Source organism: Gallintestinimicrobium sp., assembly GCF_046968865.1.
Lineage (GTDB): Bacteria > Bacillota > Clostridia > Lachnospirales > Lachnospiraceae > Gallintestinimicrobium > Gallintestinimicrobium propionicum.
This window is the reverse complement of the sequence record NZ_JBKVPW010000007.1, coordinates 115,343-160,117: the sequence shown is the minus strand read 5'-3', so window position 1 is coordinate 160,117 and position 44,775 is coordinate 115,343. Positions and strand designations below refer to the sequence as shown.

At 38.5% G+C, this 44,775-nt stretch carries 39 protein-coding genes and 1 pseudogene (1 of these 40 running past the window's edge); 3 read left to right on the top strand and 37 right to left on the bottom strand.

What is annotated here, in order from left to right:
- Positions 1-1,675: FtsX-like permease family protein (locus ACLTOQ_RS08310; RefSeq protein ID WP_412319231.1), on the top strand; the 1,675-nt coding region annotated here is incomplete at its 5' end.
- 51 nt (positions 1,676-1,726) lie between these two features.
- Here the strand turns inward: ACLTOQ_RS08310 and ACLTOQ_RS08305 are convergent.
- The 8 genes and pseudogenes from ACLTOQ_RS08305 to ACLTOQ_RS08270 form a co-directional block, all read right to left on the bottom strand.
- A complete protein-coding gene (locus tag ACLTOQ_RS08305) occupies positions 1,727-1,969 on the bottom strand; it encodes a DUF6061 family protein (protein WP_412319234.1) in 243 nt (80 codons plus the stop codon).
- Positions 1,970-2,055: 86 nt separating this feature from the next.
- Positions 2,056-3,486 carry an ATP-binding protein gene (locus tag ACLTOQ_RS08300; RefSeq protein WP_412319230.1) on the bottom strand — a complete coding sequence of 477 codons (1,431 nt, stop codon included), beginning with the start codon at positions 3,484-3,486 and terminating at the stop codon, positions 2,056-2,058.
- A 110-nt stretch (positions 3,487-3,596) separates the two neighbouring features.
- On the bottom strand, positions 3,597-4,829 hold the full coding sequence (locus ACLTOQ_RS08295; protein WP_412319229.1) for a hypothetical protein: 1,233 nt from the start codon (positions 4,827-4,829) through the stop codon (positions 3,597-3,599).
- 11 nt (positions 4,830-4,840) lie between these two features.
- Positions 4,841-5,290 (bottom strand): response regulator, encoded by a 450-nt coding sequence (locus ACLTOQ_RS08290; protein WP_262587230.1) that lies wholly within the window; start codon positions 5,288-5,290, stop codon positions 4,841-4,843.
- Between the two features lie 11 nt (positions 5,291-5,301).
- Positions 5,302-8,739: a hypothetical protein gene (locus tag ACLTOQ_RS08285; RefSeq protein WP_262587229.1), complete on the bottom strand. Its 3,438-nt coding sequence runs from the start codon at positions 8,737-8,739 to the stop codon at positions 5,302-5,304.
- Positions 8,740-9,084: 345 nt separating this feature from the next.
- Positions 9,085-10,712, bottom strand: a pseudogene (locus ACLTOQ_RS08280) (recombinase family protein).
- A 128-nt stretch (positions 10,713-10,840) separates the two neighbouring features.
- A complete protein-coding gene (locus tag ACLTOQ_RS08275; protein WP_262587228.1) occupies positions 10,841-11,614 on the bottom strand; it encodes a recombinase family protein in 774 nt (257 codons plus the stop codon).
- Complete coding sequence (locus ACLTOQ_RS08270) at positions 11,586-11,792, bottom strand: hypothetical protein (protein WP_412319228.1); 207 nt, start codon at positions 11,790-11,792, stop codon at positions 11,586-11,588. The genes ACLTOQ_RS08275 and ACLTOQ_RS08270 overlap by 29 nt, the downstream gene beginning before the upstream one ends.
- Positions 11,793-12,857: 1,065 nt before the next feature.
- Between ACLTOQ_RS08270 and ACLTOQ_RS08265 the strand changes: the two genes are divergently transcribed.
- Together ACLTOQ_RS08265 and ACLTOQ_RS08260 are read left to right on the top strand one after the other, a co-directional pair.
- The gene (locus ACLTOQ_RS08265; protein WP_412319227.1) at positions 12,858-14,102 is read left to right on the top strand and encodes a DDE-type integrase/transposase/recombinase; all 1,245 of its coding nucleotides are present in this window, start codon (positions 12,858-12,860) and stop codon (positions 14,100-14,102) included.
- Positions 14,103-14,104: 2 nt separating this feature from the next.
- The gene (locus ACLTOQ_RS08260; protein ID WP_412319226.1) at positions 14,105-14,908 is read left to right on the top strand and encodes an ExeA family protein; all 804 of its coding nucleotides are present in this window, start codon (positions 14,105-14,107) and stop codon (positions 14,906-14,908) included.
- Positions 14,909-15,131: 223 nt separating this feature from the next.
- Here the strand turns inward: ACLTOQ_RS08260 and ACLTOQ_RS08255 are convergent, their stop codons facing one another.
- The 29 genes from ACLTOQ_RS08255 to ACLTOQ_RS08115 form a co-directional block, all read right to left on the bottom strand.
- Positions 15,132-15,719, bottom strand: coding sequence for a DUF6037 family protein (locus ACLTOQ_RS08255; RefSeq protein ID WP_262587224.1), 588 nt, complete (start codon positions 15,717-15,719; stop codon positions 15,132-15,134).
- A gap of 456 nt (positions 15,720-16,175) precedes the next feature.
- Positions 16,176-17,540 (bottom strand): YecA family protein, encoded by a 1,365-nt coding sequence (locus tag ACLTOQ_RS08250; RefSeq protein WP_412319225.1) that lies wholly within the window; start codon positions 17,538-17,540, stop codon positions 16,176-16,178.
- A gap of 64 nt (positions 17,541-17,604) precedes the next feature.
- Positions 17,605-18,660: a hypothetical protein gene (locus ACLTOQ_RS08245; RefSeq protein ID WP_412319224.1), complete on the bottom strand. Its 1,056-nt coding sequence runs from the start codon at positions 18,658-18,660 to the stop codon at positions 17,605-17,607.
- Positions 18,661-18,815: 155 nt separating this feature from the next.
- A complete protein-coding gene (locus ACLTOQ_RS08240) occupies positions 18,816-19,628 on the bottom strand; it encodes a PD-(D/E)XK nuclease family transposase (protein ID WP_262587221.1) in 813 nt (270 codons plus the stop codon).
- Between the two features lie 171 nt (positions 19,629-19,799).
- On the bottom strand, positions 19,800-21,446 hold the full coding sequence (locus tag ACLTOQ_RS08235; protein WP_412319223.1) for a recombinase family protein: 1,647 nt from the start codon (positions 21,444-21,446) through the stop codon (positions 19,800-19,802).
- Positions 21,446-22,378: a recombinase family protein gene (locus ACLTOQ_RS08230; protein ID WP_412319222.1), complete on the bottom strand. Its 933-nt coding sequence runs from the start codon at positions 22,376-22,378 to the stop codon at positions 21,446-21,448. The genes ACLTOQ_RS08235 and ACLTOQ_RS08230 overlap by 1 nt, the downstream gene beginning before the upstream one ends.
- A complete protein-coding gene (locus ACLTOQ_RS08225; RefSeq protein ID WP_412319221.1) occupies positions 22,365-23,987 on the bottom strand; it encodes a recombinase family protein in 1,623 nt (540 codons plus the stop codon). Before ACLTOQ_RS08225 ends, ACLTOQ_RS08230 begins: the two co-directional genes overlap by 14 nt.
- The gene (locus tag ACLTOQ_RS08220) at positions 23,981-24,244 is read right to left on the bottom strand and encodes an SHOCT domain-containing protein (protein WP_288259730.1); all 264 of its coding nucleotides are present in this window, start codon (positions 24,242-24,244) and stop codon (positions 23,981-23,983) included. The genes ACLTOQ_RS08225 and ACLTOQ_RS08220 overlap by 7 nt, the downstream gene beginning before the upstream one ends.
- Positions 24,245-24,323: 79 nt before the next feature.
- Complete coding sequence (locus ACLTOQ_RS08215) at positions 24,324-24,731, bottom strand: hypothetical protein (protein WP_262587214.1); 408 nt, start codon at positions 24,729-24,731, stop codon at positions 24,324-24,326.
- A 27-nt stretch (positions 24,732-24,758) separates the two neighbouring features.
- The gene (locus ACLTOQ_RS08210; protein ID WP_262587212.1) at positions 24,759-25,166 is read right to left on the bottom strand and encodes a type II toxin-antitoxin system PemK/MazF family toxin; all 408 of its coding nucleotides are present in this window, start codon (positions 25,164-25,166) and stop codon (positions 24,759-24,761) included.
- Between the two features lie 576 nt (positions 25,167-25,742).
- Positions 25,743-26,252, bottom strand: coding sequence for a sigma-70 family RNA polymerase sigma factor (locus ACLTOQ_RS08205; protein ID WP_412319220.1), 510 nt, complete (start codon positions 26,250-26,252; stop codon positions 25,743-25,745).
- Positions 26,253-26,603: 351 nt separating this feature from the next.
- Positions 26,604-28,898 carry a glycoside hydrolase domain-containing protein gene (locus ACLTOQ_RS08200; RefSeq protein ID WP_308729172.1) on the bottom strand — a complete coding sequence of 765 codons (2,295 nt, stop codon included), beginning with the start codon at positions 28,896-28,898 and terminating at the stop codon, positions 26,604-26,606.
- Between the two features lie 254 nt (positions 28,899-29,152).
- Positions 29,153-30,703: a transposase gene (locus tag ACLTOQ_RS08195; RefSeq protein ID WP_412319219.1), complete on the bottom strand. Its 1,551-nt coding sequence runs from the start codon at positions 30,701-30,703 to the stop codon at positions 29,153-29,155.
- Between the two features lie 139 nt (positions 30,704-30,842).
- Positions 30,843-31,985 (bottom strand): hypothetical protein, encoded by a 1,143-nt coding sequence (locus ACLTOQ_RS08190; RefSeq protein WP_308729173.1) that lies wholly within the window; start codon positions 31,983-31,985, stop codon positions 30,843-30,845.
- Positions 31,986-32,199: 214 nt separating this feature from the next.
- Positions 32,200-32,637, bottom strand: a complete 438-nt coding sequence (locus tag ACLTOQ_RS08185; protein WP_412319218.1) for an RNA polymerase sigma factor — start codon at positions 32,635-32,637, stop codon at positions 32,200-32,202.
- Positions 32,638-32,768: 131 nt separating this feature from the next.
- Positions 32,769-33,329 (bottom strand): accessory gene regulator B family protein, encoded by a 561-nt coding sequence (locus ACLTOQ_RS08180; protein WP_021915586.1) that lies wholly within the window; start codon positions 33,327-33,329, stop codon positions 32,769-32,771.
- Between the two features lie 3 nt (positions 33,330-33,332).
- Positions 33,333-33,470, bottom strand: a complete 138-nt coding sequence (locus ACLTOQ_RS08175) for a hypothetical protein (protein WP_262586077.1) — start codon at positions 33,468-33,470, stop codon at positions 33,333-33,335.
- A gap of 100 nt (positions 33,471-33,570) precedes the next feature.
- Complete coding sequence (locus tag ACLTOQ_RS08170; RefSeq protein WP_262586079.1) at positions 33,571-34,863, bottom strand: sensor histidine kinase; 1,293 nt, start codon at positions 34,861-34,863, stop codon at positions 33,571-33,573.
- Entirely contained in the window at positions 34,847-35,575 is a 729-nt protein-coding gene (locus ACLTOQ_RS08165; RefSeq protein WP_337597797.1) for a LytTR family DNA-binding domain-containing protein, read from the bottom strand. Before ACLTOQ_RS08165 ends, ACLTOQ_RS08170 begins: the two co-directional genes overlap by 17 nt.
- A gap of 49 nt (positions 35,576-35,624) precedes the next feature.
- On the bottom strand, positions 35,625-35,717 hold the full coding sequence (locus ACLTOQ_RS08160) for a helix-turn-helix domain-containing protein (RefSeq protein ID WP_412319233.1): 93 nt from the start codon (positions 35,715-35,717) through the stop codon (positions 35,625-35,627).
- 105 nt (positions 35,718-35,822) lie between these two features.
- Complete coding sequence (gene istB, locus ACLTOQ_RS08155; protein WP_178637156.1) at positions 35,823-36,599, bottom strand: IS21-like element helper ATPase IstB; 777 nt, start codon at positions 36,597-36,599, stop codon at positions 35,823-35,825.
- Positions 36,596-38,140 (bottom strand): IS21 family transposase, encoded by a 1,545-nt coding sequence (gene istA, locus ACLTOQ_RS08150; protein ID WP_195523345.1) that lies wholly within the window; start codon positions 38,138-38,140, stop codon positions 36,596-36,598. Before istA ends, istB begins: the two co-directional genes overlap by 4 nt.
- 536 nt (positions 38,141-38,676) lie before the next feature.
- On the bottom strand, positions 38,677-39,147 hold the full coding sequence (locus tag ACLTOQ_RS08145; protein WP_021914494.1) for a phage holin family protein: 471 nt from the start codon (positions 39,145-39,147) through the stop codon (positions 38,677-38,679).
- Between the two features lie 13 nt (positions 39,148-39,160).
- Complete coding sequence (locus ACLTOQ_RS08140) at positions 39,161-39,703, bottom strand: sigma-70 family RNA polymerase sigma factor (protein ID WP_021914493.1); 543 nt, start codon at positions 39,701-39,703, stop codon at positions 39,161-39,163.
- Between the two features lie 328 nt (positions 39,704-40,031).
- Positions 40,032-40,427 (bottom strand): SH3 domain-containing protein, encoded by a 396-nt coding sequence (locus tag ACLTOQ_RS08135; protein ID WP_262586083.1) that lies wholly within the window; start codon positions 40,425-40,427, stop codon positions 40,032-40,034.
- A 44-nt stretch (positions 40,428-40,471) separates the two neighbouring features.
- On the bottom strand, positions 40,472-41,539 hold the full coding sequence (locus ACLTOQ_RS08130; protein ID WP_262586085.1) for a hypothetical protein: 1,068 nt from the start codon (positions 41,537-41,539) through the stop codon (positions 40,472-40,474).
- Positions 41,540-41,801: 262 nt separating this feature from the next.
- Positions 41,802-42,056: a helix-turn-helix domain-containing protein gene (locus ACLTOQ_RS08125; RefSeq protein WP_262586087.1), complete on the bottom strand. Its 255-nt coding sequence runs from the start codon at positions 42,054-42,056 to the stop codon at positions 41,802-41,804.
- A 12-nt stretch (positions 42,057-42,068) separates the two neighbouring features.
- Positions 42,069-43,841, bottom strand: coding sequence for a type IV secretory system conjugative DNA transfer family protein (locus ACLTOQ_RS08120; RefSeq protein WP_412319217.1), 1,773 nt, complete (start codon positions 43,839-43,841; stop codon positions 42,069-42,071).
- Positions 43,842-43,849: 8 nt separating this feature from the next.
- Positions 43,850-44,775, bottom strand: the 3' portion of a protein-coding gene (locus ACLTOQ_RS08115) for a DUF3991 and toprim domain-containing protein (RefSeq protein ID WP_262586091.1). It continues 4 nt past the right edge of the window; 926 of the gene's 930 nt are visible here — the last part of the coding sequence; its start codon lies off the right edge, out of view — the gene reads right to left on this strand; it ends in the stop codon at positions 43,850-43,852.

Below are 44,775 nucleotides of genomic sequence, written 5' to 3'. Positions count from 1 at the left end.
CATTCGCCAGCAGGCACTTCTGCTTTGTCTGATCGGCATTCCGGCGGGGCTGCTGCTGGGCTACGGCATCGGCGCTGTTTTGATGCCTGTTGTCTTGCACTCCATCCAGTTGAATACAGGCATCACCACCATCAGCACTTCGCCTGTGATCTTCCTTGGTTCTATGCTGTTCGCCTTGTTGACGGTGCTTTTGTCCTGTTCCAAGCCCGGAAAAATGGCAGCCAAGGTCTCTCCGGTGGAGGCTACCAAATATACGGATGTGATGCAGACCAAGAAAAAACGGCGCAGCATCCGGGGAGCAAAGCTCCATCAGATGGCCTTTGCCAATCTGGGACGAAACAAGAAAAAGACGGTGCTGGTGGTGGTGTCTCTGGCACTGTCGGTGACGCTGTTCAATGCGCTGTGTGCCTTTGTGGGCGGCTTCAGCATGGAGAAGTATGTATCCTTCATGACCTGCGCCGATTTTATCGTCAGCACGCCCGACTATTTCCGTTACAACCCGGCAGATGAATTCATCACGCCAGAACAGATCGAAGAGATCGCAGCAAACACAAAGGCCAGTCTTTCCGGCACGGGATATGCTGTGCGAAAACCCGCATACCTGTGGATGACGGAGGATGCTCTGCGGCAGGACTATGCAAGGTACGAAAGCGCCGAGCAGTTGGACAGCCATATGAGCCGTCTGGAGCACCGGGGCAATATGGTGATGGGAGATACCAGAATCGAGGCTCTGGATAACAGTCTGTTTGACAAGCTGCAAGTGTTCGACGGAGATATTTCTCCTATGCTGGAGCCGGACAATAACGCCATTGCCATTGCGGTTTCCTTAGATGACTACGGTAATCTGCCCAATCCTGAATACTACCCCAAGGTGGGAGACACGATCACCGCCACCTATGCGGACGATGTGAAATATATCGACAGCCGCACCGGGGAACTCCGCACCGAAGATACACCGGAGGAGTACTTTCAGGAAAAACTGTATGGAGCCAGAGATGTAGAGTACACGGTCTGCGCCTTGGTAAATCTTCCGAATTCCATGAGTTATCGTTATAGTGGTATTGGATATGACGTAGTTTTGTCTGTGGACACCGCACAGAGGGACAGCGGTGGTGCAGCCATTCCGATGCTCTACCTGTTCGACACAGCGGACGAAGTTGACGAGGCCGAAGCAGAGCAATATCTATCGAAGCTCACTGCCGGTGAGTTTTCGCCCTTGATGTATGAAAGCAAGGCCACGGCTCGCTCTGAATTTGCTCAGTTCCGGCAGATGTTTCTTCTGATAGGTGGTATCCTCTGTGCTATCATCGGGCTGGTGGGACTCTTAAATTTCTTCAACGCCATGATGACCGGTATTCTTTCCCGCCGCCGTGAATTTGCTGTGCTTCAGGCTGTAGGAATGACGAACCGGCAGCTCAAAACCATGCTGATCTACGAGGGATTGTTTTACGCAATGTCCTCCGTATCGGCGGCCTTTATTCTGTCGCTGGCGGTGGGACCTCTTGCAGGAAAAATGCTGGGCAGTATGTTCTGGTTCTTTGAGTATCGATTCACCATTCTGCCTGTCCTGCTGACAATTCCGGTATTTCTTCTGCTGGGGTGGCTGATTCCTTGCATGATGTATGACAACGCAGCGAAATGCAGCGTTGTAGAGCAATTAAGGGATGCTCAATAACTGTTAAGCAAAAAACGGCCCTCTGCCAAGGAAAAGGCAGAGGGCTGAGTTTTAATCTAAGGGTTTACATTCAGTTACAGTTTTTAGATAAATTTCGGGGTTTCCGTTCAATATCAAGTCTGCATATCCAATCGGATCATTGTAGATCAGATAATCCAGCTCTGACCGCTGATACATATTGTCGGCAACCTCCTTTTCCACGGCGATGGTGTCAATGGCAATCATGCTCGAGTCGCCCTCGCCCTTGGAAAGTAATACAGCCGTCTCAACATGCGTGGACGAGGGGAAATGGATGCAAAGGATGCTAACGTATCCTGGTTCTACTTTGCCAAAACACACAAAGATCTACCTATTGTTCTCATACTTCATGAGATTTTTCCTTACATTTTTAAATTCCAATAGCCACTTCGTGCTGTTCCAACCCTCTCTAACACATTCATTTCTGCCAGTTCTTTTATATTTTTCTTAACTGCTCTTGCTGTAATTCCTAATCGTTCTGCCATCACAGTTTGTGTTATCTTTGAATTATCTGCAATCATATTTACGATTTTCTGTTGTGTTGCATTCAATTTCATTGGTGAACTTTTTGGTGAACTTTTTGGTGAACTTTTTGGTGAACTTTGGTGAACTTCACTATACGACGGTCTGTATAAGTTCACTCTAAAACTATCTCCAATTTCTTTTAATTCCGGTTCCTTGATTCCATATTCCCGACAGGAACTAAACATTCTCTTTACACCAGTTCCCCAGCTTTCAATAATTCTCATTCTGCTAAATACTTCAGCAATACAGCGATTGCGAATTTTAGAGCCGCCTTCTTTTATCTGTTCTATCGTCAAACCTCCACACAACATTCCTGGCGAAGTAATTTCAACTCTGTCATCATAAACTGCGACCTGCACACATGCCCTGTCCAAAAAATTTCGATGTGTCGTAGCATTTACGATTGCTTCCCTAATTGCTTCTGTAGGCAATTCATACGAATCCGTTCTGACCAATCCATTTATTTCTGCTCCCAGATTAATATGTTTCAAAACGAATTTGTAAGCTTCTTCAATTTGTTCATAAAGCGGTCCTTCAAAATCTCTTTTATCAATAAAAACAACTCTTTCAACACCTTTGAATAATGCACACTGTATTTTAACAAATGGGAACGGGTTATTTGTAAGCATTACAAAAGCATTTGTAGGAACCAGCGTTCCCTCCAAATTCTTGATTACTCCCCAGTTAATCAAATTTTGAACTGTTACATCACGAACCTTTTCTTTTTCTGCTTTCGTCTTTGCCGCATCTACCATATACTTTTTGATAGCAGCACATAATTTTTCTGCCTGTTCTGCATCATACTTTTGTTCAACACAGACCATTTCGTCAAAAGAACGATTTGTTCCCTGAAAATCCAAATCCTTAATTATTGTGTCATCTGCCGGTCTTGATGTTCCTGATACTCTGATAAATGTCCCTGACTCTTTTCCAAGTGTTTTGATGTAATAAGGTCTATTTGCACCCGGATAAATTTCTACCACAATAACACATTTCCCCTCAATCGTATCAACTCCAATATTAGGAAAAATTTGCGGGTAACACATATCTGAAATTGTATTTGTTATTCCATCAATTATTTTAAACACCTCATTAGGATCAACACCCACAATCTCATGACTTTTATCATCAACACCAATAATAATCTTTCCACCTGCTGTATTAGCAAAAGCTACAACACTTTTTATATACTTTTCGCTCTTTTTAGGTACCTCTACCTTAAATTCTATATTGGATGATTCCCCCGCTTTGATTTCATCTGCTAACATGCTTTCCTCCACGCTTGAATCAATATAATTACAGCACATACGTCTTCTGTCAATATAACAATATAAACTCACGAATTTTCGAAAATATATGTTCTCGATATCTTTACTTCTCAATCATACTCCAAAATATTTAAAACAAGATATTTTGCAAACTCACAACTTGTATAAGAAGCATATTTCTGAAAATCATCACCTTTTTTTTCATCCGCAAAATCGCTTATTGATTTCAGGCAAATAGGTATTACGCTATTATCAATACCATAATTTGCAGCATAAAATACACCATATGATTCCATATCTAAGCCCACTGTTTTTCTTGAATGCTGCATTATCATATCATCTACAATTTTTGAATTACCAACCACCGCCGCACCACAAGCTAACGGCCCTAACACCAAATTCAAATCATGACTAATTGTTTGGCCTTTAAACTCCCTCTTTATTCCAAACAATTGTTGTGCGTAATCTCTTCTTAAAATACTCTCCATTCCTGAATCCAGTAAAATATGCTTAGGATCTGGTGAGAAAATAGCTTCCCCATTCTCCCCTGTTATGTATTTACCATTTGAATAATTCCAAACTTCAGTAGCTACTATTATATCCCCCAGATTTTTCCCTGAGCCTATACCAGCCGCAATTCCAACCATAATTAAATACTTTGGATGAAAATGATGTATTATATTTAGTGATAATGTTGAAGCTGCAGCCATTCCCATTTCTCTTTGTTGTGCATATACCACTTTTATATTTTTACCATTTGCCACTATATTTGCAAGATAATAATCTGTTGTATCGCTATCAAAATTTACTCGTTGGAAATCATGCTCTTTGAATGCATATTTTAAAGCTTCCATTTCGTTATTGACCGCACATATAATTGCAACATCACTTTTTTTAACATCTGAAAAACGCTCAATTGATTTCTCATATTTAAGAGCATATCGAATTTTATTTTTTATTACATTTTCCCATTCTACAGACTGTTCATCATATTTTAGTACCAGAAATTCTAGATTCTTTCCTAATTCCTTACATTTTTCTTGTAATGCATCATGCTCTGTCAAAATAATTATTTCCTTAGGTATCAATATCGAATCTGTCTCTAAGATTTCATCAATAAATTCCAACCCAGCGATTTCCGAGTCATCTTCCTCCCCTATGCATTCAGCTATTTTCAAATCCAACACAACCAAATCATATCTTATACTTTTCATTTGATCTTTAGCTGACTTCAAATCCAATACATGTTCTATTGAATCTGAAACCAACTCGTCAATTGTATTGATAACTGAATGTAGTCTTTTCAACTTCTTACTTTCATCATCTACAAATAGTATCTTCATTTCATCGTACCTCAAATATTCTTCAAATAATTTTCCAGTTCTGTTTTCCACTCTAATGATGATTCATCATAATGAATACAGCCCAGATAATAATTTGAATAATTCTCTTTCATTTGGTCATCAAGTTGCTCAAGATTTATTTTTTTTGTGTCATCCTCAATCACATCAAAAGCTGTGATAACCAATACTTTTACAGACAGTTCTTTCCTATCTATTTCATCTAAAATTTCAATACCGCCAAATGCCTCAAACTCATTTAGTTCTTCATCTTCCCCATTTATATCATAAAGTGGCAAACTCATATCTAATAAAACTATATCAAACTTGCCATTTCTTAATGCTAGCATACCTCCCATCAAAGAATTTACAACACTAATATTTTCAACACCTAACTCATCTTTTAAATAAGTTACTATATTGCTTTGCTTAACATTTTCATCTTCAACAAATAAAACTTTCATCTCTCTCCTTTCTATGCCATGATATTGGTAATTCCAATGAAGACAGAAATGCCAAATAAATTTTCTTCAATTTGGTACCATATTGCGTATGCAGCATCAATATTATACTGAAACGTTTTATACAACTTATAAAGTCCGGTTCCGCCCTCACTCTGTGAATATTTTTTTACAGTTTCTGTATTTTTTGTATTTGCAAAAATCACCCCTACCTTATCCCTTAATACATTTATATCTATATCCTCGCTAAGTGTATTGGAAATAGATAATTCTAAGAATCCGAGATCATCTACTTTAATTCTCTTTTTTTCGAATTCATCTTTTAATTCCTCTAATACAGCTTCATCACACACTTTATTTACATCAATATCAATTTCTAACTTCGAATAATCTGATATTCCCGAATGCTCTAATGCATTGTTTATCATAATATTCACAGCATCTACGAAATAAGGGAAATTTTCACCTTTGTATAGATTAGTATCACTAATATTTTTCTTCAAATTTATTTCTGCCATACCACCATTAAGCTGAGAAATAATTTCCAAACAAGTATCTACTAAATCGTCCATCGTGAAATCCAAATAAGTTACATCTTTTTTTTCAAATACATTTGCGAACTCTATTGTCTTTCCACCAATTTGAGATTTGCATAAATTTATGCTACTCGAAATCGATTTTACAGCATCCCTTACATCCTCATTCTTTATGTTTCCAACACTACATGCTAATGCATTTAACTCTGCTTGGAAATAGTTCAAAAGATCTTCCTGTATTTTCTTTTTCAAAACAACAAAATAGTTAAGCGTATACTGCCATAAAAGATCAATAACCTGATCGTAAAAAGTATTAAAATCAATTATGTTATCCATATCAATTAGAAGAAGTTGATTGACACACATAGTAAAATCCAATAAGGCATTGTTTTCTTCTTTATATCTTATACTCAACCATTCTTTTTTTATTTCATCTACCTTTTTCTCAATATCGGCCGTAAATAATGACAAACATTTTTTAACTTTTCGGCTTCCCTTTGAATTTTCCGGTAAAATATGATCCCAATATTCATTTATTAGATATTCACTACTATCATTTTTTTCTTTTTTGGAAAGCAAATTATACTCTTGAAAAATTGTCGTTAATTGGTTTTTACAATAACCATGCCTTATTCTAGAACTCAGAAAGGTATTTAATCCATATTTTTCATTAAATAAAAATTCTTCTGTTATTGTTGTAATTATCCCTTTTAGTATTACCATTTTCTGAGAATATGTAGCATTATTTCGTATTTTATCATTAATATCATCGACAATTTTTTTCAAATCGCTTATGTATTCAGTGCTATATATATCATATGTCATTAACTCTTCATCCAAGTTCTTGACAGATAAATATCTATTGAAATCTTCTCTTAATGCTAATTCATTCTCCTTTTTAATGTTTTCCGTATCTACAAAAACTCTACTTTGATTAATCTGCTTAATTCGATCTTTAATACTACGTTGCTTAGTAATTGCAGTAATCTCAGCATAATATTTCTTCTTATTCTCTGAGTCTAACACAATTAAATTTTGAAGTATTTCTATTCTGATTTCCTCTACTCTGTTTCCTTCCGGATTCAAAATAATATCTCTTTTTATAAGATGCTGTATACATACCCTATCTAAAAATGTAACCAACGCAGGCCCTTTTTCTTCTCGTTCAATTACATCTTTTATAGATTTAAAATTATTATAATCCATATAATTTGAATACGCTATTCTTTGCTTCTTATAATCACTAGGCATACTTAAATAAACAAACACCACATAATTAAGATTTTTCTTAATTTCCTTAGTTAAATGATGCCTAATATTATCACTTGATCTTTGAATGTCGATTCTTCTTTGTAGATTATGATTTTTTAATATCGCATTTGTAATACATCTTACCTCTGATAAATAATCTTCACTATTTTCAAAAATAGTTATTTGTCGACGTAAGATTCTTTCTAAAAAGTAATTATTATCCTTGTTGATTTTATCAAGAGTTTTTATCGCATTTACATTATCCCCCTGCTGTATATATCTATCCGTTTCAAAAAGTAATTTTCTATTCTTATCTGATAATTGATCTGAAAGTTCTCCCATTCCATATTTAAACAAAAACAGTTGATAGGTTATCGGACACACATTTTTAAAAATTTCCAAAAATGCTTCCCTATTTGATATACAATTAAAACTCATCAAATTAGGAGAAATACACATATCATTAATTGCCGACATAAAACTCAATCTTTTTCTACTTTGCATAGATGTTTTTCTTGCTATAAACCCAATTACTTTATATTCCCAGCTTGTCCCTCTAACAACTTTTATATATGAAAACAATTTTTGTATTGCATCTGCTTCATATTCATTAACCATATATGCATTATACAACCAGCGATACACCCCATCATCAAAATGTGGTTCTTCATTAAGGAAAATATATGATTTTACCAATAAAATTATACACTGAAAATCCTGCGGTCTTCTTTCCAGATATTTATTACACTCTTCTATATAATTTTTATAATTGCCACTAGTATATGTCTCTAACAAAGAATAATATTCCAGTTGTTCTCCCGTAATTGGTTTAGGCTTTGTTATCAAAGAAAGATTCGCCAATCTAAAATCATCTAACTTCAATTCATAATTATCTACTTCACCTTCTACAAATCTCATCTGATCCGATATGACAAATGATTCATACATATCTATGATGGAAAATTGCGAATCAAACATAAGGGCAATTTCAATTTCTTCAATATCAAATTCCCTTTCCACATTGAATTTAAAGTTAATATATTTTCGAATAATCTCATTATCCTGAAGGTCTTCGTTATAACTATCTATTTTTTTCTTAAAGGATGTATAGCTGGTGTTTTCTTCTGCGAAATAACTTTCTAGTTCAAACAATGTATTTAACATAATATTATCACTAGCCTGAGTTTGAATTTCATCCAAGTACTTTTTATTTTTCTCTAATCCATAGATTTTTTCGTACAGAAGCATCTTTTTTGATATACTCCATACCGACAGTCCTACTTCTGCTTCTATTTCTGTTAAAACATTTAATGCCAACTCATATTCCTGCAAAAAAAGGTGCTTTTCAAATTCAGTCTTTAACTCCACATATTTTTCGATTTTATAAATATATTTATTAAAAATTGACATATAATACTTTCTTAAAAAGTCAATTTGAATATCAGAATTTAATACTAATTTTTTACTACACATATCTTGAATGCTCTGCGGAAATAATATCTTATCCATACGTTTCTTCATAGATATGTTGTTATCAACCGTTCGCAAAATTCTTGATATATCGTCTTCCTCTGAGAAGAAGACTATTTTATAAAACTTATTTTTATAAGTTATTTTCTCTTTGGCAAAATCAAATAAATATTTTCTTCTATATTCTCTGTTCATCTGCGCATTCCCCATCTACACCGTAAAACATCTCATGTAAGATGCTATCGTTTCGTGTATCAATACCATTATTTTCCCCTACAGAAAAATATTACAATCAACAACTATTGTGATATTCTACCATATTTCAGCTCACTTTTCTATCCATAAAGCCTCGATTTTGCACGTTTTTTCGATATGTTTAATTTTAATTCTATTAAATCCTAAAACTGTAATCTATTTTCTTTATTCGCTTACGCCAACAATAAAATGCCCGGCAGCCACTCCAGGCACTTTATTCTTGTCACAAGTCGGCAGGAATAACTTATTAACTTATCTTTATTCAGTTGTCATCTCCGTCCCCTCTTACATTTCTCTGATTTCCTGCTCCATCACGATACCCGATTTAAACTGTATCATCAGCCGCTCCTTTGAAATCACCTTTATTTGGCTGATCAGCATCCGTACAAGACCATCGTCATATTCCACAAGCTGGCAGGAGGTATGGTTCAGGAACCGGTCCATCTCATTGACCCGCTGTTCATAATTTTCCGCAAGCCGTCGCGACACGTTCTCCTTTTTCTGTGCTTCCTTCAGCTCATTGATTTCATCTGAAATCTTTCGATACCGTTCATCGAATTCATCTGTGTATGCCCCCTGTTTGGCATTTTCCATAACAAGGGCAACCATTTCATCCTGTTTCTTTTTGATTTTCTCATCATACTCGTCCGGTCCTTTTTTATAGCTGCCGATTACCCGGATGACATTCTGCCGGAAAGCATCTACAAAATCTCCATTATCGCCTGTAATTTTCTGCATGGCCTCCATGATGGCATTATGTAATGCCTCCTCTTCCAGTGTGGGGAAATCCTTGCATTTTTTCGTGCCATTCTCCAATCGGTTGGTGCAGCGCCAGACGATTTTCTTCTTCTCATTTCTCGACCAGGTGACACGACGGTAATCCCGGTCGCATTCCCCACAGATGACAATTCCCGTTAGTGCATACATGGATGAATATTTGCTTTGCTGGTTTTTCTTTCTGGATACTGCGGGCTTCCACATAGATGCACGGCGTGCTATTTCTTCCTGCACCTGATAAAAAAGCTCCTTGGAGATAATCGCTTCATGGTCATCCTCGACATAATACTGAGGGACAATTCCATTATTCATCACCTTCCGTTTTGTCAGGAAGTCTACTGTATATGTTTTCTGCAGCAGGGCATCTCCCATATACTTTTCATTGGACAGCATCCGGCGGACCACCGTTTCTTCCCATTTATCCAGTCCTGTTGCTGTTTTGATTCCCTGTGCTCCCAGATATCTTGCAATCTTCTCAGCAGATAAGCCCTCAAGGTAAAGCCGGAATACCAGTTTTACTACTTCCACTTCTTCCGGGACAATGACCAGCTCGCCTTCCGAGTTCTTTGTGTAGCCCATAAATTTATTATGGTTGACCATGACCTTGCCCTTTTCAAAGCGCCGTACAATCCCCCATTTTACGTTCTCACTGATGTTACGGCTCTCTTCCTGGGCCAGACTGCTCAGGATTGTAATCAGGATTTCTCCGGTGCCGTCCAGCGTATTGATATTTTCTTTTTCAAAGATTACCGCGATATTTTTCTCTTTCAGCTTCCGGATCGTCATCAGGGAGTCTACGGTGTTTCTTGCAAACCGGCTGACTGACTTTGTGATGATGATGTCGATTTTTCCATCCAGCGCATCCTTTATCATCGCATTGAAATCCGACCGTTTCTTCGTATTCGTGCCGCTTTTCCCGTCATCGGCATAAATACCTGCCAGAGTCCAGCTGTCCGTCCGTTTGATCTTTTCCGAATAATGCTCTACCTGTGCTTCATAGCTGCCATCCTGTTCATCAAGGTCTGTACTGACCCTGCAGTATGCCGCGATACGCAGGCGCTTTTCCACCAACGGAGTTGCACGGTCATATCCTGCTTCGCCGGTATAATGGCTATTTTCTTAGCTGTCATCGCCATTTTTCTCTCCTTTCCGATCCGCTGTGGGACCATAATAAACTGTAACACTGCTTCCATTGGAGAAAAACACTTTTGTTGAATTATCTTTATATACCACAATCTGCTGAATCAGTTCCCGGTACAGTTCCTCATCGAATTCTTTCAGATATGCCCTTCAGTGCCTCTTTCATCTTTTCCGTCTGCAGCTCCTCATCCTGAATTTCCAGCGTCTGGTAACGCTCTGCTGCTCTTTCAAGCAGAAGCTCCATCAAGTTATCCGCGCCCTCCGCTTTTACCTGCTTCACCTGACGCTCCAGTCTCCGATAATCGGCACTCACCTTCTTTTCTTTCGGAGCTACTTTGATCAGCTTGGGCTTTTTCATAATCTGATTGATTGCATCCACACATACCTGTTTTACCTGCTCGTCTGTGATGAATCCTCCGGCGCAGAACAGCCGGTTTTGTTGGATATAATTTTTGCATTTCCACTTAGGTTCCACCTTCTTCTCTTTCGGCGGCATGTAATGATGATAGTCCGCACCGCATGTGCCGCACACCAGCACTCCACTGAAAAGCAGCTTTTCCGGCTGCAGTTTTCTATATTTGCCATGACCATACTGCACCTTCCTATGCGCTCTCCGTTTCTGGATCCGTTCAAACAAATCCTGTTCAATGATCTGCGGATAATACTTTGTCCCCAGGTAATTATGATTTTCCAGGATTTTTCCAACTGCCACATGGGTCCAGGCTACCCTGTCATGGGAATTCGGTATCTTTCTGTCAATCAACACCTGCGCAATCCTGCCGGTAGATATCCCGCTGTCATATTCCTGAAAAATCCATTTCACTGTTTTGCTGTGTTCTTCGTTTATCACGATCTTCCCGTCTGAAATCTCATATCCGATTGGAGTATGCCACTGCATCCGCTTTTCCTCCTTCCTTTTCTATAAAGGTCAGTCCATTCTGTATGTAAAAAACAATCTCTCGCTCCTTTGTGATATGGATTTCCTTTACCATCAGATTGAACAAATCATCCCGGAACTCTTCCAGCAGCCCCCCCTTCGTCCTGAAGCAGCCGGATAAGCCGTTCTGTGCTTGCAATCTCTTTTATCCCCGGCCGTTTGCTGTGAAGTAATGCCTTTCTTCGTTTACAGTCCAGCAGCCTGAGACCAATATCATTGTTTTTTTCGTAAAAAAGAGCAGAGTCCATATATCCTTTCCTCATTACCTGACTCAGGATCAGCCTCTGCTCGTTCAAATCGTTTATCTCTTTATTCAGTTCTTCTACCGCTTCAGACTCCTGCTGGCCTTCCACCATCTCACACAGTTCTCTCAGCAGCGGTTCCAATATTATTATCAAGCACTCTCTAGCAAACTCATTCTCTGTTTTTCAAGCAAATTGAAAGAAGTCTCAGCATAACCAAATCTGACGTATTTTCCATCAGATTGTTTTATCCTGAGACTTCTTGTGTTATCATATTTCCTTGTAGCTCGAAAATAAAAAAGCAGAAATCTCCCCGACCAAAGTTTGACTTCTGCTTTCAACCAACACATAGTACTGGCTACGCCTCACTATGCACACGATTATGATAACAGTTGAAACAGAAAACTACAACCATATTTCTCAGGATTTTTATAATAATACGATAAATTCTCTTGATCTGGCACTTATTCCATGCACTTGCGGACATTCAGGGTGCCTGATCCATCATGGCGTTTACAAACGCAGCATCCAGCTCGCTGATACGCTAATTACGCTCTCTGTGATCCGGATATACTGTAAAGAGTGTGGTCATACACATGCTCTCCTTCTTTCCTCCATGGTTCCCTATTTCCAGATTCCTCTCCAGCTATACGTCAACACGATTATTGCCGCTGAGCATCAGACTGGCTTTGCCTCTCTATTGGACGGACGGGTCTGCGTTGATGAAAACAACCTGAAATCCATTCTCAGGAACTACCGTCTCCACTGGTGCGAACGGTTACGGGCGGTATCCCTCTGTTTGACAGATTTGTCCAGGCTGGTTTCCGGATGTTTCTCACACTTTTCCAGGCAGTTCATGCAGATTAAAACCACCAGGAACATACTTTTTGTTCCACCCACATAACCTTACACGACAGCCTTCATACTTTCCAGTATCCTTGTGAAAAAGGAGGTTTAACACTATGAAACAGGAAAAACAACAGGAAATCGCTCTGATGCGGTACAGAACGATTGCTCCGCTTATCGCAGGTCTTGATGAAAACTATCCCAGCAAGTCTGCTTTTTACACGGAAATCTCTGCAAAAGGAATTCTCGGACCTGATGGAAAACTTCACAATTATGCCCCCGCTACCATCGAAAAATGGTATCTGAACTACCAGAAGCACGGATTTGATGGTCTCATTCCGAAAGGTCGTTCCGATGCAGGTATGAGCAGGAAGCTGGATGATGAACTTCAGGAAAGAATCCGCTACTTCAAGTCCAACTATCCCCGCATGTCCGCAGCAGTCATCTACAGACAGCTGAAATCAGATGGTTCCGTGATTCACGGACAGGTGTCAGAATCTACCGTCTGCCGCTTTGTAAATCAGTTGCAGAACGAACTTAGGCAGACTCCGAACAAGGATATGAGGCGTTATGAACGTCCGCATATCAATGAGGTCTGGTGTGGAGACAGCAGTGTCGGTCCCCGCCTTACCGATAAGAGCGGCAAAAAGCACCGTGTTTATATCATCGCACTCATTGATGATGCCAGCAGGTTCATCACCGGGATTGATGTCTTTTATAATGATAACTTCATCAATCTTTTATCCGTTATGAAATCAGCGGTTGCCAAGTACGGGCGCCCGAAGGTATTCAACTTCGATAACGGCAAGTCTTATAAAAACAAACAGATGGAACTGCTCGCCGCAAGGATTGGCTCCACACTCAGCTACTGCCAGCCTTACACCCCTACCGGCAAAGCCAAGATTGAACGCTGGTTCCGTACCATGAAAGACCAGTGGATGGCTTCTCTTGATATGCGGGATTTTCATTCCCTTGATCAGCTGCGTGGCAGCCTGTTTGCATTTGTACAGCAGTATAACCAGTCCCCTCATTCCTCCCTTCATGGAATGTCGCCGCAGGACAGGTTCTTTAAAGAACCGAAACAGATCCGCCGCCTTTCCGATGACGACATCGCCAAAGACTTTCTTCTGGAAATCGAGCGTCGCGTCTCTGCTGACAGTGTCATCGTCATCGACCAGATTGAATACGAAGTGGATTACCGGTTTGCACGCCAGCGCATCCGTCTTCGCTATTCCCCTGATATGAAGGAAATTTTCATCGTGGAGACTGGTGGGGCATTGACTCCCATCCGCCTTCTCAACAAGACAGAGAATGCCGAAATCAAACGTGAAAAAGTACGCTTATGCAAAGGAGACGATTAACCATGGATTACACAGCAAGATATGGGCTGGAGTTCAACCCGTTCTTAAAAAACTCAAAAGAAGTCCTTGTTGAAACGCAGGAATACAAGGAAACCATATTCCGCCTTAACTACCTGCTTGCAACAAAAGGCTTCGGACTTCTTACCGGAAGCGCTGGAAGAGGCAAGACTACTGCCGTCCGCAGCTGGGCTTCCGGGCTTAACTCTTCCCTTTATAAGGTCGTCTATTCCAGCCTTTCCACCCTGACTGTGAATGATTTTTACCGTAACCTTGCATTACAGCTTGGTGCACAGCCCGCTTTTCGAAAAACAGACAACTTTCGGATCATACAGGAAGAAATTACCCGGTCTGTCCTTGAAAAACGTCAGACACCGGTCATTATCATCGATGAGGCGAATTACATCGGAAATGCTGTGCTCAACGACCTGAAGATGCTGTTCAACTTTGAAATGGATTCCAGGGACAGGGCTGTCATCCTGTTTTCCGGTTTACCCCAGCTCAACAGCACCCTTCGTTTGAGCATCCATGAACCTTTTCGCCAGAGGATTGTCATGAATTATAACCTTGAGGGCATGACAAAAGCAGAAGAACATTCCTATATAAATGCCAAACTCAAAGGTGCTGGCTGTACCCAGACTGTATTTGAGGAGAATGCCCTTGAAGCAATCCTGAATGCAGCCAATGGTACTCCACGTATGATCAACAAGCTATGCAACGCAAGCCTTTTAGTTGGAAACAGCGCAAACTTAAATATCATAACCGCCGATGCAGTCATGCAGGCTATCAATGACTGTGAGCTCGGTTAACTCTGGAACCATCATGTAATCTGCATGATGGTTCTTCTGCATAAAATACCATGACGGAATGCCCGAAAATATTTTGCCTTATGACATCTTCAAACATTGAAATATACCTGTTTTAATCTGACGAATGAAGCAGCGTTTAATTTGCCGGATAACACCTCACATCGCTTTATATCCATTTTCATTATCTCTAATAATTCTGTATTCATCTCTCTTCCTCCCAAAATCACATTGAAATTATATCATTTAATTTTCTCAAATCTTCTTCAACATCACGGTCTGTCCAGCAAGAACTAATATTTTTCCTTTTACACATTTCTGCTTTTGTATCTCCGAAAGCACTCCTTGTTTTTTCGAGATTTTTTTCTGTTACATTTTTCCCTATTGCATTCCTTCTCCAACCACAAAAATATATTTTAGCCTCTTCTTCAATATTTCTCCTTTTAGCGGCAACTCCTAATACTTCTCTATAATTCGGACGCATTTTAAATTCCTTTGGTATTCTTCTATTCAATGCTTCAAAAAAATCAAATGGAACAAACTTATGTGTTGGGTCGTATTTTATTTCAAGATATGCTATCAGTTTTTTATAATCCGCAATGAAGCTTTGGGTTTTATAGCCTTTTTCTATCTCAAGTTCGAATACTTTTGGTGATAATCCTAATGTTGTTAAATACAAACGATATGGAATTATATCTGTCAAAAAAATGCAACTAAAAATTTTTCCATTAAATTCAAATGGAAAAGTTGCTCTTTCTTCCCCTTTTGCTATCATATCTTTGTGCAATAACTTTAAAGCTGTAAATTCAAACATCTTCACCCAATCACCCTACTTTCGTTTTTTATATCAATTTCTTTTACAAACTATTTTGCCAAAAAGTATCCTTTCGCCAAATTATATATCATCCGTTCCCCAAAGCCTATCCCCTGGGGTAAATCAATTCCCTCATAGCCACTCTGCGGAAACTGAAACACACATCTATTTTTCTTCCAAAATTGCAGAAACCTTTGATTTACTGCGGTTTTCGGGACAGAAGGCAAACAGTCTCCACATGTGTTGAGGGTGTGAAACAGATTCCTGAAAAGCAGATTTTGTCCCTGGCGGGAACCGATTACTCGCCTAAAATCCATTCATAGTTTTACTTTTATATCTTTACTCTAGGTTCAAAGTATTTTCATAATTCTTAATATCTTTCTTTTAACCTTTCGTTGCAAACTATATACTTATCACATTAAACTACTAATTTCTTCCTTGGTATTTCCTATATATTCAATCATATAAACCTTTCCCTAAACAACACTTTTTAAATTTCTTTCCGCTTCCACAAGGACACAAATCGTTTCTTCCGGTTTTCAACTTCTTTGATGGCATACCCAATTCTGCTGGCCTATGTCCTTTATCGATCAATGCAAATTCTTTTATCTTATACAGATATTCTGCAATCACCAAGATTGCCTGGAATAAGTGTAATGCTTCGTTTTCAAATTCCAAAAGGTATTCTGTCCTACTCTTCAATCTATCTTTAGGATCTGGTATATATGTTATTTGTTGAGAAATCGCATCATATTTAACATCATTATGTCCTATTGCATTGCGCAATTTCGCATTAATGATAACCTGCAAATACTCCGTATAAATTTCTTCACTATCACATAAGTGATATCTATTTGCTTTGGAAAGCCCAAAGAAATCGTCCAAAGAATTAACTCTTCTTTCTAATCCAGGTTTGACTTTCTTGAAATTTCCTCGAAACTTTATGTTGTTTAACGCAACTGGTAAAATTAATATATTTCCCAAAGCTTCATATACATCTAAATAAAACTGTTTTACCAAATCAAAACTGCTTGTTGTCGATCCTTCCTCTGCAAAGTCGATGCTATCTGCTTTACAAAACTGAGTAGCAAATGCTGGGATCAAGTATTGATAAACCTCAATAAACTCGCTCAGCATTTGATAGATTGTAGATTGCAAATCTTCCAATCTATATCCTTCATGAGCATTTAAATACTCTATCAATTCTCTTATCTGATCAAAATCCAACTTTAGCACACTATCACTTACTTCATGTTCTGAAATAACATCATCCCTCAACGGTGTAATAAATCCCATAATCTCTACCAGATGCACCGCTCTTAAAATTTCCAACTCATTAGTTCCTGGAGCAAACTGCTCTGGAATCAGTTTCTTCACCTCTTGAATTAGATAGCCTTTATTTCCGTTCTGAGACAAATCCAATATTCTTTTATATTGTGCCCAGCTCTGTGCAGTTTCCATTAATCTGGATACACTTCTTGTAAATTTCTCATATCCATTATTCTCCTGCATTCGACTTTGGTTTCTCATAAATGGAGATGGTACAAACTCTCTCTCATCAGTACTTAGCTTTTTAGTTGGAAATTCTCCGGAACATTCAACAACATAATCTGCCGATTCATCCTCTCTTAGAATTTCTGCATTCTCAAAACTGAATTCCAATCCCGGCATATCCTGCCCTATTTTAACTTTTCCATTTAAAGAAATCCCACATTTTCTACACGCTACGACAATTGGATGTTCCTCCTGCCAACCAACTTGTAACCTGACTCGTGTTATACTGCCACAGACATGACATCTTATAAAACAATTGTATACCACCCCATGTTCCTCCTCGTGTAGTCTATTTTAATATCATTCCAAATTTTCTTTCACCCATATTTAATCACTCTTCTGGGCAAGAACATTCAACACCACATTTTCTCCAAAATTTAGCCGTTGCCAAATTCGGTGGTTCTACACGAATATCTCTTGGATTGATGCTGTTCATATCAAAAAATTGTTTTATGATTTTCTCACCCATTCCCTGATTTCTCATAAAAGGTACAACTTCTAAACATGAAATATTATACTTTCCACTCTGTTCAATAAAGTAGTATAAAAATGCAGTTATATTTCCAAAACTGTCTTTTATTTTCCACAAATAAGCATTATTCCTCCAGACAAAATCTGGTAAAATAAATTCCCATGCTAATATCAATTTGTATTCTTTTTTGTATATTTTAATTTCCTCACTATAACATTTTTCAAATTGGAATAAATCCGTTTTTTCCATACTACTTTCTTTTACTATTGTACACGTTTCCAAATATTTATTTATATGAAAATCTTGCTCCTCATGTGACAATTTTGGTTTTTCACCAAACAGCGACTCATACATCTTAGCACTCTCAGGAGTATAATCAATAACACTATGCACTAATCTCTGTTTGAACCTCTCGACCCAAATTTCTCCATGAAGTGGCAGCCAATAATTAACTATATCAAAAGCACTCCATTTCTCAATCTGCCCATCGTATAATTTCATTTCAAATAAAATCTTTTTAATCTGTTCTTTTTGAACAGCATCCACTATAATATATTCTTTTTTTGTCCATCCCGAAACTCTATAAACACTACATTCAATAGGCATAATTGGCTTTTTATACCAATACTCATGTGTTAGTGCTGCATCTGGCACAAGTCCTTCTTCATATAGTTTATTCCAACCGACCAGATTTGGATCATCTTCATTAATTTTAACCTTATAAACTCTAACCAATCCTACTTCATCATCAAATTTGTTTACGATTTCCGCTGATTTAAGACATTCCAGAATACTAGACGCTAAACAGATTCTCTTTTCTGTATAATTCTCACCTATTTCTGTTTCATCTGGTATCTTGGGAATCAAAATACTCTGAATTGGTTTCTCTAGTGATGTTATATGATATAAAATCACTTTTTCTCCTCCGCTTACATATTTGATTCTTAAACTTAAACCTTCCCGTTAAGCAATTATAATACGCTTTAACTAATAAAAGGGTTACCACCTTCCGGCAACCCTTCTATCATTTTTTACTACAAAATCAATCTTATTTGTAATTTATCACTAAATCAAGCCCCTCTTTTACCCGCCAATGCACGAACCTCCTCTACAGATAACTGAGAAATCTCAGCAATCTCCTCAAAAGACATCGCCCCTTTTTTCAAAAGTCTGCTTGCCACTTCTTTTCTTTCCGCTAACCGTGCTGCCAAAGCAGCCTCATCCCGCATATCTTCCATCGCCTTACACATAGCTGCCACTCCTTTCTCATCTTCCTTGAAATATCTTACACGTTCAGCCAATGTTCTATACTTTATATCCTTCGCATTTGTACAGGAAAAATCATGCATCAGGGTCCCTATGGGCGATTCATCCCGGTATTCGCCATTCACATATAAAATATGTGCCTCATCGCCAAAGTTCTCACCAGTTTCTTTGATTACCCGGTCAATATGATAAATCGGTTTTCCCTTTCCCAGCACATCATGCTCTGTAATAAAGATTACATAAGTTTCCACCAGATTTTCCAGCTTTTCTCCCGGCTCAGTCACATTAGCATCGATCAAACTGCTGTGATATCTGGCTCTCTTTGCTCCCGCACCGCGATCTGCTCTCTGGATTTCTACATTATATCTTTTTCCGGCATGATCCGTCGCATAAATATCAAAAATAATTGATCTGCCCTGCAGATTTTTAAGCTGATGCTGGATTGCTACCTTTTCCACCTTCAAATCATCTCTGCCAAGCACAATCTGCAGCACCAGTTCCGTACATTCGATATTTTCCTCAAAACATTTTGACATAAAGTCATCATCCATCAGACGAAATCCACGGATTCTCTGCAGATCTTCCGGTCTGAACTTTTCTTCCCAATCCTTACTCATCTCTCTGCTTCCTTTCTCTGCCTGTTTTTATCAGAAGCATATACTTTCCCTATCATACTTAAATTTTATCACAGGCACACTTCTGTTGCAAGATTCGCTCTGCCTCATTTTATGTTTAGATTTTATATTTTTAACCCGACGGTTCCCGTATTTCTTTCCTGATATCAATTTCTAATTTTCCCACTTATCCAGCCTCTGCACCATCACGATCCCCGACCGGAACTGAAGCTCGATCTTATTCTGATTAATAACCTTAACCGTCTGGATCAGCCTCCACACCAGATCATTATCAAATTCCCTGCTCAGTACCCCTGCTTTCCTTATATAATCGTCCACCTCTCCAGCTCTCTGATCATAGGCTTCTGCCAGACGTTGTTCCTTCCTGGACTGTTCTTTTCTCTTTCTCAACTCCTTCAGATGCGCCGTAACTCTCCGGTATTCCCGATCAAAATCTTCCTCTCCGCAGTTTCCTTTGGCACTTTCCTCAATCAGCGACATCAGATGCTTCTCCAGTTCCTGAATCTCTGTATTGTATTCTGTCGGTTTTGCTTTGTTTCCATAGCTTCCGATAATCCGGATCACGTTTTCACGGAATGCCTGCACAAATTCGCCCTGATCCTCTACCACCTTGCCAATTGCCATCATGATGGCTTCATGAAGGATTTCCTCTTTTAATGTCGGGGAATTTTTACACCGCTCGGAACCATGTTTCAACCGGTTATCACATCTCCACACAGCGCTTTTCTTTCCATATTTAGACCACACCTGCCTCCGGTAGGGCTGTCCGCATTCTGCGCAGATCATCAGACCCGACAGCGCATACTTGCCGCTGTACTTACTCTTCTCCTCTCCCCTCTTTTTCTTGATGGCTGCCCGGTAAATATTTCCTCGTCTGGCTTTCTCCTCCTGTACCCGGTAAAATAATTCTTTTGGTATGATGGCTTCATGGTCATCCTCTATATAATACTGTGGAACAATCCCCTTATTGACTACCTTCTTCTTCGTCAGAAAATCTACGGTATAGGTCTTCTGCAGGAGGGCATCCCCCATGTATTTCTCATTGGTCAGCATCTTATCAATCACGGTTGCCTGCCATACGGTATTGCCGGTCACTGTCCTGATCCCCTCTGATTCCAGGATTCTTTTAATCCTATAGCTGCTGTTCCCCTCCAGAAAAAGCCTGTATATTCTCCGCACCAGTTCCGCCTCTTCCGGTACTACCACCAGATTTCCGTCCTTATCCTTCGTATATCCAAGGAACTTATTGTGGTTGACAATAACCTGTCCTACTTCAAACCGTCTCACAATTCCCCAGTGACAGTTTTCGCTGATATTCCGGCTTTCCTCCTGTGCCTGGCTGCTCAGGATCGTAATCAGCAGTTCCCCGCTTCCCTCCAGAGTGTTAATCCCCTCTTTTTCAAAAAATACAGCAATGTTCTTTTCTTTTAGCTTCCGGATATTTGTCAGGGAGTCTACGGTATTTCTGGCAAAACGGCTGATGGATTTTGTAATGACCATGTCAATCTTTCCTGCCATGCAGTCATCGATCATGGACTGGAAATCCGCTCTTTTTCTGGTACTTGTCGCGCTCTTTCCGTCATCTGCATAAATCCCTGCCAGTTTCCAGTTCGGATTGCTTTTGATTTTCTCTGTATAATATTGTACCTGAGCTTCATAACTGGATTCCTGCTGTTCCATCAGGGTGCTGACACGGCAGTAGGCTGCCACCCGAAGGGTTCGCATTTGCGGCCGGATGCTCCGGTCATACGCCGGTTTTGCCGGTATGATCGATATGTTCTTTTTTATACTTGCCTCCATCACTGCTTCCCGCCTCCATCTTCTTTTATCTGGATTACGACTCCATTCTTCATATGTACATCCATGGTTCCATTCTTAAAAACCATGATTTTCTCCACTGTCTTTTGAAAGCATTTTTCATTAAAATATTCCTGTTTTCCACCTCTGCACAGGATTTCTTCCATCTTCCTTCCATAATAAGCGCGGCTTTCTATCTCTGCAGATTGATACTGTTCCATTGCCCTCTCGTAAAGCAATGTTTTGATCTCTTCTGCCGAAAACTCTTCAATCTGCAGAAGTTCTTCAATCTGTCTTGTCAGCTTCCTGTATTTGGGTGTTTCCACTGCTGCGCTCTCTTTCTGAACCTCCTGTGCCAGTTCCGGATGCTCCACCACCAGATTCATGGCTGTTAGTGCTGCATTTTTTATCTGCTCCTCTGACAGAATCCGGTTTCCGCAGGATACCTTCCTCCCATTCTGATACTTGGAACATTTCCAGCACCATTTATCTTCTCCGGGCTTTTGCCGCTTCTTCGCATATTTTCGATATTCTAATCCACACGTTCCGCAAAAGATCTTTCCATTCAAAATACCCTTGCCTGCATGACTGTTTGGATGATACCTGCGTCCCAGCTGGCTGGTTCTATTTTCCCGTCTCTCCTGTACCTGCAGAAACAACTCCTTTGAAATAATTGGCGGATAATATTCATCCCCGCAATATCTTGGGTTCTTCAGCAAATTTCCGATAGAGGCATGACTCCATGAAGGATGTCCGTTTGCATTCAGCACTCCCAACTCTGTCATCCACTTTGCAATTCCATAAGTGGTAGATCCTTCCAAATAATCCCGAAAAATACGTCGTACCAACTCTGCCTCTTCCGGGACAACCTCTGCCCTGCCATTTTGAATTCGATATCCGATTGGAAAACGCTTTTGCCGTTTAATTCCTGCCATCTTCCAATCCCCCTTCCTCCAATGACTCTTCCAGCTCCAATCCATTTTTCAGGCAGAACCGGATTTTCTGCCCCGGATATACCGTTGCATGGTCAATGATCATCAAAAATGCTTCTTCTTCATAATTTTCCATTCTGGTTGGGCGGCTCCGAAATACAGTCAGCAGATATTCTGTTTGCATGATCTCCTGTTCAAAGAACTGATCCGCCTCTAAAAGCTGCCGCCTATGGATTAGCGTTTCCAATTCTGAATCCAGCTGGTTCCGCCTTTCTATAAAAACAGCAGAGCCAATATTGCCGTCCACCAGGACCTGCCGCAACATGTAGCTCTGCTTTCTCAATTCCTCTATTTGATAATTTAACTTCCGAATCTCCCTTTCCTGCTTTGGATCTCTTGGGACTGCTTTAAGCCCAGCCAGTAAAGGCATCAATATTTCCTCATAATTTCCTGCCATCCGGTTCCACATCTTGGTAAACAAACGTTCAATATTTTCTTCTCGGATTGCCTTTTGACCACAGGCTTTCCTATCCTGAATATGTTTATGGCAGCACCACTGGACTTTTTCATAAGATTTTCCTATGTATAGTTTTTGCCTGCGGAATATGCTGCCGCACACCCCACACCGAATCCGGCTGCTAAATGCATAACGGTTCTGATATGCCTCTGAGTCCTTGACACACTGCTGTTCCTTTCGATATGTACAGAGCTTACGAACTGCTTCCGCTTCTTCTCTGCTGATAATAGGTTCATGGTTATCCCTGATCAGATATTGAGGAAGTTCTCCATGGTTCCGTTTCGTTCTAAATGGTATACCTTCTGTAGTACAAGTCTTCTGTAAAAGCAGATCCCCTTCGTAAACCGGATTTTTAAGAATTTCTTTGACGGTTCCCTCCTGCCATCCATTTGACTTCCGGCTAGTAGGGATTCCCTCCTTCTGTAAGCTCTGAGCAATTGTATAGGAACCCATTCCCCCCAGATATGCTTCAAAAATCCTCCGTACTACTGCCGCTTCCTTCGGTTCAATGATCAGATTTCCATCTGGATCTTTACAATATCCATACGCAGGATCACTGATAATAAAGGTACCATTTTGAAATCTCCGTACCACAGACCATCTGACATTTGCAGAAATATTCTCTGATTCCCCTTGCGCAATGGAACTTAAGATAGTAAGAAGCTGTTCACTTTTTTCAGAAATGGTATCAACCCGTTCCTTTTCAAAATATATTCCTATTCCAAGAGCCTTTAATTCACGAATCGCCTGAATACTGTCTACCGTATTTCTTGCAAATCGTGTGACTGATTTTGTGATAATATAATCATGCTGTCCCCGCCGGCAGTCCTGCATCATCTTCTGAAATTCATCCCGACCATTCAACTTTGTTCCGCTCCTGTCCTCATCCGCATAGATACCTGAAAAAATCCAGTTGTTTCGCTCTCCAATGAGCCGACTGTAGTATGCCACTTGAGCTTCCAGCGAATGCTTCTGATCTTCAGAATCTGTGCTGATCCTGCAATATGCACAAACTCGTTTTTCCTGTGTTTGTTCAAGGGGCTGTGTGGTACGGACCGGATCAATCCGTGTGACTTTCTTTTCCTTTTTTACCATCGCTTTCCTTTTCCTCCATCTTCAGATATACCCTCTTTAAAATTACCTCTCCTATTAGCACCACACAATACCACAATTTCTGCTGGATATCTAGTGCTTTCAGCATATACTTTGGAAAGTTCCGGTTTAAATGTTAGACGGTTTAAAGCATCAATTTTTTCATATTCCTCCGGCAATAAAAAACCATTTTTCAACATCAGGTCCAATAGCTTCACAGCCAGCTTATAACTTAATTCCCTGCTCTCTTTTTTCTCCAAACTAAACCCCTCCTAATTTTTTCTCAATGCTGGGTGGAGGAATCATCTGCTTTTGCTGCTTCCATATACCGTCAAAATATTATCTTAACCAGATCTCCATCCCGTATTCCGCCCATGTCACTGCCTGATCCTCTTCCCCAAAGTATTGGTCTGCCGCTTTTTTATCTACCTCCAGCACCTTTGTCGCTTTCTCTCCTGCCGATAACAATGCTGTCAGATGCTGCTCTATCTCCCGACGCATTTCCTCATCCTTACAAGAACTGATTTTTCCACTTGCTGCACGCAGCACCATTCTATCCCTCATATCCGTCACAGACATCCACTCCATCTCTGTCCCATACTTTCTGAACAATGCCGCCAGATTTTCCGGCTCCAGAGACACTACTTTTTCCAGGGTTTTTCTTGCTTTCGCATCAAAAAGATAGGCGTACCCAATACTGCCTGATTCTAAAATTTCATGGATTTTCTTTTCTTCCCCTTTGTTCATCCCTTTTGTGCCTCCCGTCACTTTCTATTACATATGCAGAAACTGCTCATATTCCACCTGTTCCCTGCCAAACTCCTCTTCAATCCCACTATCATCAAACAGCCCTAAGCTGACCGCCATTGCATATTCCACATCTTTCATCCTACCAGCTTCCAAATGCCCTATGTATTCGCCCAACCTGCTTTTATCCAGCACCCGGATCTGTTCCAGCAGCACCATTGACGTTCTTCCAATTCCAGCTTCCCCTGCATACACCGTCACATGGATCGGAAGATTATGTTTCCCCGTCTTGGCCGTCATCGGTGCAATAATGACCGTACTACTAAAATAATTTCCTTTATCATTTTGTAAGATCATCACAGGCCGTACCCCGCCCTGTTCGCTTCCAACTGTCGGCTGCAGATCTGCCCAGTAAACATCACCCCTCTTGATCATCCTTTCTCCTTCCTGCACAGCCTTTGAAACGGCGGCGGCTAAAACCGCCGCCATTATCTATATCAACTGCCGTGCCTGTTCTTCATCAACAGTTTCCTCAATATCCCTATTTGACACTACATCCCGGGATCGGACGCTCTGCGCCCTTGGGCGGCAGTCATAAACCAGCCATGGCTTCTGGCTGTCATGGGTTTTATGCCCCTCCGAGGTTCTCCCCGAGCCGCCCTCATTGCGTGTTCCCGCACCCGCGTGCAGGGCTGTGACTGGACGGAAGTATCATAATAGGCTGTTCAGGTCATTGCAAACAGCCCGCCACAGGCTGACCGGGGATGGATTGTTTCCGCTCTGCATCTTTGATGTCATCTTGTTTAACAGGCATCTTTCCTGCCTGCAGATGGTCGCCGCGCCTCCTCCGCCATGCTTTCCCTTCCGGGCTGAACAGCTAACGTATTTATGCTGCCGGTTATGGACTTGTCAATGTTCGCTCTCCCGCCGCATGTCCTGCTTACACGCCGGAAAATATCTGGAGTTTTTTCCTCCTACTTATATCCACGTTGGGAAAGCCTTCTGACAACCCTAAAATGACAAATTCTGTAAAATTTTTCTCAGTTTCTGCAAAATCCTCCCCCTCTGCTTATTTATGGCATTCTGTGAAACACAAAGCTCCCCTGCCAGCTCCCTCTCACTGCGTCCGCAAAAAAACAGCTGGATAATCAGGTATTGTTCCCGTTTTTCCAGCTGTCTGATCGCTCTGTGCAATTTTTCATATTGAAGTCTGCTACATATTTCCGCCTCAATATCCTGTTCCCCTCTGTCCGGGAACAGCCCCGCTTCCATCATCCTGTCAAGGGAATCCTCCCTTCCGGGCAGAATGCTTACTCTTCCTGTTTTTCGGTCAAGTACCGCCTGTTCTGCTTTCAGATCGTATTCCTGATACTGTATCTTCCTTTCTGTTTCCTTCAAAACTGAAATGATTTCTTCACTGGCCTCCGGATACATCTTCCGAAAATCCGGCAGCCTGCCTGCTTTCGCCATAGAGTTCCTCCATGTCTTTAAAACAGAACAGGCACGCCAAATAATTTTCATTCGTATATTTCCTCCATTATTTTATGGATTCTAAATTGATACACGGTCCTCCTCATTCCGTCTCTTCTTCCAATAAAAACCCTTCACTTATTAGCCGTTAAAGAAAGGAAAGTGCCAAAAATACAAATAATTTTGTTTACATTATTTCTAATATTCTCTTTTTGATCTCACCACTGCCGGATAATAATAGCTTTTTACACAAGAGAACCACTTATGTCAAAATTACAACTTCTATTTATCAGAACTGTACACTGCTGAACGTACCATAAAAAAACCAGGCAAGAAACCTTTAAAACAAGATTTCTTACCTGGTTTACATTTTTGTCAGAATAAAGCTATCTTTAAATCATCCTAAATAGTAGCTTTATAATACCAGACGCACCTAGGAATATAATCTCTGAGGTATACATAATAATCGCCTAAGTGCTTACCGCCTTTCGTTACACTTACCTGAACCAAACTATCTCCTGCATAAATTTTAAAAGATTTTTGACCATCATCTCCGGAACCTGAATCTCCAGGGCGATAGTTGTAAGGTGTTATATAATATGGTGTCGAATCGGTAACGATATCATGATACAGCGTATCATTACTGAGCACTGTATATAATGTTGAGAAAAGAATATCTTCTTTTTCTGAAAGAGTCGGAAAATATAAATTTTTCAACAAAACATCCGTTCCCGGAACAAATATATCCACCGCATTATAGATAAGCTGCTTTAACGTAACATCTTCGCCATTGCGCTCCATATCTGCGTATTTCATTAAATATGAAAGTACGGAACCTACCGTGCCAAAAAAACTTGACGCAAACTCTGCAAGTTTACCTCCTCCATTCAGTGCCTTAATCCTCTCAGCAGTATATTTTTCATAATGTTCTACTTTTAAAGTATATTTTTCCTCTGGACTCTGAGTTGGAAAAGGGAAAATAAAGCGACCTTTATCATCTCCAAAATTCTCATAGCAGTACTGATATTCATCCTTACGCCTAATTTCCTGAAGATCAAATTTGATGGAATTAACCGTATCCTTCGCCTTTTCTTCTTCTTTAAGCCGATAATTGATACATTCTAGTGCGATCTCAATATTACGATCTTTTTCGCTAAGAACAGCATTATCCATTTTAAAGAGAGAAGTCGATTCAGGTTCTGGAACTTCTTCCGGATCAAATGGCGCCATTTTTCTATAATTTTTGGATACGATCAAATTATCTATTTCAATAGTACTTCCATTGACCGTGTACTTTACTGTAGAAATTTGATCAAACATCCAATTAGACGGAAGTAAATATCCTAAATTTCCGCTATAACCAGTTGACATATCCGACACAAAGCTGCTTATAGCATAGCCTTTATCGCTTACCTGTATACATACATTTCTTGGTCCATAAACACCAACTTTGTAATTTTTAGGATTACGTCCTGTATCAGAAAACAATTTAAAAACAGCTTCAAAATAAGGAAGAATGCTATTTTTAATATCTGTTTCCAGCGCATCAAAATCGACGCAAAAATAAATGGTAGTCCTTGAAGGAAATCCTAATTTCTGGGCATTTGAAATTGCAGTAGCAGCATCTGTGCGTCCTTTAGCAGATGTAAAATAGCCACTATGGTTACCTTCTGTCTGGTAAATCGGAAAAATATCCATTCCGGTTTCTGTAATAATTTCAATTTCTTCGCGCTTTAAACGTTTCCAAAGACCGCCACCGATATATCTGCCAATAACTTTACGTCCATCTGCTGCTAATGCGCTGGCAATTTCTTTTGTTAATGGATGTGCACGATCACATCCTGTTCCCTTTCTATTAGGATTTCCTGAACTGGTCAAAAGGGAAGCCCACGTGTCTTTCCCGGCAATTCCATCAGCAATAAGTCCTACAAATTCCTGAAATTCTTTAACAGCTCTTTCAGCACCAGCTCCAAAAACACCGTCAAGTTGATTTGGATTAAATTTATTACAACAAAGGGCATATTGTAAAATGAGAACAACTGATTTAGATGCAGCCCCACCACGCTTAATAGTAGGACATTTTGACATCGTCCCGCTGCCAAAAACACCATCTACTGTTTCTCCAATTTCATGCTGCAGCGCTCGTATAAGTCCCTTATTTGTAAATTTTCCATAAATCCCATTACATGGAATAAGGTCCATGTAATTACTGTAAGAACGATTTAATGCCTGCTGAATCGTTCGGATTTGATGATCACCTTTTTCTTCATCAAGTCGAAAATTCTCGGTATTAAGAATCGCTTTTAAAAGTTTAGGTGTGATATTTCCTGTAGTAGATATAAAACCTGCATCTGTTTCAAATTCCCTTACTTTTTCAATCATACCACTACCATAAATCCCGTCGAATCCTTTGGGATTATAGCCCTTGCAATATAAACCGCCCTGTGCGATATACACTTTATTACGATTCGTCTGCACACTGGTGTCCAACGATGGCGAAATCGTTCCAATGGCAGCTAAAGACCCCGATCCAAGAACACCATCAACCTTTACACCAGCTTCAATCTGAAGCCCTCTGATCAACGCTTTAATCGTTGAATTTCCAGTGAGACCATCCTCTGTGACAGCCGGGAAATCCGGGTGATTCCCATAGGTCAAATTTAACCATTTTTGCACTTCTAAAACTTTCAAATCCATTTTTATTTCTCCTTCTTATTTATTTTAGCTGCGCAGCTATAAATAAATAAGAACTTATGTAAAAAATTGTAAACATAAAAAATAATTAAAAAGGGGCTGTAAAATAAGTCCCTAATATAAGAAACGCCAATTCCGGCAAATGTCGGTTTTGGCGTTTCTTTGTATTAACTTTTCTATTTCTAAGCAAGTCTGCATCTTTGGGTATAAAAAATGGTGCATTTAATAAAGCTCGGCTAATCACGCCCGCTTAAGTTTTATGCAACTTTCGTCTGTCGTTGCTTTTTGTTGTGATATTTATAAAGATTGAATCCACATGAAATCAGTGTAAGCTCGAGAATTACATTTTTCTCGCCTCTTCGCAATAATCTTTTATACGCTTTATCCCACTTTAATACACCAAAAGTTCCCTCCGATTGAATACTTCGGTTCATTCTCAAGAGAGCACCATGTATGGATTCAAGATTTTGCAGCACTTCCTGATGGATAGCAGTTAATTCCTGATTCATTCGGATCGTTCGGTTTTTGTGTGCTCTCGGACAACATTCTTGTTTATGCTGACACCTTTCACAAGATTCACATTCGTATAATTCTTCCGTTCTTCCATATTTATTATATTTCACATGCTGTGTTCTCTTGAAGAGGAATTTTCGACCGTTTGGGCATAAGAGATTTCCATCTGCATCTTTTGCAAAGTTTACAGCACGATACGGATTCTCATGATACTTTTTGTCCGTCGTTTCTTTTTTGTACATGGTAAATTTCATGTATTTTTCCATGCCGTGTTCTTCACAATAAAGATAATTATTGTAAGAACCGTATCCGGCATCAGCAACCGGATATTTCGGATAGTGACCATATGTGCGATTGAATTTTTCCATCAAAGGCACAAAGCATTCCATATCGGATGCATATGGTTTTACGTCGATTACAGCTATGTATTCATCACAGATGGCTGCCTGTAGGTTGTATGCCGGAAGTAGCTGATCGTTTCCCATGTAATCACGCTTTAAACGCATGAAAGTTGCATCATGATCTGTTTTGGAATAACTGTTTCTTTCTTCTCCACAGGTCTCGATATGATATGCATAGGATTTCAAACGTTCCAGATATTCATGCAATTCTTCGTATTGTTTTTGTTGAATGCTTTTTCTATGACCACGTCCGGAAACGAAAGAAGTTTCATCCAGTCCAGTTGTTTCTTTGTACATCGTAAGTAATTCAGAGACATAGTCAACCGCGTACGCTTCACGCTTTTCAAATTTTATTCCGAGATATCCAAGTACTTCCAGATTCATAGCATCAATCAAGAGTGAAATCTTGTCAAAGACTTTCTGCCGGTTTTTCACACACGATTTTTTCCATACCCAGGTATATCGATTGGCATTTGCCTCAATTTTTGTCCCGTCAATGTATGTATGCTGCAGATCCACGTGATCTTTGGCAAAAATATATGAATTAATGTCTTCAAATATCTGCTCGATAGAATCGGTTAGTTCGTTTCGGATTAAGTTTCCAAATGTAGCAAAAGAAGGTGTTTTCATGCCATCAAGAAGATACATGTAACGAATGTCATTACGGCAGAGCTTTTCTATTTCTCGTAAGGAGCAGATGCCGTTTTCCATAAAGGCAAAAAGTATTACTTTAATGAGTTTTTGAGCATCACATCTTGGGCGACCTGTTTTATAGCCTTTCTCTACAAAATATCTGGATAGGTCAATGTGATCCATAACCTCACAAAAAGTGTATACCGGATCGGAAATATCGATCAATTTTTCGATTTCTAATGGTAATTTCAGCTGACGCATAGTATAATTACCATTGGTATTGTTATTTAGTAGCATAATTAATTATACCAAAAAATCGCTCAGACCTCACGGTCTGGGCGATTTTTCTGTCAGGGGAGTTTTTTTACAGCCCCTTAAAAAATTTTCCCATTAGGGTTAATCAACCAATATATGTTATTTCTCCAGATTGAATATCCTGACATTTAAGCTGACTATTCGAATCCAAATAATAAATATGATCATTTAATATATCAAAATGTTCATAATCTTCAGATTTAGAGAAAAGAATTTCAAAATCTTCTGTTTGAAAAGAAATCCTACCAACATAAGCCTTTTCATCCTTTTCATAAAATCCATATAAGTAATCATCATCAAATGTGATAAAATCAAAATGTTCTTCATTCCGATTCCACAGAATCTTTTCTCGTTTACCATCAAGTGACATAAGATGAATCCTATCATGTTGATGCTCATCAAAAAATACAAGTCCCCAATTAGTCGCTATGCATTTATCATAACATTTTCCATATTCAATAATTTCTCCTCTTCTTTCGGAAAAATTAAACCGATAGGCTCTCATAAATCGTATATCTGTATTGCCAGACATTGAAGCATGGACAGAAAAGAAATTTGTACCATTCCAATATTTCCGACTAAAACAGGTATCAATGAGGTCTACACTAAAAGATAAATCCCAATAAGGGTCGTTTTTTACACTTTCTGGATAGGAAATCTTATATCGGTATCTGCTGTTATATTCCTGATAATTCGTAGTTTCATCAAACGGTACCAATTCCAGTATTTCTCCATTTTCGTCCAAAAGAGCCTCCTGCACACACCCTGATTCCGCAAAAAAATAGATATGATTTTCGCCATTCCATTGTTCAAATGTAATTTTATATATTGCCTCCTCACTGTCACAGAGCGTCGAAATTTCATGTGTATTCAAATTAAGTCGCTTTACTAGATTATCACAGCTGTAATACAAATCTCCATTAAATTCATCTCCCATTCCGATACATCCAACATCAATCAATTCCCACCCTTTCGTATCATCTTTTTGAGCATAGAGTCCATCCGGAGTAGCAGCATATGTTGTTTCATTAAAATGTTTTACATAAGAATTAAAGGGATTATTGATAATATATTCATATTCAGGCGCCTCAAAAATATCATCTGGCAAAATGATATCTTCTTCTGCATTATCTACAGATACTGTAGATTCAACTGCATTTGGCATCGAACAACTAGTTAATAATCCTGCGATCAGTATAAAAAAAAATGTCAACCATTCATTTTTCATATTTTTTATCATCCCTTTCACTTCGCTCATGGCACAAATAAGTTCTGAAAATGTCGTGCCCACCCTTCTTTATTTTATAATTCTTGTATATAATAGTAATATATCACCAAACGCAAAATCCTGAAATACTCTTTTCTTTTTTTCCCATCATATCTGATCTCATAACTTTTTATAAATCTCAAGAAATATTCCTTAAACTTCCATATCACATGTTTCAATATTTACCTTTTTCTACTTCCTCACGAATTTTTTTATATATTTTTCCCTTTCTATAATTCAAAGTTGATCTTGAAATATTTAATTCCTCTGCTATTCTTTTTTCACTCAATCCTTCCCAGAATATCTTTTGCAACACAATCTTTTTCCATATATCTAAACGATGTATTGCCACATATAATTTTTCTAAATCAATCTCCTTTTCAATAATACTCCATACTGTATCATCTGTCGAAATCTCTATTCCTTTTTCCCAAAGAGACTCTAGCGAAATTTCTCTAACTAATTTATTTTTTCCTCCTTTTTGCTTTATTCCTCCCCATTTTAAATCAAACATGAAATATTTCTCTTTTCTTTTTCCATAATAATATTCTCTATACACTTTATAATCCACTTCCATTAATTCACCATTAATTCTAATATAAAACTTCTTCATTATATCCCCCCTATATGTCTACAAATATTTAAAGTTATAGTAAGGATTTTTTCTTATCATCTGTCGTTATATTTTCTGACGATTTTGTATCTTTCTCTCTAAAATAATAAAAAATCATTTCTGTCCAGTTCTTAGTCTTTCAAAAATGATTTTCTATTTTGTAGTACTGACGAAATCACTATCAACAAAAGTGTCTCCATATAAACATTTAACACTTGTTGTTCGCAAAATTCAAATAGCACTACCCCAATTCCAATATTAAGCATTAAATATAATCTCAATCTCTTTTTACAGTATATTTCCAAATCACTATTCTCATTTTCCTTAATATTTCCAATAAAAATCAAACCAAGCAAAAAAAAAGAATTACATAATTGTAGCCCTCTCGGCATAATAATAATCCTTGACAAATATATAATTATCAGAAAAGTCGTACAGGAAAATGGTAAACATACACTAAATTTTCTGAAATGGAATCCTCCAGCATAGGAACGTATGGGGAAAAATATTATAAAAAAAATACACAGTTCTATCAACGAACATGTCAATGCTGCTATAATAGTACAGCATAATACCCATAAAAATATTTCAATAAGAATCTGAAATCCATATTCATATATGGGCCTGTCCTCTTCTTGAACAAGCCCTTTTTTGATTAGATAGTCTGTTAAAAAAGCAAATACTCTTTTCATATTTTAGAATTTTCTAAATTTTTTTGCTTTTTCTGGAGCATCAATTTCGTGATAAACAGCAACGCACTTCCTATTTATCCCAATCTTCACACCCTTTTCTGCAACCGTCTTTAAAGTTTTTGCAAAAAGATTCTTTTTCATTTTTGTACCTCCTAATAAATTCAAGATACCTATAAAATAGCATTTTTTATCCAAATATTTCTCCATCTGTCAAAAAAACCCCATTTACTGTCAAAAATGCCTACACATAGTCTATACAAGTCATAAATGCAACTGCCCTAAATATATTTCCTCTAATTTCCACCACCAATTCTCCATCATATTTTTCAACTGTTTTTCGTATAGATTTCAAACCATATCCATGATGTTCTTTATTTTCCTTTATTGAAATAATATTTCCATGTATATTTTTCTTGATAATACCATCAAAAGAATTTTCCACAACTATAACCAAGCCATTTTTTCTTAATCCAATAGAAACATTTATCCATCTATCCGTAACTTTTTCACTAGCTTCTATTGCATTATCTAACATATTTCCTAATACAACACACAAATCTTCATCTAAAATAGGTAGTTTCTGCATTGCAAATCCATCTATTTTAACCACTATATTTTTCTGAATTGCTTTCGCATACTTAAACCGAAGGATTGTATCGATAATATCATTACCTATCTTTTCTAGTTCTGCTTTATCTACCATATTCCCATGTTCTAATATCCCATCAATCATACGAATTGCATCTTGTACATTTTGCTTTTCCATACTACTTCTAATACCTAATAACTTATTTTTTAAATCATGCTGTTCTCTTTGAAATAAAGCCGTTGAATTCATTTGATCTTGTGTACAGTTTCTCAATAATTTTAATTGCTGCTCATATATCATATTTTCCTTTTCTAATTTCAAGCTATAAATTGATTTCTTATATATTTCAAAAATTGACACATTCATCAACAATAATAATGTATAAAAACTAATAATCCAGATTTGATTCTTGCCATTATATAATTCATAAAATATAAAAGCCATACAAATACTTTCTATTGATATTAGAAATAAAATTACCCATAATTTTCTATCTATCCCTTCCGCCTCTTTATGTAATTTTTTTAAAATCACATAAAATAGTAAAACCAACAATAATACCTTTGATAATATCGTACCAATCAGCATTTCTCTATCTTCTTCAAAATTATATATATTTAAAATAAAATATACAAAAAACTCCGACAATATCCAGATTGATATAAACAAGGAAGTAAATAATAATTTCCTTTGAAACGTCCCCTTATATCCTATAATAATAATTCCCAAAATAACAAAAAAACTTATTATTCCTTTTTGAATAGAAACATTTCCCTTTTCTGTCTCCATAACTATTTGTATTAAAATAAAGAGTCCCCAGATTATTCTCGTAAAAATCTTTTTTGACTCTTTCTTTTCAAATGAATTATTTACAAATTTATTTACTATCCAAACGGAACAAAGTGGCATAAGTAAATTAGAAATACTATCAATTATCCCGTTCACTTATATCCTCCCCTAAACATTTAACATATTGCTTTCTAACATTATCTTTTCTATCATCACTAATTGGTAATACTAATTCATTAATCAATCTAGCCTTTTTCCCACTAATTGCTCTAATGTATGATAAATTTACCAAATATGACTTATGTATCCTCAAAAACAAAGAGGGACTATTGCTTAGTTTAATTTCCACATTATCCAATTTTCCATTAAATATTTCCATTTTGTTATCTTTCAAATGTATATTGATTTTTCTTCCACTGCTTTCAAAATATACAATATCCTTAATCGGAATTCTTATCCAATAATTTTTATATTTACAATCAAAAAAATACTGTTTTCGATCAAGTCTATTTAATGCTCGTTTTAAAGTCAACATAAATTTCTCATTACTAATTGGCTTTCTAATAAATTCAAATGCCTCAACTTCAAAAACAGATTCAATATATTCAATATACTCTGATATATACACAATAATCGAATCCAACTCCATTTTACGTATATATTTTCCTACAGCTAAACCATCTAATCCTCCCATTTGAATATCTAGATAGATAATATCATACATTTTTCCTTGAGAAATTGCTTCCGCAAGCTTTTCTCCACTATAATATACATCTATCTCCATTTCTACGCCATGTTTTTCATACGTACTTTCTATCAATTCTTCTATTTGAAATGTTGCGCCTTCATCATTATCACAAATTGCCACTAAAATCAATGTTCTATCCCCTTTTTCATATGTCAAAATTCATTACATACTAATCTGCATCTTTCTGATCCGGAGGGATATATTCTAACAGATCATTAATTTCACAGTTTAAAGCATAACATAACCTTGCCAGCACATCAATGTCTAATCGACTAATTGAATATTACGGTACGGCAGAGCCGCCAGTCCGGTGTGGCGAGAGCCACCTGTCCGGACTAACGGAGCCACTCCATTTTGTTTATTAAGTTTACTTTGCCATTGCTGGATCCAGTCCATATATTTCTCTCATAGAGAGGTCTTTAGACGGGTCAACACTTTCAATATCGATCTTATAGGAATCATACGATATACGATCCATGATAGCATCGGCAAGAGTACTTTCACCATCACAGATTTGCTGGTACCATTCACTTTCACGGAACTGAGAACAAAAGATCGTTGAAGATTTTTTACGTCTTTTATGTATCAGTTCAAAAAGATTTCTGGCTTCAGCTTCTGTCAGTTTAAGAAGCAGCCACTCATCAATGATCAATACTATTGGCTTGGTATATTTCTTCAGGACAGTTGCGAAAGTCCCATTGTCCCTGGCAGTCTGTAAGTCCAATAATAGATCGGGAAGTCGTACATACCGTACTGAGTAATAGCGCTTGCATGCTTCCATACCAAAAGCACAGGCCATATAAGTTTTACCACTCCCAGTTGCTCCAGTAATAAAGATGTTCCGGTATTCTGTAATGTATTCACAGGTTGCCAGACGGTTGATCAGTGCTTTGTTCAGCTTTCGTCCAGAATGGTAATCGATCGCTGCGATGCTGGCATCTGGCTGTTCAAACTCAGCCTGACGGATCAGTCTTTTCAGACGATTGTTTTTACGGTTGCTGTATTCGACATCAATAAGCATGCCGAACCGATCTTCGAATGGAACTTCCTTCATTGCAGGATCATCTATCTGGATGCGGAATGCATCTGCCATAGCAGTCAGACGCATTTCAATAAGTTTATCGATTGTACTTTGATTTGTCATGCTTGTTTACCTCCATAGTATCTGGCTCCTCTGGTTATGCCGTGTGGTTTTACTGCCTGAGATGATTCTGATCCGGTATCAGGTTCATCCTTTGTTGCGGCCAATAGATTTTTGATACTTTTATAGCTGGGTTTACCGGAATAAGAGAGCGCCGTGGCGCAGACCTGTTCCAGTTTTTCTGGCGAATGTTTTTCTGCCAGTTTCAATAATCCCATGCAGCTTCTGTAGGATTGCTGTTCAATCCTGCCGGAGGTAAGTATTGCATCGACAACCTTACTTGTGTTAATTCCAATCGAATCAGCCCACTTACGGAACCGTTCACCGTTCCATTCCAGATATTTCTGGTGTTCCGGTGGCATATGTTCTGTCACTGTAGAATACTGACCGCTTCTTCCATAGAGCCGTCTGTGAGAGGCAATACGATTGTGATTATAAAATATTTCAACCGTTGTATCTGTTATACGCACATCAACCTTATTTTTGATATACTGATAAGGCACGGAGTAGAACATTCTGTCTACTGCGATGTGATAGTTAAACTGGACGGTGGCTTGTTTCCACTCAGCCAGTTCAAAAGGTGTAGCAGGCAACGGCGCCAGTAATGGCATTTCTTCCCCAAGAAATAAACTGAGTCTGCTACATTCCTTTTTCTGGAATTTACGGGCATTGTAGGCATCCAGTTTTTCACGGATTGAAGCATTCAATTCTGCAAGAGAGAAAAACTGCTCATTGCGAAGGGCTGCTGTTATCCATGTGGATATCTTTCCTACTGATCCCTCTACATTCGGTTTATCCTTAGGTTTCCGGACTCTGGCCGGAAGGATGGCAAGATTATAATGTTCTGCCATCTCATGATAAGTTGTGTTTAAGGCAGTGTTGTACCAGTCACTCTTTTTATGATTCACTGCGGTTGTACAGTTATCAGAAACGAGCATAGGTGTGACACCGCCAAAGAAATCAAACATCTGGACATGAGCTTTGATCCAGTTGTCGGTTTTCTCATTCATATATGCTTTTACAAAAGCATACTGACTGTAAGTTAATACACCTACAAATATCCATGCATCCGTGATTTCCCCGGTGTCCGGATCAATGATGTGAGCAGGATCACCGGCCCAGTCAACTTCAATCTGTTCACCTGGTTTTCTGGGGATATGCATGGTAGCCCTGCGTTTTTCTTCATCCTTCTGGATATAGTAGCAGAACTGAGAATACATTAGAGGCTCTTCGCTGCTCATGCGGCACTCCTCGCAGTATTCTACCCAGAGAAGCTTTTTGTTTACGCCGTTCCGCAGAAGTTCTTTGCGGATGTAGTCAAAGTTTGGCATGCGTTTATTCGTTGCCGACTTATCCTTAGGAAACATCAGCTCCTCTAGTGCGCTGTCGGTCATGTCGAAATCCAGCGGCCATGAAAGATTGATTTCCGCTGCCTTTTTCAAAACCTTAGCGACTGTGTTTCTGGATACACCGCAACTCTGTGCGATGTTCCTCTCACTGAATCCTAAGCTTTTCAAGCGTAGGATTTCACGATACTTGGTCATAACTTACGACCTCCTTTATCTGTATTCACACCAAAGGTGTGTATTTACAGTATAAAGGAAATATATGTAATAGAGCCCAATAAGGCGGCTCTGAATTACCGGAATATATGGCGCTCATTCTCCGGAATGGTGGCTCTCAAAGTCCGGACAGGTGGCTCAGAGATCCCCGGAATAATCAGACTAATTGTGTTATTGCAGTATCCATTTATTTGTGTCCTCTGCATTTCAGCTCTGTGACATAACTTATTTTTGCTTAACCCTGACTTTTCTAATAAATCAGCTAAATGAATCTCAATTCTTCCATATTGTGCCATATTCATTACCATGCCCCTTTATATAGTATTAGGTTTTCATGGTTAGTTTATAATCTCTTTCTCATTTATATCAGATGTGATATATCTACTCAGACTTCTTGCACCCCGTTATTTTGTAAATTGCACAATACAAATTATTCTTTCCCTCAATATGGATTAAGATATCTAATCAAGTTTACCTCAAAAATCTTGTCACTCCCCCAAGACTTTTTTTCAAGCGCTTTAGCTCTTTTTACCGTCTATATCTTTTTGTAATTCAGATATTATTTTTCTAAAAAATCTAGGCACTTTTACCCCCATTCTGCTTGCATTTTCTAATATAGAAATCGCTTCTCCTAATATAAACCATACCGTTATCAACAAACAAAAGCTACCTTTTATAGTAGATTTAATGCCAATATATTCCATCATTGTATCCATTAAAATATCCACCATTGTTGCCACCACTATTGTCAATATGTATCCTGCTTTTTTAAATATTCCTAATACCATACGTTTACTAGATATGCCATACTTCTTTTCTCCTGGATGTTCTAAGGCTTCTCTTTTTGCTGCCAATATTCCTGATACTTGATCTATGACCATCATTAACAGTAAAATAGATATACTCTGTGGAATTTCTCCCATTTTTCCCATAAACAGTGCCCATATTCCTAAAATTACTATTCTTAATTTTGAGATTTTTAATTCCATAAATTCCCTTCTATTATTCAAACAATTTTTCTTTAAGTTTCTTTTTATATTTTCTGCGTATACAATTTATATATTGTCTCGATATCTTATATATATCCGCAATTTCCACATCTGTCATTTCTTCTATAAACATTTTATGTACTATATCATACTCTTTTTTAGAATTTAAATTTAATATTTGATGCACACTCTCCACACAAATAATGTATGAATATTGATTTTCAGATGACTCAAGAAAATCCCAAAATAATTCTCCTACATTTTTCACTTCATTATCTCTATGTATCTTTTGTTTCCTATATAATTCATGAAATTTATTCTTTATTGATGTATGCAAATACTTTAAACATTCCCCATCGCTATTTACGTATTGGATTTTATTAACAGCTTCCCATAAAGCCAATATATATTCTTCCCTAATATCTTCTTTATCACCATCATAAATTGCACGTACATATTTCGTAATAATCGGATTTAGTTTATCTATAATTTTTTCAAATTCCTCCTTTTCTCCTTCTTTAATGCTCTTGATAGTTTTAGCTAACTCATCTTTCATATTGCATTCCTCCTTTCTTATCAAAAAGAGAAATGCATCTTTTTTGTAAACCTTATATTAAATAATTATAGCTTTATCAAATACTTATTCTAATATCAAATACTCTTTTAAAATTGCACATTTAAACACTATTTATATTTATAAAAACCAACAAAAACTTTTTTTGAAAATTTCTAGATTATTTTATTATTTTAGAATTTCTACGAATTGTTCTTCATTAGCATCAATATTTGAATATATTATAATAGGAGGTTACCAACTCAATGATAACCCCCCCCTAAAATCAAATCTGAAAAAAGAATGCAAATTTTTAAATTTATATTATTAATTATCCAACATCTGCTGAAAAACTATTTATCTGATTATTTTTAGGTTCCACACCTGTTAAATAATCATCTACAACCCATCCCCAAATCTCCACTCCATTTATATCAGGAGCAGTTACGTGTGTCCATGAATATCCATCTGCCTCTTTTCCGAAAACACTCCATCCACTAATACGAGTTCCATTTTTGAGTTTTCCAACTATTTTTGCAGATAGAGAAGCATCCTCTCGAACGTTTAAATTTCCGCCATCCGTTTTAACCCATAAAGTCATATATTCTCTTTTATGTATGATAGAGTTTGAACTTGAAGCAGCAAACACAGGAATACTACTTGAAATACCTAATACAAAAACTCCCATAGCAAACAAGTATGCAAATTTCTTTTTTATAATATTCATAGAGACCTCCTTCTTAGGCATCCTTTTTTCAGATAGTTTTTATATTACAAATTACTTACTAATTTGGCTATTCCGTTTTCTGTATCAATAGAATAAATTTTTTGCATTGTATTATCATAATACAAAATTTTATTATCTAAAACACTAATACACAAACGTGCTGGAAATACAACATTCTCAAAATTGTAGATATGTTTAGATGTACCATCCGAATTTATGCAAACAAGCTCTTCTACATTATTTTGCTTTGTAAGAAGCACATAATAACAATTATCTGAATAATTTACTAGCACAAAATCAGCTTCTATTTTACTAATTTTTTCAATATCCCCACTTAATCCATCTAATAAATATAGATACTTATTATGACTAAACACAATCCCTTCTTCAGTCAGCAATTCAATATTATCAACTCTATTAATATATTGATACGAACATTCAAAAGGATTAAATCGGTAAACTTCATGATAATCATTATTATCAACATAATATATTTGTTTATAATCAGCTGAAATTCGATATTCTCCTTCTGTAAACTCATTGCTTATCATACTTTCAAATATCGTATATTCCTGAGACACTCTATTATTTTCATCTATTTCAAATACAATTCCATTTGAAAGATCATTTCCAGAATAAACTATTAACAAATTTGAATATATAGCAATATTATCAAAAGATAATATACTACTCGTACATAGCACCTCTTTTTTCAATGACTCAACATCAATCCGTTCCATTAATATTTTATTATTTTCAAAATCAGCTGACAAAAAATATAAATAATTATCAAAAATTGGTCCTAAAATACAAGTTCCCTCACAACACAATTTCCAAATATCCGCATTATTGTCTTTATAATAGATTCCTAATTTATCATCTATTGGTCCACATAAGAAAAAACCGTCTGTAGTTTCTCTTACCAAAAAATTATTTTTATTGTTAAAAATTTGAGTTTTTGTCATATCATCATCCATACATTCTGTATAAGCTGGATTATATATTTCGCTTTCTATGTGGGAAATATCATCTACTTCAACATCAGGAAAAAATGTACATCCTGATATTAGTGAAATAATAATTGAATTAAGTAGTAAAACATTTACTTTCATTTTTTCCTCCTATCAAAATCTAGTATTACTAACCTTCTCCTATTTTTGTTTAAAATTTCGTTGTTTCCTTCCCTAAGACTATTATGTATTTTACTCTTTAATTGACCAGTTTCTTCTTTCCTGTCAAAACTATTGCATTTCGTGACATTTTTCCCTTCTGCCCCTATTACTTTCTTCCCCTGTTTCCTTCCTGTCGGTTCATCCTGCCCCTATCCCCGGTTCACTGTCAGGGCACACTTCTCCCCAGGTGTGCCCTTTTAAATTACAAAATGGTATAGCGGTTTGAAGTAAACCCCCCATTTTCCCTGTGACGGATTTCCCTCTTCAAATATCCCTTTTCCTCCAGATCCTTCAACGCCCTCTTTACCGTGCTGCGCGACAGTCCTAAGTCGCGTGCAATAGTTCCGATGGCGGGCCAACAGGTTCCTTTCCTGCCTGTCCGGTCTTTCAGATACATATATACCGTCACACACCGGTGCGGTATCTCCGCCTGATATATTTCTTGAAAATATCCCACTGCATTCTCCTTTCAGTCTGTCCGTAACGGGGATTTTCGCCTCTCTTCCCAAAACGAATCTTCCTCACACTCTTCATCTACATCTTCTTCCTCCTCATCTTCCCAAAAACCATTCCGAAGCATTATTTCCTCTTCCAGCTCAAACCTGTCTGCATAAAACACTGGACGGGCTGCTTTTTCCGGCATCTCATATGGCTCTTCAAAGTGAATCCCCCACTTTAAAAATAACGGTAGCTGCGTCCTCATCGGGCAGCATCCCGTTTTTGCCAGAATGAAGTTCCCTTTGGGCAGCGTCTTTAATTCATCCGGGGACATCAGGGGACGTCCCATCATCTGAAGGCTCTGACTCGGGTCATGCTTCCCTCTCGAAACAGACCCGCCCAGGACTGTCCTGTTCCCCAGCGCTTTGGAGAGGATTTCCGCGCTTTCCGAATTAGGGGCAAAGCCACCGAACAGGATATCCTGACAGTTGTCTATGATAATGCTGGAGCCTTCTTTTCCATAATTTTTTTCCAGCTGGGCGAAGCTCTGGATGATCGGTACCATACTGATCCGACGGGAACGTCCTGCGGAAAACATCATTTCCATCGATTCGACTTTCGGGATCGTTCCAATCTCGTCCGCAAACAGCATGACCCTGTTCGGGAGTTTTCCCCCGTGCTCATCCGCTATCATCAGCATTTCTCTGTAAAGCTGCTGTAAAAACAGGGATACCATAAAATATTTCGTATTATCCTCTTCCGGCAGCACAAGGAAAATCGCAGACTTTTTGGTGCAGAAGCTTTCCGTATCCATCGTACTGTCAAAACAGAGTATCTGCTCCATCTCACTGTCCAGGAATGCATTCAGACGGCTCATTGCCGTAGAAAGGACAGACGCCATCGCCTGATCGCCGCTATTTAGGGCTGCTCCCGCAAACCATTTCGCTTTGTGGTTCTCCGGCAGCTTGTCCATCAATATCTGGAACAGGCTGCGGTTTTTTACCGGTGACGGAGCCATCATATCCTGAATCAGCTTAAACACAGAAACGATATGTCTTTTCGGCGGTGGACAATATTCCGCAACAAGCAGGATTACAGAAGTCAAAAGCCCTTCTGCAGCATCATAGAAATATGCATTCTGGCCATAGTTTCCTGCAGATGAGCCATCTGAACAGATAATCGTTCTCGCAGTGATCTTGGCATATTTTTCCGCTTTTGCTTTCGCCTGCAGATTCTCCGGTTCCTCCAGATAAATATCCATATATTTATTAATCAGCGTCAGGATATTATTTCCTTCAGAGCGGGTCGGATTTCTCAAATCCAGTATCGAAGTCTGATATCCATAATACTTCTCTGCAATCCCCGCATAGTTCCGGAACAGATCGCCTTTTGTATCAGTTGTCAAAAAGCTCATGCCGGATGCACAGGCATACTCGATATTGGGATACAGAAAATGGGCCGTCTTTCCGACGCCCGCAGCCCCGATCATCAGGCAATGGATATCCCCGCTGTCTATCAATGCGTCAATTTTCCCTCCGGTCCTCCGCCACCCTACAACCAATCCCTGAGCTTTTGGCAGATTTTCCCCCCGCCTCCACTTTTCCGGTTCATAAGCCACTCTCACATACGTTTCCCGAATTTCCTTTTCTGTTGCAAAACGGGCTGTCCCATACTGTCCGTCGCCCACCGTCTTTGATTTAATCCCATTCAGGCTATATTGATTTGATAAAAACATCAAACCTCCAAGAAGCGCCATCATCCCTATCCCTGCGACAATAAAAAGAATAATCTGATAATTTCCCATACTTTTCCCTACTGCATCTGCAGGTTTTCTCTCCTCCCTTTAGCCATCAGCTCCTGCAAGTCTTCATTCCAGTCTTTTCCTGACGGAAAAAGCGGGAACACCTCCCGGTATCCCCGCCCTTCCAGATTTTTTTGTATTCTTTCTTCTGCCTGAAGCCCCGCTCTGTCCCTGTCCAGGCATAATGCAACCTGTCTGATGTACGGCACATCTTCCAACATCTGGAACAGTCCCTGTTCCGACAATCCGCAAAGTGCCACATAGCTGTGCTGCTCCCATTCTTTTTGATATAGGGTCAGAAAGGAGAGCAAGTCTATCGGTGCCTCAAACACATAAAGCCTGCCGCTCTTACCTGTCCAGTGAAAACTGTATTTCGGATCGCTGCTCTCTTCATTGCCCTTAAATGCCTTCCCCCCCGTAAATGTCCCATGCTTGTGGGCATGACGTGCCACACCGCTCTTATCATATCCAACAAACACTGCATTATGATATTTCCGGTCCTCATAGATCATCCTGCGTTTTATAAATTCAGCCAGGACCGTCCTGCTGATTCCTCTGGTTGTTGTAAGGTAGGCAAACGCCCTCCGCATTTCTGTATTTTTCTCCGGCAGGGCAAATGGCTTTCCTTCTTCCCTGCTTTTTCCCTTTTCACAGATATCCGAATAACAGACTTCTCCCTGCTCTCCATCCAAAAGCATTGTCACCGCATCCGGAAAATCTTTCCCATAAAACATTTTTACAAAATCGATAGCTCCTCCGCCCTTCTCGATCGCATGGTCATACCACTGGTTTCCCCTCACCGTGATGCTATGGTCGCTGGCAAGACGTTTTTCCCTGCCTGATTTTAAAAGCCGCTCCCCCTGCCGTAAAAGGAAACTTTCCAGATTTACCTCATTGGCACGCCGCTTCTGTTCTTCTGTAAAATAAATAAAACCTG

What these genes read in the sequence shown, in the direction of transcription:
- ACLTOQ_RS08300 (WP_412319230.1), bottom strand. Translation starts at nt 3,486, where the DNA reads ATGTTAGCAGATGAAATCAAAGCGGGGGAATCATCCAATATAGAATTT.
- ACLTOQ_RS08295 (WP_412319229.1), bottom strand. Translation starts at nt 4,829, where the DNA reads ATGAAGATACTATTTGTAGATGATGAAAGTAAGAAGTTGAAAAGACTA.
- ACLTOQ_RS08290 (WP_262587230.1), bottom strand. Translation starts at nt 5,290, where the DNA reads ATGAAAGTTTTATTTGTTGAAGATGAAAATGTTAAGCAAAGCAATATA.
- ACLTOQ_RS08285 (WP_262587229.1), bottom strand. Translation starts at nt 8,739, where the DNA reads ATGAACAGAGAATATAGAAGAAAATATTTATTTGATTTTGCCAAAGAG.
- ACLTOQ_RS08275 (WP_262587228.1), bottom strand. Translation starts at nt 11,614, where the DNA reads ATGCAGTGGCATACTCCAATCGGATATGAGATTTCAGACGGGAAGATC.
- ACLTOQ_RS08265 (WP_412319227.1), top strand. Translation starts at nt 12,858, where the DNA reads ATGAAACAGGAAAAACAACAGGAAATCGCTCTGATGCGGTACAGAACG.
- ACLTOQ_RS08260 (WP_412319226.1), top strand. Translation starts at nt 14,105, where the DNA reads ATGGATTACACAGCAAGATATGGGCTGGAGTTCAACCCGTTCTTAAAA.
- ACLTOQ_RS08255 (WP_262587224.1), bottom strand. Translation starts at nt 15,719, where the DNA reads ATGTTTGAATTTACAGCTTTAAAGTTATTGCACAAAGATATGATAGCA.
- ACLTOQ_RS08240 (WP_262587221.1), bottom strand. Translation starts at nt 19,628, where the DNA reads ATGAGTAAGGATTGGGAAGAAAAGTTCAGACCGGAAGATCTGCAGAGA.
- ACLTOQ_RS08235 (WP_412319223.1), bottom strand. Translation starts at nt 21,446, where the DNA reads ATGGAGGCAAGTATAAAAAAGAACATATCGATCATACCGGCAAAACCG.
- ACLTOQ_RS08230 (WP_412319222.1), bottom strand. Translation starts at nt 22,378, where the DNA reads ATGGCAGGAATTAAACGGCAAAAGCGTTTTCCAATCGGATATCGAATT.
- ACLTOQ_RS08225 (WP_412319221.1), bottom strand. Translation starts at nt 23,987, where the DNA reads ATGGTAAAAAAGGAAAAGAAAGTCACACGGATTGATCCGGTCCGTACC.
- ACLTOQ_RS08215 (WP_262587214.1), bottom strand. Translation starts at nt 24,731, where the DNA reads ATGAACAAAGGGGAAGAAAAGAAAATCCATGAAATTTTAGAATCAGGC.
- ACLTOQ_RS08210 (WP_262587212.1), bottom strand. Translation starts at nt 25,166, where the DNA reads ATGATCAAGAGGGGTGATGTTTACTGGGCAGATCTGCAGCCGACAGTT.
- ACLTOQ_RS08205 (WP_412319220.1), bottom strand. Translation starts at nt 26,252, where the DNA reads ATGAAAATTATTTGGCGTGCCTGTTCTGTTTTAAAGACATGGAGGAAC.
- ACLTOQ_RS08200 (WP_308729172.1), bottom strand. Translation starts at nt 28,898, where the DNA reads ATGGATTTGAAAGTTTTAGAAGTGCAAAAATGGTTAAATTTGACCTAT.
- ACLTOQ_RS08195 (WP_412319219.1), bottom strand. Translation starts at nt 30,703, where the DNA reads ATGCGTCAGCTGAAATTACCATTAGAAATCGAAAAATTGATCGATATT.
- ACLTOQ_RS08190 (WP_308729173.1), bottom strand. Translation starts at nt 31,985, where the DNA reads ATGAAAAATGAATGGTTGACATTTTTTTTTATACTGATCGCAGGATTA.
- ACLTOQ_RS08185 (WP_412319218.1), bottom strand. Translation starts at nt 32,637, where the DNA reads ATGAAGAAGTTTTATATTAGAATTAATGGTGAATTAATGGAAGTGGAT.
- ACLTOQ_RS08180 (WP_021915586.1), bottom strand. Translation starts at nt 33,329, where the DNA reads ATGAAAAGAGTATTTGCTTTTTTAACAGACTATCTAATCAAAAAAGGG.
- ACLTOQ_RS08175 (WP_262586077.1), bottom strand. Translation starts at nt 33,470, where the DNA reads ATGAAAAAGAATCTTTTTGCAAAAACTTTAAAGACGGTTGCAGAAAAG.
- istB (WP_178637156.1), bottom strand. Translation starts at nt 36,599, where the DNA reads ATGACAAATCAAAGTACAATCGATAAACTTATTGAAATGCGTCTGACT.
- istA (WP_195523345.1), bottom strand. Translation starts at nt 38,140, where the DNA reads ATGACCAAGTATCGTGAAATCCTACGCTTGAAAAGCTTAGGATTCAGT.
- ACLTOQ_RS08145 (WP_021914494.1), bottom strand. Translation starts at nt 39,147, where the DNA reads ATGGAATTAAAAATCTCAAAATTAAGAATAGTAATTTTAGGAATATGG.
- ACLTOQ_RS08140 (WP_021914493.1), bottom strand. Translation starts at nt 39,703, where the DNA reads ATGAAAGATGAGTTAGCTAAAACTATCAAGAGCATTAAAGAAGGAGAA.
- ACLTOQ_RS08135 (WP_262586083.1), bottom strand. Translation starts at nt 40,427, where the DNA reads ATGAATATTATAAAAAAGAAATTTGCATACTTGTTTGCTATGGGAGTT.
- ACLTOQ_RS08130 (WP_262586085.1), bottom strand. Translation starts at nt 41,539, where the DNA reads ATGAAAGTAAATGTTTTACTACTTAATTCAATTATTATTTCACTAATA.
- ACLTOQ_RS08120 (WP_412319217.1), bottom strand. Translation starts at nt 43,841, where the DNA reads ATGGGAAATTATCAGATTATTCTTTTTATTGTCGCAGGGATAGGGATG.